The sequence below is a fragment of the Brevundimonas sp. genome (assembly GCF_030704825.1).
Classification (GTDB): domain Bacteria; phylum Pseudomonadota; class Alphaproteobacteria; order Caulobacterales; family Caulobacteraceae; genus Brevundimonas.
Genome location: NZ_JAUYNX010000021.1, coordinates 52,899 through 105,903 on the forward strand (window position 1 = coordinate 52,899; position 53,005 = coordinate 105,903).

58 protein-coding genes and 1 pseudogene (2 of these 59 only partly in view) are annotated in these 53,005 nt (G+C 69.4%); 32 read left to right on the plus strand and 27 right to left on the minus strand.

The genetic code is table 11. From position 1 onward, the window contains the following. Positions 1–110, minus strand: the 5' end (the start) of a protein-coding gene (locus Q8Q71_RS11075; RefSeq protein ID WP_305759651.1) for an aldose epimerase family protein. Its footprint begins 1,057 nt before the window's first position; the window shows 110 of its 1,167 coding nt (coding positions 1–110); its start codon is at positions 108–110; its stop codon lies beyond the left edge, outside the window. Positions 111–202: 92 nt separating this feature from the next. On the opposite strand from Q8Q71_RS11075, the gene Q8Q71_RS11080 reads away from it, so the two are divergent. From Q8Q71_RS11080 to truA, 6 genes are all read left to right on the plus strand, one after another. After that, a complete protein-coding gene (locus tag Q8Q71_RS11080; RefSeq protein ID WP_305759652.1) occupies positions 203–1,522 on the plus strand; it encodes a sugar MFS transporter in 1,320 nt (439 codons plus the stop codon). A gap of 210 nt (positions 1,523–1,732) precedes the next feature. After that, positions 1,733–2,080: an acyl-CoA thioesterase gene (locus Q8Q71_RS11085; protein WP_305759818.1), complete on the plus strand. Its 348-nt coding sequence runs from the start codon at positions 1,733–1,735 to the stop codon at positions 2,078–2,080. Between the two features lie 57 nt (positions 2,081–2,137). Next, positions 2,138–2,719, plus strand: a complete 582-nt coding sequence (def, locus tag Q8Q71_RS11090) for a peptide deformylase (RefSeq protein WP_305759653.1) — start codon at positions 2,138–2,140, stop codon at positions 2,717–2,719. Then, positions 2,719–2,946, plus strand: coding sequence for a hypothetical protein (locus Q8Q71_RS11095; protein WP_305759654.1), 228 nt, complete (start codon positions 2,719–2,721; stop codon positions 2,944–2,946). Before def ends, Q8Q71_RS11095 begins: the two co-directional genes overlap by 1 nt. 26 nt (positions 2,947–2,972) lie before the next feature. After that, the gene (gene fmt / locus Q8Q71_RS11100) at positions 2,973–3,899 is read left to right on the plus strand and encodes a methionyl-tRNA formyltransferase (protein ID WP_305759655.1); all 927 of its coding nucleotides are present in this window, start codon (positions 2,973–2,975) and stop codon (positions 3,897–3,899) included. Further along, a complete protein-coding gene (truA, locus tag Q8Q71_RS11105; RefSeq protein WP_305759656.1) occupies positions 3,899–4,636 on the plus strand; it encodes a tRNA pseudouridine(38-40) synthase TruA in 738 nt (245 codons plus the stop codon). The genes fmt and truA overlap by 1 nt, the downstream gene beginning before the upstream one ends. A 52-nt stretch (positions 4,637–4,688) precedes the next feature. Here the strand turns inward: truA and Q8Q71_RS11110 are convergent, their stop codons facing one another. After that, positions 4,689–4,826, minus strand: coding sequence for an entericidin A/B family lipoprotein (locus Q8Q71_RS11110; protein ID WP_305759657.1), 138 nt, complete (start codon positions 4,824–4,826; stop codon positions 4,689–4,691). A 99-nt stretch (positions 4,827–4,925) separates the two neighbouring features. Between Q8Q71_RS11110 and Q8Q71_RS11115 the strand changes: the two genes are divergently transcribed. From Q8Q71_RS11115 to polA, 3 genes are read left to right on the plus strand one after another with little or no spacing between them, the layout of a single operon-like run. Then, positions 4,926–6,584: a thiamine pyrophosphate-binding protein gene (locus Q8Q71_RS11115; protein ID WP_305759658.1), complete on the plus strand. Its 1,659-nt coding sequence runs from the start codon at positions 4,926–4,928 to the stop codon at positions 6,582–6,584. Between the two features lie 11 nt (positions 6,585–6,595). Then, entirely contained in the window at positions 6,596–7,036 is a 441-nt protein-coding gene (locus tag Q8Q71_RS11120; RefSeq protein ID WP_305759659.1) for a hypothetical protein, read from the plus strand. Between the two features lie 45 nt (positions 7,037–7,081). After that, a complete protein-coding gene (gene polA / locus Q8Q71_RS11125; protein ID WP_305759660.1) occupies positions 7,082–9,985 on the plus strand; it encodes a DNA polymerase I in 2,904 nt (967 codons plus the stop codon). Between the two features lie 176 nt (positions 9,986–10,161). Here the strand turns inward: polA and Q8Q71_RS11130 are convergent, their stop codons facing one another. Continuing rightward, positions 10,162–10,773 carry a DUF3800 domain-containing protein gene (locus tag Q8Q71_RS11130; protein ID WP_305759661.1) on the minus strand — a complete coding sequence of 204 codons (612 nt, stop codon included), beginning with the start codon at positions 10,771–10,773 and terminating at the stop codon, positions 10,162–10,164. A 49-nt stretch (positions 10,774–10,822) separates the two neighbouring features. Here Q8Q71_RS11130 and Q8Q71_RS11135 point away from each other — a divergent pair. Continuing rightward, positions 10,823–11,085: pseudogene (locus tag Q8Q71_RS11135) on the plus strand (DNA polymerase); the annotation flags it as partial. Between the two features lie 23 nt (positions 11,086–11,108). Here the strand turns inward: Q8Q71_RS11135 and Q8Q71_RS11140 are convergent. After that, entirely contained in the window at positions 11,109–12,209 is a 1,101-nt protein-coding gene (locus Q8Q71_RS11140; RefSeq protein ID WP_305759663.1) for a toll/interleukin-1 receptor domain-containing protein, read from the minus strand. 125 nt (positions 12,210–12,334) lie between these two features. Between Q8Q71_RS11140 and Q8Q71_RS11145 the strand changes: the two genes are divergently transcribed. Together Q8Q71_RS11145 and Q8Q71_RS11150 are read left to right on the plus strand one after the other, a co-directional pair. Beyond that, a complete protein-coding gene (locus tag Q8Q71_RS11145) occupies positions 12,335–13,357 on the plus strand; it encodes a hypothetical protein (RefSeq protein ID WP_305759664.1) in 1,023 nt (340 codons plus the stop codon). A gap of 59 nt (positions 13,358–13,416) precedes the next feature. Then, positions 13,417–14,292 (plus strand): hypothetical protein, encoded by an 876-nt coding sequence (locus Q8Q71_RS11150; protein WP_305759665.1) that lies wholly within the window; start codon positions 13,417–13,419, stop codon positions 14,290–14,292. A gap of 39 nt (positions 14,293–14,331) precedes the next feature. On the opposite strand, the gene Q8Q71_RS11155 is transcribed toward Q8Q71_RS11150, so the two are convergent. After that, positions 14,332–14,565: a hypothetical protein gene (locus Q8Q71_RS11155; protein WP_305759666.1), complete on the minus strand. Its 234-nt coding sequence runs from the start codon at positions 14,563–14,565 to the stop codon at positions 14,332–14,334. A gap of 738 nt (positions 14,566–15,303) precedes the next feature. Here Q8Q71_RS11155 and Q8Q71_RS11160 point away from each other — a divergent pair. From Q8Q71_RS11160 to rplS, 4 genes are all read left to right on the plus strand, one after another. Next, on the plus strand, positions 15,304–15,882 hold the full coding sequence (locus Q8Q71_RS11160) for a hypothetical protein (RefSeq protein ID WP_305759667.1): 579 nt from the start codon (positions 15,304–15,306) through the stop codon (positions 15,880–15,882). 81 nt (positions 15,883–15,963) lie between these two features. Further along, positions 15,964–17,163 (plus strand): NAD(P)/FAD-dependent oxidoreductase, encoded by a 1,200-nt coding sequence (locus Q8Q71_RS11165; protein ID WP_305759668.1) that lies wholly within the window; start codon positions 15,964–15,966, stop codon positions 17,161–17,163. Between the two features lie 10 nt (positions 17,164–17,173). Continuing rightward, positions 17,174–17,926 carry a tRNA (guanosine(37)-N1)-methyltransferase TrmD gene (gene trmD / locus Q8Q71_RS11170; protein WP_305759669.1) on the plus strand — a complete coding sequence of 251 codons (753 nt, stop codon included), beginning with the start codon at positions 17,174–17,176 and terminating at the stop codon, positions 17,924–17,926. 1 nt (position 17,927) lies between these two features. Continuing rightward, positions 17,928–18,356, plus strand: a complete 429-nt coding sequence (gene rplS, locus Q8Q71_RS11175; RefSeq protein WP_305759670.1) for a 50S ribosomal protein L19 — start codon at positions 17,928–17,930, stop codon at positions 18,354–18,356. Between the two features lie 64 nt (positions 18,357–18,420). Here the strand turns inward: rplS and Q8Q71_RS11180 are convergent, their stop codons facing one another. From Q8Q71_RS11180 to Q8Q71_RS11220, 9 genes are all read right to left on the minus strand, one after another. Then, on the minus strand, positions 18,421–18,906 hold the full coding sequence (locus Q8Q71_RS11180; RefSeq protein WP_305759671.1) for a PA2169 family four-helix-bundle protein: 486 nt from the start codon (positions 18,904–18,906) through the stop codon (positions 18,421–18,423). Between the two features lie 59 nt (positions 18,907–18,965). Then, positions 18,966–19,454 carry a hypothetical protein gene (locus Q8Q71_RS11185; protein WP_305759672.1) on the minus strand — a complete coding sequence of 163 codons (489 nt, stop codon included), beginning with the start codon at positions 19,452–19,454 and terminating at the stop codon, positions 18,966–18,968. Between the two features lie 12 nt (positions 19,455–19,466). Further along, a complete protein-coding gene (locus Q8Q71_RS11190; RefSeq protein WP_305759673.1) occupies positions 19,467–20,276 on the minus strand; it encodes a tryptophan 2,3-dioxygenase in 810 nt (269 codons plus the stop codon). A gap of 31 nt (positions 20,277–20,307) precedes the next feature. Further along, positions 20,308–20,565 (minus strand): hypothetical protein, encoded by a 258-nt coding sequence (locus Q8Q71_RS11195; protein ID WP_305759674.1) that lies wholly within the window; start codon positions 20,563–20,565, stop codon positions 20,308–20,310. A 61-nt stretch (positions 20,566–20,626) separates the two neighbouring features. After that, on the minus strand, positions 20,627–21,673 hold the full coding sequence (locus Q8Q71_RS11200; RefSeq protein ID WP_305759675.1) for a sensor histidine kinase: 1,047 nt from the start codon (positions 21,671–21,673) through the stop codon (positions 20,627–20,629). 97 nt (positions 21,674–21,770) lie between these two features. Beyond that, positions 21,771–21,938, minus strand: coding sequence for a hypothetical protein (locus Q8Q71_RS11205; RefSeq protein WP_305759676.1), 168 nt, complete (start codon positions 21,936–21,938; stop codon positions 21,771–21,773). A 73-nt stretch (positions 21,939–22,011) separates the two neighbouring features. After that, a complete protein-coding gene (locus tag Q8Q71_RS11210; protein WP_305759677.1) occupies positions 22,012–22,398 on the minus strand; it encodes a YdbL family protein in 387 nt (128 codons plus the stop codon). Beyond that, positions 22,398–22,586 (minus strand): YnbE family lipoprotein, encoded by a 189-nt coding sequence (locus tag Q8Q71_RS11215; RefSeq protein ID WP_305759678.1) that lies wholly within the window; start codon positions 22,584–22,586, stop codon positions 22,398–22,400. Before Q8Q71_RS11215 ends, Q8Q71_RS11210 begins: the two co-directional genes overlap by 1 nt. Before the next feature lie 82 nt (positions 22,587–22,668). Beyond that, entirely contained in the window at positions 22,669–25,875 is a 3,207-nt protein-coding gene (locus Q8Q71_RS11220; protein WP_305759679.1) for a YdbH domain-containing protein, read from the minus strand. 393 nt (positions 25,876–26,268) lie between these two features. On the opposite strand from Q8Q71_RS11220, the gene Q8Q71_RS11225 reads away from it, so the two are divergent. Then, positions 26,269–27,660 (plus strand): M23 family metallopeptidase, encoded by a 1,392-nt coding sequence (locus Q8Q71_RS11225; RefSeq protein WP_305759680.1) that lies wholly within the window; start codon positions 26,269–26,271, stop codon positions 27,658–27,660. Here Q8Q71_RS11225 and Q8Q71_RS11230 read toward each other — a convergent pair. Further along, positions 27,657–28,307: a glutathione S-transferase family protein gene (locus Q8Q71_RS11230; protein ID WP_305759681.1), complete on the minus strand. Its 651-nt coding sequence runs from the start codon at positions 28,305–28,307 to the stop codon at positions 27,657–27,659. The genes Q8Q71_RS11225 and Q8Q71_RS11230 overlap by 4 nt on opposite strands. 46 nt (positions 28,308–28,353) lie before the next feature. Here Q8Q71_RS11230 and Q8Q71_RS11235 point away from each other — a divergent pair, with 46 nt between their 5' ends. Beyond that, positions 28,354–29,244 (plus strand): alpha/beta fold hydrolase, encoded by an 891-nt coding sequence (locus Q8Q71_RS11235; RefSeq protein WP_305759682.1) that lies wholly within the window; start codon positions 28,354–28,356, stop codon positions 29,242–29,244. 3 nt (positions 29,245–29,247) lie between these two features. Here Q8Q71_RS11235 and maiA read toward each other — a convergent pair whose 3' ends face one another. Continuing rightward, positions 29,248–29,880, minus strand: coding sequence for a maleylacetoacetate isomerase (gene maiA, locus Q8Q71_RS11240; protein WP_305759683.1), 633 nt, complete (start codon positions 29,878–29,880; stop codon positions 29,248–29,250). Then, positions 29,877–30,530, minus strand: a complete 654-nt coding sequence (locus tag Q8Q71_RS11245; RefSeq protein ID WP_305759684.1) for a fumarylacetoacetate hydrolase family protein — start codon at positions 30,528–30,530, stop codon at positions 29,877–29,879. Before Q8Q71_RS11245 ends, maiA begins: the two co-directional genes overlap by 4 nt. 238 nt (positions 30,531–30,768) lie before the next feature. On the opposite strand from Q8Q71_RS11245, the gene Q8Q71_RS11250 reads away from it, so the two are divergent. The 3 genes from Q8Q71_RS11250 (at position 30,769) to Q8Q71_RS11260 (ending at position 31,810) form a co-directional block, all read left to right on the plus strand. Further along, entirely contained in the window at positions 30,769–31,149 is a 381-nt protein-coding gene (locus Q8Q71_RS11250; RefSeq protein ID WP_305759685.1) for a DUF883 domain-containing protein, read from the plus strand. Then, a complete protein-coding gene (locus Q8Q71_RS11255; RefSeq protein ID WP_305759686.1) occupies positions 31,149–31,556 on the plus strand; it encodes a hypothetical protein in 408 nt (135 codons plus the stop codon). Before Q8Q71_RS11250 ends, Q8Q71_RS11255 begins: the two co-directional genes overlap by 1 nt. Positions 31,557–31,645: 89 nt before the next feature. Continuing rightward, complete coding sequence (locus Q8Q71_RS11260) at positions 31,646–31,810, plus strand: DUF1328 family protein (protein ID WP_305759819.1); 165 nt, start codon at positions 31,646–31,648, stop codon at positions 31,808–31,810. A gap of 38 nt (positions 31,811–31,848) precedes the next feature. Here the strand turns inward: Q8Q71_RS11260 and Q8Q71_RS11265 are convergent, their stop codons facing one another. From Q8Q71_RS11265 to Q8Q71_RS11275, 3 genes are read right to left on the minus strand one after another with little or no spacing between them, the layout of a single operon-like run. Beyond that, entirely contained in the window at positions 31,849–32,700 is an 852-nt protein-coding gene (locus Q8Q71_RS11265; protein ID WP_305759687.1) for a metallophosphoesterase, read from the minus strand. After that, a complete protein-coding gene (locus Q8Q71_RS11270) occupies positions 32,700–33,671 on the minus strand; it encodes a diacylglycerol kinase family protein (protein WP_305759688.1) in 972 nt (323 codons plus the stop codon). The genes Q8Q71_RS11265 and Q8Q71_RS11270 overlap by 1 nt, the downstream gene beginning before the upstream one ends. A gap of 56 nt (positions 33,672–33,727) precedes the next feature. Next, positions 33,728–34,069, minus strand: a complete 342-nt coding sequence (locus tag Q8Q71_RS11275) for a hypothetical protein (RefSeq protein WP_305759689.1) — start codon at positions 34,067–34,069, stop codon at positions 33,728–33,730. A 160-nt stretch (positions 34,070–34,229) separates the two neighbouring features. On the opposite strand from Q8Q71_RS11275, the gene Q8Q71_RS11280 reads away from it, so the two are divergent. The 3 genes from Q8Q71_RS11280 to Q8Q71_RS11290 all read left to right on the plus strand — a co-directional run bounded on the left by Q8Q71_RS11280 (position 34,230) and on the right by Q8Q71_RS11290 (position 37,351). Beyond that, entirely contained in the window at positions 34,230–34,571 is a 342-nt protein-coding gene (locus Q8Q71_RS11280) for a YMGG-like glycine zipper-containing protein (RefSeq protein WP_305759690.1), read from the plus strand. A gap of 80 nt (positions 34,572–34,651) precedes the next feature. Then, positions 34,652–35,104 carry an OmpA family protein gene (locus tag Q8Q71_RS11285; RefSeq protein ID WP_305759691.1) on the plus strand — a complete coding sequence of 151 codons (453 nt, stop codon included), beginning with the start codon at positions 34,652–34,654 and terminating at the stop codon, positions 35,102–35,104. An 84-nt stretch (positions 35,105–35,188) separates the two neighbouring features. Beyond that, positions 35,189–37,351, plus strand: a complete 2,163-nt coding sequence (locus Q8Q71_RS11290) for a protein-disulfide reductase DsbD family protein (RefSeq protein WP_371315954.1) — start codon at positions 35,189–35,191, stop codon at positions 37,349–37,351. Positions 37,352–37,381: 30 nt separating this feature from the next. Here the strand turns inward: Q8Q71_RS11290 and Q8Q71_RS11295 are convergent, their stop codons facing one another. Next, entirely contained in the window at positions 37,382–37,930 is a 549-nt protein-coding gene (locus Q8Q71_RS11295; RefSeq protein ID WP_305759692.1) for a hypothetical protein, read from the minus strand. Between the two features lie 81 nt (positions 37,931–38,011). Further along, entirely contained in the window at positions 38,012–38,488 is a 477-nt protein-coding gene (locus tag Q8Q71_RS11300) for a hypothetical protein (RefSeq protein ID WP_305759693.1), read from the minus strand. 103 nt (positions 38,489–38,591) lie between these two features. Here Q8Q71_RS11300 and pgi point away from each other — a divergent pair, with 103 nt between their 5' ends. Further along, the gene (gene pgi, locus Q8Q71_RS11305) at positions 38,592–40,217 is read left to right on the plus strand and encodes a glucose-6-phosphate isomerase (RefSeq protein WP_305759694.1); all 1,626 of its coding nucleotides are present in this window, start codon (positions 38,592–38,594) and stop codon (positions 40,215–40,217) included. 36 nt (positions 40,218–40,253) lie between these two features. Here pgi and Q8Q71_RS11310 read toward each other — a convergent pair whose 3' ends face one another. Next, positions 40,254–41,564, minus strand: a complete 1,311-nt coding sequence (locus tag Q8Q71_RS11310) for a cation:proton antiporter (RefSeq protein ID WP_371315955.1) — start codon at positions 41,562–41,564, stop codon at positions 40,254–40,256. Between the two features lie 214 nt (positions 41,565–41,778). Between Q8Q71_RS11310 and Q8Q71_RS11315 the strand changes: the two genes are divergently transcribed. The 3 genes from Q8Q71_RS11315 to groL all read left to right on the plus strand — a co-directional run bounded on the left by Q8Q71_RS11315 (position 41,779) and on the right by groL (position 45,413). Further along, positions 41,779–43,239, plus strand: a complete 1,461-nt coding sequence (locus Q8Q71_RS11315; protein ID WP_305759695.1) for a tetratricopeptide repeat protein — start codon at positions 41,779–41,781, stop codon at positions 43,237–43,239. A 183-nt stretch (positions 43,240–43,422) separates the two neighbouring features. Then, positions 43,423–43,710: a co-chaperone GroES gene (gene groES / locus Q8Q71_RS11320; RefSeq protein WP_055826756.1), complete on the plus strand. Its 288-nt coding sequence runs from the start codon at positions 43,423–43,425 to the stop codon at positions 43,708–43,710. Between the two features lie 50 nt (positions 43,711–43,760). Further along, positions 43,761–45,413: a chaperonin GroEL gene (gene groL / locus Q8Q71_RS11325; protein WP_305759696.1), complete on the plus strand. Its 1,653-nt coding sequence runs from the start codon at positions 43,761–43,763 to the stop codon at positions 45,411–45,413. A 494-nt stretch (positions 45,414–45,907) separates the two neighbouring features. Here groL and Q8Q71_RS11330 read toward each other — a convergent pair whose 3' ends face one another. From Q8Q71_RS11330 to Q8Q71_RS11345, 4 genes are all read right to left on the minus strand, one after another. Further along, positions 45,908–46,852 carry an HNH endonuclease gene (locus Q8Q71_RS11330; protein ID WP_305759697.1) on the minus strand — a complete coding sequence of 315 codons (945 nt, stop codon included), beginning with the start codon at positions 46,850–46,852 and terminating at the stop codon, positions 45,908–45,910. Positions 46,853–46,891: 39 nt separating this feature from the next. Continuing rightward, positions 46,892–47,959 (minus strand): DNA cytosine methyltransferase, encoded by a 1,068-nt coding sequence (locus Q8Q71_RS11335; RefSeq protein ID WP_305759698.1) that lies wholly within the window; start codon positions 47,957–47,959, stop codon positions 46,892–46,894. Positions 47,960–48,058: 99 nt separating this feature from the next. Further along, positions 48,059–48,457, minus strand: a complete 399-nt coding sequence (locus tag Q8Q71_RS11340) for a very short patch repair endonuclease (RefSeq protein WP_305759699.1) — start codon at positions 48,455–48,457, stop codon at positions 48,059–48,061. A 93-nt stretch (positions 48,458–48,550) separates the two neighbouring features. After that, on the minus strand, positions 48,551–48,763 hold the full coding sequence (locus Q8Q71_RS11345; protein WP_305759700.1) for a hypothetical protein: 213 nt from the start codon (positions 48,761–48,763) through the stop codon (positions 48,551–48,553). A gap of 699 nt (positions 48,764–49,462) precedes the next feature. Here Q8Q71_RS11345 and Q8Q71_RS11350 point away from each other — a divergent pair. The 4 genes in view from Q8Q71_RS11350 to Q8Q71_RS11365 are tightly spaced (at most 52 nt apart) and all read left to right on the plus strand, a layout consistent with a single transcriptional unit that may run on beyond the window. Beyond that, on the plus strand, positions 49,463–50,080 hold the full coding sequence (locus Q8Q71_RS11350; RefSeq protein ID WP_305759701.1) for a hypothetical protein: 618 nt from the start codon (positions 49,463–49,465) through the stop codon (positions 50,078–50,080). Beyond that, complete coding sequence (locus tag Q8Q71_RS11355; protein ID WP_305759702.1) at positions 50,077–51,348, plus strand: terminase large subunit domain-containing protein; 1,272 nt, start codon at positions 50,077–50,079, stop codon at positions 51,346–51,348. The genes Q8Q71_RS11350 and Q8Q71_RS11355 overlap by 4 nt, the downstream gene beginning before the upstream one ends. A 52-nt stretch (positions 51,349–51,400) precedes the next feature. Then, positions 51,401–52,897 (plus strand): ATPase domain-containing protein, encoded by a 1,497-nt coding sequence (locus Q8Q71_RS11360; RefSeq protein ID WP_305759703.1) that lies wholly within the window; start codon positions 51,401–51,403, stop codon positions 52,895–52,897. Beyond that, positions 52,894–53,005, plus strand: partial view of a response regulator gene (locus tag Q8Q71_RS11365; protein WP_305759704.1) — the 5' end (the start) only. Its footprint extends 1,568 nt past the window's final position; the window shows 112 of its 1,680 coding nt (coding positions 1–112); its start codon is at positions 52,894–52,896; its stop codon lies beyond the right edge, outside the window. The genes Q8Q71_RS11360 and Q8Q71_RS11365 overlap by 4 nt, the downstream gene beginning before the upstream one ends.

Here is a 53,005-nt window from a genome sequence, read left to right on the forward strand (position 1 = left end):
CGCCGCGCTTCCGACGCCAGGACGGGAGACGTCGCCAGCGTCGCGGCCCATGCCAGGACAATCAGTCCGCTGAGCTTCATCACCCGGTCCTCCCCATCCGTCGCGAGCATCGTTGACCCGCCTCAGGCCCGAATATACTCTGACAAAAAGACGGTGAGCAACCGATGTCGGGCAACGGCACGGACCGTCTGGAGGGGAACCCATGACCGCCACGATTCCGACGCCCGCACCGTCACCCGGACCAGGGTCCGGCCCGGTCTACCGCCCGGCGCTGATTCTGCTGGCCAGCCTCTTCTTCATGTGGGGCTTCATCACCGTCATCAACAATACCCTGCTGCCGCATCTGCGCAGCGTGTTCGTCCTCGACTACACCCGGACGACGCTGATCGAATCCGTCTGGTTCATCGCCTATTTCGTCGCCTCGATCCCGTCGGCGAAGCTGATCGAGCGCGTCGGCTACCAGCGCGCGATCGTCATCGGCCTGGTCGCCATGGCGGTCGGAGCCCTGCTCATGGTTCCGGCGGCGCGCCTTCCCTCCTACGCCCTGGTGCTGACCGCCCTGTTCGTCATCGCCAGCGGGATCACCCTGCTGCAGGTGGCGGCCAACCCCTATGTCGCGGTGATCGGGCCGCCGGAAACCAGCTCTTCCCGGCTGAATCTGGTCCAGGCCTTCAACTCGCTGGGCACGACCCTGGCGCCGCTGTTCGCGGGTTATCTGATCCTCGGCCGGTCCAAGGGCGGAACCTCCGAAGCGGGCGTGGTCCTGACGACGGCCGAGCGCTACGCCGACGCCCAGTCCGTGGTGTTGCCCTATGTGATCGTGGCCGCCGTCCTGATCGTGCTGGCGGTTGTGATCGCCCGCTTCCCGCTGCCGGCGATCGGCGCCTCGACCCACCGCGCCTCCCGTGAAGCGCGCAAGGGGCTGTCGCTGTGGCGGCACCCCAACCTCGTCTGGGGCGTCCCGGCGATCTTCATCTATCTGATCGCCGAGATCGGGGTGGCGAACCTCTTCATCAACTTCGTGTCCCAGCCCCACATCGCCGCCATCACCCACGAGGAGGCATCCCGCTATCTCGCCATCCTCTGGGGCGGGATGATGGTGGGGCGCTTCGCCGGAAGTTTCCTGATGCGGCGCGTGCGGGCCGAACACGTTCTGGCGGCGTTCGCGGTCGGGGCCTTCGTCGTCATGCTGGTGGCCAGCTTCGCCACAGGCCCCGCGGCCATGTGGGCCCTGGTCGCCGTGGGCTTCTTCCACTCCATCATGTTCCCGACGATCTTCACCCTGGCCATCCGCGGCCTGGGGCCCCTTACCGAGGAGGGGTCGGGCCTTCTGATCATGGCGATCGCCGGGGGCGCCCTGGTCATCGTCCAGGGATGGCTGGCGGACACGGTCGGCTTGCAGCTGTCCTTCCTGCTGACGGCCGCCTGCGAACTCTATGTTCTCTACTATGCGCTCTGGGGAGCCCGGCCGGTCGGCGCCCACGTCCAGCCGGCGGACGCGGATCCGGCGGGGTATCCATAAAACGCGATCCATGATCCGGCCCGGCGCGTAGCGATCCGGGTATCCCAGCAGTTGTTCGCGCGGCCTCTGCGTTTTGTCCCCGCCGGTTGCGATGTATTTGATGGTGGAACCTGCCGGCGTCTCCGCCCGCAAGCCATCCTCGGAGCCCGACGCTTGACCGACCTCCTGCCGACCCTGCCCACGGGTCAACCCGTCGGGCGCGTCATCGCCATGCCGGCGGACACCAATCCCGAGGGCGACATCTTCGGCGGCTGGCTGCTGGCGCACATGGATCTGGCCGGGGCGACCCCGGCGTTTGAACTGGCCCAGGGACGGTGCGTGACCATCGCCCTGGACGGCATGGTCTTCCATCAGCCGGTGTCGGTCGGTGACGAGGTCTCGATCTACGCCCGGGTGGTCAAGACCGGCCGCACCTCGATCCGGGTGCATGTCGAGGCCTGGAAACGGCCCCGGAACCACGCCCAGGCGGCCTCGGTGCGCGTGACCGAGGGCGTCTTCACCTATGTGGCCATCGACGAGGATCGCAAGCCGAGACCGTTGCCGGAGCCTGCGGCATAACCCAGCGGGACGCTGGGAAATCTTGACCTTTCGGGTCCGCCGCCCTACCTCGCGGACATGGCCGTCCGTCGCATCCTCACCATCGACAACGCCGCCGACCTGGCGGTGCTGAAGCAGATCTCCACCCCCGTCGAAGGGCCGGTGACCGACGACCTGCGCCGCCTGATGGATGACATGCTCGAGACCATGTACGACGCCCCCGGCATCGGCCTGGCCGCGGTGCAGGTCGGCGATGTGCGCCGGGTCATCGTCATGGACCTGGGCGACGCCCCGGTCGAAGGCGATGTCCAGGAGGCGGAGGAGGACGAGAGCGAGGCCGCCCGGCTGGCGCGTCGCAACCCGCGCTTCTTCGTCAATCCAGAGATCGTCTGGGCCTCCGACGAACTGTTCGCCTACGAGGAAGGTTGCCTGTCCGTGCCCGAGTATTTCGACCAGGTCGAACGTCCCGCGCGGGTGCGCATCCGCTACCGGAACTATACGGGCGAGACGATCGAGGAGGAGGCCGAGGGCCTCTACGCCGTCTGCATCCAGCACGAGATGGACCATCTGGAAGGCGTGCTGTTCATCGACCACCTGTCCCGGCTGAAGCGCGAGCGCGCGGTGGCCAAGGTCAAGAAGAACGCCAGGCTGGCCGCCTGATGGCCCGATTGAAGCGAGGCCGCGACCGGATCATCGACCCCTCGGGCCGGCGGCGCCTGACCCGCAACGAAAAGGTCGGCATCGGCAGCGTGGCCGTGCTGGTCGGCGTAGCCGCCCTGGGCGTGGTGGCCGGCGTGCTGCTGGACCGGCTGCTCGATTTCGACGACGCGCTCGACGCCGGCGGCGAATGGGACGAGGGCGGCGGCGTTCACACCCGCTGGCAGTAACCAGCTCCAGCCTTTAAAGCCCCCCCATGCGCCTCGCCTTCATGGGAACCCCCGACTTCGCCGTGCCGTCGCTGGCCGAGCTCATCGCCTCGGGCCATGAGATCGTCGCCGTCTACTCCCAGCCGCCGAAGCCGCGCGGGCGGGGCCAGAAGCTGACGCCCTCGCCGGTTCAGGCCTTCGCCGAGACCATGGGCCTGCCGGTCTTCATCCCCGCCTCGATGAAGTCGCCCGAGGCGATCGAGACATTCAAAAGCCTCGAGGTCGACGCCGCCTGCGTCGTCGCCTACGGCCAGATCCTGAAGCGCGAGGTGCTGGACGCGCCGCGCCTCGGCTGTTTCAACCTGCACGGCTCGCTGCTGCCGCGCTGGCGCGGCGCCGCGCCGATCCAGCGGGCGATCATGGCCGGGGACCGTCGGACGGGCGTGCAGATCATGCGCATGTCCGAGGGCCTCGACGAGGGGCCGATCCTGCTGTCGGAAGTGATGGACATCCGCCCCGATGACACCGCCGCGACCCTGTCCGAACGCATGTCGCACACCGGCGCCAGCCTGTGGCCCCGCGCCCTGGCCGCCATCGCGCGCGGCGGGGTCGAGGGCACGGAACAGGTCGGCGAACCGACCTATGCGAAGAAGATCACCCCGGCCGAGGCGCGCATCGACTGGACCCGCCCGGCGGCCGAGATCGACGCCCATATCCGCGGCCTGTCGCCCTTCCCCGGCGCCTGGTTCGAGGCGCCCGGCCCGGAAGGCCCCGTGCGTATCAAGGCCCTGATGTCGCGGTTGTCGCTGCGCGGCGCGGGCGCCGCCGGCGAGGTGCTGGACGGCGACCTGCGCATCGCCTGCGGCGACGGCGTGGTCCGGCTGCTGCGCGTGCAGCGCGCCGGCAAGGCGGCGCAGACACCGGACGAAATGCTGCGCGGTTTCCCGCTGCCCGTCGGGACCGTTCTCGCCTGATGCCCCGCTACCGGCTGACGCTCGAATATGACGGGTCTGGCTACAACGGCTTTCAGGCCCAGCCCGAACAGCCGACCGTGCAGGGCGCCATCGAGACGGCCGTCACGGCCTTCTGCGGCCAGACGGTGCGAATCGCCGCCGCCGGGCGGACGGACACCGGGGTGCACGCCACCGGTCAGGTGATCAGCTTCGATCTCGACAAGGCCTGGCCCGAGCGCACGGTGATGAACGCCCTGAACGCCCATCTGGTCGGGAAGGCGGTGTCGGTGCTGGACTGCGCGGCCGTCGACGACGAGTTCCACGCCCGTTTCTCGGCGACCGGCCGCCGATATCTGTACCGCATCCTGAGCCGGCCCGGGCCGCCGGCGCTGGACAAGGGGAAGGTCTGGCATATCCGCAAGCCGCTGGACGCCGGGGCCATGCACGCGGCGGCGCAGGCGCTGGTGGGGCTGCACGACTTCACCACCTTCCGCGATGTGAACTGTCAGTCGAAATCGCCGGAGAAGACGCTGGACGTCGCCCGCGTGGATCGCAGCGGCGACGAGGTTCATCTGGTGTTCGAGGCGCGCAGCTTCCTTCACCGTCAGGTCCGCTCCATGACCGGAACGCTCGCCGAGGTCGGCCAGGGCCGATGGGCGGTCGAGGATGTGGCGGCGGCCCTGGCCGCGCGCGACCGGACCGCCTGCGGGCCCGTGGCGCCGTCGGACGGCCTGTATCTGACCGGCGTCGTCTATTGACATGAAAGAGCCCGCCGGAAACCGGCGGGCTCCCTGTCCGCGCAAGGCGTAGCTAGTTCTTGGCTTCTTCGGCGCCCGAGGTGACGGCCGAGCCGGCGGCCTGGACGTCGCGCCCGACGCCCGAGATGGTGTTGCAGGCCGACACGGCGAGAGCCGCGGCGACGAGAGCGAGGACTGTGATCTTCTTCATGGGGAAATCTCCGGAGGCGTTGAACCTTGGCAGTAAACGCGAAGCGGGGGCGCGCGGTTGCATGGCCAAGCCGGGGTGCGATCTGCTAACCGCTGCGGCATGAGCCAGCCGCCCAACACCGCCGCCCGTCGTCTTGTCGAAACCCTCGTCATGAACGGCGTCGACCGTGTCTTCTGCGTGCCGGGAGAGAGCTATCTGGCCGTGCTGGACGCGCTGGCGGACGTGCGGGAGAAAATCCAGGTCATCGCCTGCCGTCACGAGGCGGGGGCCGCCAATATGGCCGAGGCCTACGGCAAGCTGACCGGCCGACCCGGCGTCTGCATGGTCACCCGCGGACCCGGCGCGACCCACGCCTCGATCGGCGTGCACACGGCGCATCAGGACTCGACGCCGATGATCCTGTTCGTCGGCCAGATCGCCCTGACCGACCGCGGACGCGGCGCCTTCCAGGAGGTCGACTACCGCGAAGTCTTCGGCGGACTGGCCAAATGGGCCACCGAGATCGAAAGCCCGGAACGCACGGTCGAGGTGGTCGAACGCGCCTTCGCCACCGCGCTTCAGGGCCGGATGGGGCCGGTGGTCATCGCCCTGCCCGAAGACATACTGGGCGCCGACGGCGGCCCCGCGCCGATCCGGCCGGTGACGCCCGCGAAAGCCGCGCTGGATTCCGCCTTCGTCGAACAGGTGCGTTCACGGCTGGCCAAGGCCGAACGCCCCCTGCTGGTCCTGGGCGGCTCGGGCTGGACCGGGGACGCCGCCGCCGCCATCGGCGACTGGGCCGAAAGGATCGGCCTGCCCGTCAGCCTGTCGTTCCGGCGCAAGGATCTGATCTCCAACGACCGTTCGAACTACGCCGGCGACCTCGGTCTGGGGTGCAATCCGAAGCTGACCGCCCGCGCGAAGGCCGCCGATCTGGTCATCGCCATCGGCGCCCGGCTGGGGGAGAATCCGACGCAAGGCTACACCCTGTTCGACCGCACGCGCACGGCCGACACGCTGATCCATATCCACCCCGGCCCTGAGGAACTGGGCCGCGTCTGGACGCCGCTGCTCAGCGCGGCGGCGGATAACTCGCTGGCCGCCCTCGCCCTCGCCGCGACCGATCCCGGACGGACCTGGCATGACGAGGCCGCCGCCGCCCACGCCGGCTATCAGGCCTTCTCAACCCCCGTGCCGGTCACCGGCGCGGTGAACATGAGCGAGTGCATGGCCCACCTCGGCCAGGTCCTGCCCGCTGACGCCATCGTCACCAACGGCGCGGGCAATTTCGCCGCCTGGCTGCACCGCTTCTATCGCCACCGCGCCTGCCGGACCCAGCTGGCCCCGACCTCGGGGGCCATGGGCTACGGCTATCCCGCCGCCATCGCCGCCAAGTCGGTCCACCCCGACCGCGACGTGATCTGCATCGCTGGCGACGGGGACTATCTGATGACCGGCCAGGAGATCGCCACGGCGGTCCAGTACGGGATCAATGTCGTTGTCGTGGTCGTCGACAACGGGACCTACGGCACCATCCGCATGCATCAGGAGGGCCATTACCCGGGCGCCGACCGGGTCATCGCCACGGATCTCAGGAACCCCGATTTCGTCAAATACGCCGAGGCCTTCGGGGCGTTCGGGGTGCGTTGCGAACGGACGGAAGACTTTCCCGCCGCGCTGGAAGCCGCACGGAACGCCGGCCGTCCCGCCCTCGTTCACCTGCTGACCTCGGCCGAGGACATCGCGCCCAATCGCACGATCACCGGCCTGCGCTCGTAACAGGAGCCGCCATGCGCGTCCTTCCGGTTCTGCTCGTCGCCACGACCCTGCTCAGCGGCTGCGCCACGCCCGCGCCGGATGGACCGCCAACAGGCGGCGACGGCAACGACTGCGCCGTCATCGCCGCCATCGCCAGGGAGCACTACCGCTTCAACGACACCGACAACCGGCCCCTGCCGATCCGGTTCGAGGGCGACTACAACCCGCGCTGCGACTGGAGTCGCCACGGCCTCGCCTTCGAAGCTTATGACCCCGACCGGCCCGGCGATCCGCGCGAGCGCGTGCGCTGGGTCAGCTTCGCCCGGCCCGTCTATGACGGCCGCGGCGCCGTGGTGGAGACCGGGATCATGCACGGGCCCCTCGCCGGCATGGGCTATGAGTGCCGGGTCATTTCGGGCTTCGCCGGCTGGACCGTGCCCGAAGGCTCGTGCCGGAACACCTGGGTCTCGTGACGCGCAGGCGGTGACGCGCGGGCCGCGCCCGCCTATGTTCGCCGCATGACCGACGCCTCAGCCGAAACCAACGACCGCCCCCTCACCCAGGACGGCCCCGCGCTGCGGCTGTGGATGATCGACGCCTCGGCCTACATCTTCCGCGCCTATCACGCCCTGCCGCCCCTGACGCGCAAGTCGGACGGCCTGCCCGTCGGCGCGATCCAGGGCTACTGCAACATGCTGTGGAAGCTGCTGCAGGATATGAAGGGCAGCGACGGCCCGACCCATCTGGTCGCCGTCTTCGACCATTCGGAGAAGACTTTCCGTAATGAGATGTACGACCTCTACAAGGCCAACCGCTCGGCGCCGCCCGAGGATCTGATCCCCCAGTTCCCGCTGGTGCGCGAGGCGACGGCGGCGTTCGGCGTGGCCTGTCTGGAGCTGCCCGGCTACGAGGCCGACGACCTGATCGCCACCTATGCCTGCAAGGCGCGCGACGCGGGGGGCGAGGCCGTCATCGTCAGCTCCGACAAGGACCTGATGCAGCTGATCGGCGGCGGCGTGGTCATGTGGGACCCGATGAAGGACCGGCGCCTGGCCGAGGACGCCGTGATGGAGAAGTTCGGCGTCCTGCCCGAGAAGATGGTCGACCTCCAGGCCCTGATCGGCGACAGCGTCGACAACGTCCCCGGCGCCCCCGGCATCGGCCCCAAGACGGCGGCCCAGCTGCTGGACGAATACGGCGATCTCGACACGCTTCTGGAACGGGCCGGCGAGATCAAACAGCCGAAGCGGCGCGAGACCCTTCAGAATTTCCGCGACCAGATCCTGCTCAGCCGCGAGCTGGTGCGCCTGACCTGCGACGCCCCGGCGCCCGAGCCGATCGACGACTTCGTGGTCCGCCACCCCGATCCCGAAATCCTGGGCGAGTTCCTCGACCGGATGGAGTTCCGCTCGCTGCGCAACCGCGTCGGCGACGGCAAGGCCCCCGCGAAAGACGGCACGGCGTTCGTCGCCCGGCCCAGGGTCACCAGCGCCCCCGTGGCCACCCCCCGCTACGGCCAGGTCCCGACCGGCCCGGCCGAGGCCCAGACCTTCGACATCGAGGCCTACCGCTGCATCCAGACGCTGGAGGAGCTGGACGCCTGGATCGCCCGGGCGACCGAGGCCGGGGTGGTCGGGTTCGACACCGAGACGGACGCGCTCAGCGCGACGCATGCGGGGCTGTGCGGGGTGTCGCTGGCGATCGGGCCGAACGACGCCTGCTATGTGCCGCTGACGCATGAGCATGAGCCGGCGGCGAACGCGGGCAGGCTGGATTTCGGCGGCGAGACCGACCAGCGCGAACCCCTGACCCAGATCGACAAGCCCACGGCCCTGGCGCGGCTGAAGACGCTGCTGGAGAACCCGGCCGTCCTCAAGGTCACCCAGAACGGCAAGTACGACCTCGCCGTCATGGCGCAGCGGGACATCCGCGTGGCCCCGATCGACGACACCATGCTGATCTCCTACGTGCTCGAGGGCGGGCTGCACGGGCACGGGATGGACGAGCTGGCGCGGCTGCACCTCGGCCACGACCCGATCCCGTTCAAACAGGTGGCCGGGACCGGCAAGTCCCAGAAATCGTTCAAACATGTCGAGCTGAAACCGGCCACCTGCTACGCCGCCGAGGACGCCGACGTGACCCTGCGCCTGTGGCGCATCCTCAAGCCGCGGCTGGCCGGGGAGAAGCTGACCACCGTCTATGAGACCCTTGAGCGCGGGATGCCCGCGGTCCTGGCCGACATGGAGCGGGCCGGGGTCCGCGTCGATCCCGACCGCCTCAAACGCCTGTCGTCCGAGTTCGGCCTGCGCATGGCCGAGCTGGAACAGCAGGCGCACGAGCTGGCCGGCCGCCCGTTCAACGTCGGCTCTCCGCGCCAGATCGGCGACATCCTGTTCGGCGAAATGGCCCTGACCGGCGGCCGGAAGACCGCCAGCGGCCAGTGGGAGACCGGCGCCGCCACGCTCGAAGCCCTGGCCCTGACCCACGACCTGCCGCGCGTCCTGCTGGACTGGCGCCAGCTGGCCAAGCTGAAAGGCACCTATACCGACGCCCTGATCGAGGCCGCCGACAAGACCACCGACCGCGTCCACACCTCCTACCAATTAGCCGCCGCCACCACCGGCCGCCTCGCCTCCTCCGACCCCAACCTCCAGAACATCCCGATCCGCACCGAGACCGGCCGCCAGATCCGCCAGGCCTTCATCGCCGCCCCCGGCCATGTCCTGATCAGCGCCGACTACAGCCAGATCGAGCTGCGCCTGCTGGCCCACATCGGCGACATCCCCGAGCTGAAGCGCGCCTTCGCCGCCGGCATCGACATCCACACCGCCACGGCCAGCGAGATGTTCGGCGTCCCCGTCGGCCAGATGGACCCCGAGACCCGCCGCCGCGCCAAGGCGATCAATTTCGGCATCGTCTACGGCATCAGCGCCTTCGGCCTGGCCGCCCAGCTGAACATCGACCAGGGCGAGGCCGGCGCCTACATCAAGACCTATTTCGAGCGCTTCCCCGGCATCCGCACCTATATGGACGCGACCAAGGCCCAGGTCCGCGAGACCGGCATGGTCAGCACCGTCTTCGGCCGCCGCATCCACATCCCCGCCATCCATTCCAAGTCAGGGGCCGAGCGCCAGTTCGGCGAACGCGCCGCCATCAACGCCCCCATCCAGGGCGCCGCCGCCGACATCATCCGCCGCGCCATGATGCGGATGCCGGGGGCTCTGGTTGAGGCCGGCCTGTCAACGAAGATGCTGCTCCAGGTCCACGACGAACTGGTCTTCGAGGCGCCGGAGGCGGAGGCCGAGCGCGCCATCGCCGTGATCAAGCGGACGATGGAGGGGGCGGCGGAACCGGCCGTGGCCCTGACGGCGCCGCTGGTGGTGGAGGCGAGGGCGGCGGGGAACTGGGACGAGGCGCATTGAGGGGGCGGCCGGTGAAAAAGGACGCTCGTCGGTGAAAACAGAGCTCCTTTGTTGAAATTTTCACCGATACGAATCATATTGGGCAGGCAAAGTCCTTCCCGCGTCCCGAACTGTCGCCGTATGGCGTGCGTGTCCCGGTTCCGCCGGGACTAGGGGCCGGGAAGGCGCCCTCCCCCTCACTGGAACCGCCAAACGTCGTCGATGCGCGGCCGCAGCATGTCGCGCCAGCGATGGGCGTCCCGGCGATCGGCGCGAAACGACCGCGCGATCGCGCCCGCGCACATGTCGGCGAGCTGGATCAGCGGATCGGTCTTTGAATCCGAGAAGCGACAATCACGTACAGCACCCTCGCGCACCTTGCGGCGGATGGCGGTCGAAAGCTTCTGTCGGAACTCCCGGTCGCCGGAGCCGTCGATGATGACCTTGGCGTTGGTCAGGCGGCCGTTGTCGTGGCGCAGCATCTGTTTGACGAAGAACTCGTAGAAACTCTCCTTGTCGGTCTGCAGATGGGCGGAGCGGATCACCGCTTTCTCGACCACGATAGCGCGGACGCGGAAGGGCGCGGCGGCGACCGCGCGAAAGAAGCGATCCCGCACCTCGTCCCGGCTCTTGCTGAATTTGAACTCGCCCTTGTGCATCGGGCGCGCGGCCGACCCTTCGATCAGACGACGCGTCAGGGCCGCGTCGTCGGCGTCGTCGAACATGATCATGGCGGCGACGAACACGGGGGAACTCCCTTGGTCGACCTTGAAGCCAGCGTCTCCGCTTTCGTCGATGTAGACAAGCATGGCCGTATGATCGACCGGATTACTCCCGGTTGTGAAGGGGCACACGCGCGCGCCTGTTCAGGGCGCCGCCGCCGCCATCATCCGCCGCGCCATGATGCGGATGCCGGGGCGCTGGCCGACGCCGGCCTCTCAACGAGGATGCTGCTCCAGGTCCACGACGAACTGGTTTTCGAGGCCCCCGAAGCCGAGGCCGAGCGCGCCATCGCCGTGATCAAGCGGACGATGGAGGGGGCGGCGGAACCGGCCGTGGCGCTGACGGCGCCGCTGGTGGTGGAGGCGAGGGCGGCGGGGAATTGGGACGAGGCGCACTGAGGGGGCTTTGCGGTCTCGCCAGCTCAGAATGGGATGTCATCTCCTAGGGCCGCTGGTTCAGTCAGTTTCAAACGGAGGCGCCCTCCATGGAGCTCATAGGTCTCGCCCGTTACGTCGTTCATCCAGCGGACCATTCGATTGCTGCTGTTCACCAGATAAGCCGCCGCATAGAGCTGGTTGTTTGAGTTGAAGGCCTCGACCACCCTCTTTCGCTGGGCGGGCATCAGAGACGTGAGCGCGCTCGTCATCCGCTTGAACAGGTCGGTCGTTTCCCCCCAACTCGGTGAGGCAGCGAAAGCCTCGATAAGAGCATTGTTCAACCGGTCCCCCGCACCGAGCTCTTTGGCGAGGAGCTTGTACAGCTTTGCCGCCGAGCCTTCCGGATTGTCGAGAGAGCCGGGCGTGGCTTGAATGTGGCCCACGAAGCCTCCCGGGGCCTTCTTCCCGAGCTTTACGCAGACAATAGGTTTCTGCGCGCCCAGCGCGTAGCCGATCTCCTGCTGGGTCCAAATGCTCTCTTCGAAGTCGTCGGTGAAGTAGACGATCATTATTTCCATGGTCTCCAGACCGAGCATGATCTGCTGGCGCCATTCGGTCTGGGCCGGAATGGTGTCATGAGCGACGAAACAGCTAATGCCGTATTGCTCAAGCGCGTCCGCGAGCCGGTGGGCACCTGCCTTGTGCTCGTCGCGATGAGTTATGAATGCCCGGACCAGACCTGGCTTCCAAAACTCGATCGTGTCAGGGTTTGGCACGGGCCGCCCCTGATACTCCTTCGCAGCTTGATACTCGGGGTCGTTCTCGTCGGCGAGCTCAAGGTGGCATTCCCGGACGTGCTCATTCGACCGCGTGATTAGCCCGTTGAGGTCTTCAGCCAGCTTACCTGTCAGCTCCTTTCGGAGCTCTGTCGTAAACGGCACCAGCGTGTCGAGCGGCAAGTAGAATACGACGTCGTGGCCGTAGCTCCCGCCGTTCCAGTTGTCGGTCTCGACCTGTAGCTCGATGCCTACACGCGCCGCTTCGAGGATCGCCGCGCGATTTTCCAGTCCCGCTCTACGGTACATCGCGACCAGTTGCCGAAGTAGGCCCGGTAGCCGTCCGGGGAATGTGAAGTTGATCGCCATTCCGAGACTATCGCCGCGTTCGCGTGAGCCGGAAAGGTGCAGGCACAGCCCAAACAACCGGAAGCTTGCGCGTCAACCATCCCGCCCCCATCTACAGTTGAAGCTTGGCTGCTGGGAGACTGGTCGTGGGTGAGAAGCGGTTTCCTTGGAAGGGCAACTTCCGCATCGTCCCCCCGAAAGTACGGGTGGAACTCGCGAAGATTGACAGCGAGCTTGTCGCTATCGCGGCCGTAAAGTCGGTTCACATCGCTGATGTGCAGTCCGGCCTCTATGCCCACCTCGGGCTAGATATCGACTTGCTGGATGGGTCGGTCATCACGGACGGGCCCAAGCAGCCACCTGCGGATGCAGGCAAATGGTCCTACCGCAATGAAAGAGGATGGGACCGAAAGCGCCCCGACCTCCCGATGGTCCCGAAGAGCTACGTTTTTGAGACACCTAACTTCGGTGATGCAGCGACCTATGGGACGCACATGCACGTCATGACGCGGGACGTGTATCAGCATCAGGTCTTCGAACCCCAAGGGATGGAGATTGAACCGACGATCTTGTCGCAGACTACGGCGGACAACGTCCTCGTGAAGTTCGCCTTGGCTCCGATGCTCAGCCGTGGTCAGCCGGAGTTTGAGCTTATGCTCCTGTGGGCGTTGAACGTCTTGCAGGAAAACACAGGCGTCACAGGGGTGTTTCCCAGCACAGCTACCAAGGAAGACTTCTTGGGCACCATCCAGCTTGACTGGGACATCTTCCCGCCCGGGACGATTGATGACGTTGTTGCGTGGTTCACCTCAAAACCGAGCGCTGCGTCGCGTGCACCGGATTTCGACAAGCACCTCCGGGACCGAACCGCTGCCTTCAACAAGCTGCAACCTGAGGCGTACATCCGAGGCTCAGGACAGTTCGGCTCTTACTTCGGTGCCAAGTTCGCTGACGACCTCGTCGTGTTCGAGAACCTCCGATACGGCAACGCACTGTATGTCTTGTACGACGACTGGAACGACATATCGAAGCGATCGCGCCTCGACCTGCTGCGCGACCATGACGCGAAGTTCGACCGAATCATCCACACTGATGATTGGCAGTTCCGCTTCCGTGAGTTGATCCGCCGGGAACTCGCTGCCAGGCGGCGCGGTCGAGGCCGTCACTAGCCAGCGGGTTCCGGGCCTCGGTTCGACTATTCCCGGACCCCATGAAGGTGAGGCTTAGTTTGGCCGGCTCTATCCGCTTCCACGAGATCATCTACCGCAAGGCCGATCTGCAGCGCATGCCGCCACTAGACCGGCGCTACTTCGTCATGCTTGGCCAACTCTACAATGATCTGGCGCAACTCCTGATTCAGCTGCTTTATCACTACCCGCTGGCTTGGGCCGAGACAGAGCCCATGCCACTTAGAGCACGCCGGTCCGCGGCGGCCTTGATGACGCTTCGCCAGCTCGCCGCCCGCATTTGGGAGGTAAACAGCCTGATTGACGGTCAGTTTAATCAGTTCGCGAAGAGCTATGATCGGGATAAGGCGATCAAGCCGCTTGTCGGCAAACTGCGGGCATACTTACAGGCACCAAACGCGGCGAAGGCGGTCCGACATTCCGCTGCGGCTCACTTCGACCAGAAGATGATCGACCAAGGGATCGAGTCATTGGGCGACGAGGTGGAGCTCCGCGACTTCTTCACCCACTCAGCAGGTAACATGACCTTCGATGGAGCAGACACCGTGCTGCTCTTCGGGATGGTGCGGTCGCTCGAAGAAGTGTGGGGCGAGAAGATCAGTGAGCCATTTCCAGCCCTTCAGAGGCTGGCGCTAGAGCTGCGCGATGGCGCTAGTCTCATCTTAGACATGGTCGTTCCGCTCTTGGCCGCCGTCTACAACAGGCATCTCGAAGACCCCTTCAAGACCTCCACGGTCTCAGTTCTATTCGACCAGCCGGAAGCTGACGAGGTCTCAGCTCCCGTGTTCATTTGCGGCCCGAACGAAAAGGATGATGAGGCGCGAGCCGTGTCCAATGCGAGCGCCCGACGAGCCGAATTGCGTTACCCGGGCGAGGGCATGACTCCCTGGGAGCGTTTTCAACGGACCCGGAATTAGGTTGTACCCGCCTCTAGGAGCGAAAAGTCGGCAGGGCCGTTACGCCGCGTCATGCAGGTCCGGGACGGCCAGGGCGTCGTCAGGACGCGATGCGTCCCTCCTCCACCTCAGCGCCCGCAGCTCGATCCGCGCCGCCTGGCGCAGGATGGCGCCGGGGCAGGCGCGCTCGATCTCGGACAGCAGGGTGCTGATGCCGGCGCGGCCGTCGGCGCTGGTCAGGTCGAGGCCCTCCAGGGCCTCCAGCAGGCGGGTGGTCGGGTCGTCGGCCGTCATCTCGCATCCTCACTCTGTCACCGCCGACCCGGGATGATCCAGCCGCGCGCGGCGGGCGGAGTCAATCGGAACGTTCATGATTTGTTCTTTTTAACCACAGCGGAGCGACCCTGCCCCCTCCGGCCCTTCGGGCCACCTCCCCCATGAAGGGGGAGGAGAGCGGTCCCTTGTCATCCCGGCCGAAGCGAAGCGAAGAGCCGGGACGGGACGGGCCATTGTCATTCCCCTCCCGGATAGCCCGCAGGGCTGAGCCGGGAGAAGGGCGGCGACCAGCGCGCCTTCCTGACCCTTGCCCCGGACAGCGGCTGGCGCCGCTTCCGGGACGGTCATGGGGTTGCCGCCACCGTCCCGGATCACCGCTGCGCGGCGTCCGGGATGACAAGGGAGCGGCGCTTCACCCCTGTCTCGCAACCCCCCGACAAAAGGGCGAGGAAAGGCAGGGTGCGGGCCGGCCCCTCCACCATGCTTCGCATGGTCCCGTCGTCCGATCGCCTCCGGCGACCGTTCCTCCACCCCCCAGGGGGGAGGAGACGGGGTGTGCGGACCTGCCCCCTCCGGCCCTTCGGACCCGTCGTCGGATCGCATGCGATCCTCCTCCACCCCCGGAAGGGGGAGGAGAAATATTTTTCCTGGCGCCCGGTTTGTTGCTGTCATGGGGGTTTGCGGGGCGCGGGGGGCGATTTGCGCGCCGCAGGGGCGGATGGGCGCAGACTGTCGGCCATGGGAAAACCGAGCAAATTGTCCGAGGCCCATTGGGAGGCGCTGTTCTATCGCGATGCGGCCGGAGAGCCGCGCAAGGCGCTGGCGGCCGACTATGGCGTGACCGTGGGGACCATCGCCTGGCAGGCGCGCAAGCGGCGGCGGATGAAGGGGCAGGTCGCGGGGGCGGTGGACCGGCGGCGGCGGCCCGAGGGCGGCTGGCCCGACGACCATGTGTTCATCCAGAGCCGCAGCGGCATGACGCCGCGACGCTGGCGCCAGCTGCTGGCCCGCTATGTGGCGGGCGAGGCGCTCTGGGTCCTGTCCGGCGAATACGGGGTCTCGGAGGGGGCGATCAGCCACAACGCCAGGGCGTGGGGGATGCGCAAGGCGGACTGGCCGGCGGCGGTGTATCTGCCGTGCGCGCCGTCGGAGGACGGGCGCGGGCCGCGGCCCGAGATGGCCTTCACCTTCGACCGCGAGGATCCGGAGAAGACCCGCGCGTCGCTGGGGGCGGCGATCCTGCGGGCGCTGGCGGAGGGGCGGCAGGCCGACGCGGCGGCGCTGGGGCGGATGTGGGGGATGGTCGAGCGGATCTACATGGGGCGGGGGATGTGAGGGGGCGTGGGCATGTTGGGGCGCTATCGCTCGCCGCGCGGCGGCTCGCTGCTTGAGCGCGGACCGTGCTAATCCCCCGCCATGACCCCCCAATCCGTGGATGTCCTGATCGTCGGCGCCGGCGCGGCCGGGATGATGTGCGCCGTCGAGGCCGGGCGGCGGGGGCGCTCGGTGCGGGTGCTGGATCATGCCCGGGCGCCGGGGGAGAAGATCCGCATCTCGGGCGGGGGGCGGTGCAATTTCACCAACCTGGGGACGACGCACGGGATGGGGCCGGCCAACTTCCTCGGCGAGAACCCGCGGTTCGCGACCTCGGCCCTGAAGCGGTTCAGCCAGCACGACTTCGTCAAACGCGTCGATGCGGCGGGCATCGCCTGGCACGAGAAGACCCTGGGGCAGCTGTTCTGCGACGACTCGGCGAAACAGATCATCCGTATGCTGACCGACGACATGCGGGCGGCGGGGGTGGGGCTGTCGCTGGGGGTTTCGGTCGAGCGGGTCGGGCGCCTCGGCGACGGGTATGAGGCGGCGCTGTCGGACGGGTCGGTGGTCCGGGCGCGCTCGCTGGTGCTCGCCACCGGGGGCAAGTCGATCCCGAAGATGGGGGCGACAGGCTGGGCCTATGACGCCGCGCGGGGGTTCGGGCTGAGGGTGACCGAGACGCGGCCGGCGCTGGTTCCGTTGACGTTCGAGGCGGGGCTGCTGGAGCAGCTGAAGCCGCTGGCGGGGGTGGCGGTGGACGCCGTGGTGAAAGGCGGAGGAACCAGCTTCGCCGAGGCGATGCTGTTCACGCACCGCGGCCTGAGCGGGCCGGCGATCCTGCAGATCAGCTCCTACTGGCGCGAGGGCGAGGCGATCACCGTCGCCATGGCGCCCGGCGAGGATGTGTACGCCCGGCTCAAGGCCGCGAAGGAGGAGAACGGCAAGCAGATGGTGCATACGGCCCTGGGCCACATCATCCCCCGCCGGCTGGCGGAGAGCGTCTGCGAGCGCGAGGGGGTGAAGGGCAAGCTGGCCGAGGTCGGGGACAGGACCCTGCGCCGGCTGGACGCGGCCGTGAACGCCTGGACCGTCAAGCCGGTGGGGTCGGAGGGGTACCGGACGGCCGAGGTGACGCTGGGCGGGATCGCCACGGACCAGCTGGACCAGCAGACCATGGCGGCGAAGGCGGTCCCGGGCCTCTACGTCATCGGCGAGGCCGCCGACGTGACCGGCTGGCTGGGCGGCTACAATTTCCAGTGGGCCTGGTCGTCGGGTTGGGCCGCCGGGCAGGTGTGCTAGGAGACCCGCCATGCCCTTCACCGCCACCGTCCTGACCATGTTCCCCGAGGCGTTTCCGGGGCCGCTCGGCGTGTCGCTGATCGGCACGGCGTGGCGCGAGAGGGGCTTGTGGAGCCTTGAAACGGTTGACATTCGGGCCTTTTCCACAGATACGCGCGGCTTCCTGGACGACACCCCCGCGGGTGGCGGCCCGGGAGCCGTGCTCAAGGCGGACGTGGTGGCCCGGGCGCTGGACAGCGTATCCGGTCCGGCGCGGCCGCTTTTGTACATGAGCGCCCGGGGTCGGCCCCTGACCCAGGCGCGCGTCAGGGAATGGGCGAAGGCGGACGGGATCGTCGTCCTGTGCGGCCGTTTCGAAGGGGTGGATCAGCGCGTGCTGGACGCGCGCGGGTTCGAGGAGGTCTCCGTCGGAGACGCGGTTCTCGCCGGCGGCGAGGCGGCGGCGATGGTGGTGATCGAGGCGTGCGTGCGATTGATCCCCGGAGTGCTGGGCCAGGCGGAAAGCCTGAGTTCGGAGAGCTTCGAGGACGGTCTTCTGGAGCATCCGCAGTACACGCGACCGCGGACGTTCGAGGGGCTGGAGATACCCGAGGTGCTTCTGTCGGGCGACCATAAAAAGGTCGCCGCATGGCGCGAAGAGCAGCGGCGCGAGACGACCCGGGAACGACGGCCAGACCTCTGGGCGGCGCATCTGGACAAGACCCATGCGGGGCATGACCCCGCCAAATCACAGGTAAAGAGCAAAAAAGCTCGAGGAGAATGACATGAACATCCTGCAGACCATCGCAGCCGAAGAAAAAGCCCGCCTGATCGAGAAGCGCGCCATCCCCGACTTCCAGCCCGGCGACACGCTGCGGGTCATGGTCAAGATCAAGGAAGGCGAGCGCGAACGCATCCAGGCCTTCGAGGGCGTCTGCATCGCCCGCGCCGGCGGCGGGATCAACGAGAATTTCACCGTGCGCAAGATCAGCTTCGGCGAGGGCGTCGAGCGCGTCTTCCCGCTGATGTCGCCGAACATCGACGCCATCGAGGTCAAGCGCCGGGGCGTCGTGCGGCGCGCCAAGCTGTATTACCTGCGTGACCGCCGCGGCAAGTCGGCCCGGATCGCCGAGAAGCAGACCATCCGTCCGGTCAAGGGCGTGGTGGTGCCGGAAACCGGCAAGGCCGAAGGCCCGGCCGACACGGAAGCCTGAACCGCCTCCGACCTGTCCAAAGAATGAGGCCCCGGTGCAGACCGGGGCCTTTTTTCATGTCCGGTCAGTGCGGATATAGCGGGTTGCCGGCGTCGCGCTGGCCCTGGAGGCTGTGGCGAAGGTCGTGCACCTCCTCGCGCCCCTCGCCGACCCGGAAAAAGGCGCGGCGGATGGCGTCGCGGGTGGTGGCCGAGATCTGGCTGTCCTCCAGCGCCTTTTCGAAGCGGGCCCGGACGGCATCCTCGGCGCTTTCGACCGCGCCGATCATGCCGGTCTCGTCGCGCATCAGGGCGTGTTTGACATCGGCGAAGGCGCGCTGGGCCTTGGCGAGGATCGAGCCCTCGGCGGCGGGATCCCCGCCAAGCGCCCGGACCATCGACTGCAGCTCCTCGGCGACCTGTCGACGTTCGAAGCTGCGACGCCCGAACAGGTCGCGATGGCCCGGGTCGTCGGTCTCGCCCGAGGCCAGACGATAGCCGTCGGCGCTGTCTATGGTGGTCTGGATCAGGCTGTTCAGAACGTGAATGTCGTGGTGATTGGCGTTGGACATGACGGGATCCCCGCGGGTTCTCCGCCTTAAACCCCACCGTGGCCGTGTTGGTTGCCTTGTCAGCGCCCCCGCAGGCTCCGGCAGCGTTCGGCGAACCCCGCCAGCGCCTCCGGCCGGGCCGCCTGGAGCGGGCCGACCGACTGGGCGCCGTAGACCGCCCGCACCGGCTCGCCTCGCGCCAGCCGGTCGAGCAGGTCCGGATCGACGGGCCCGCCGCCGGTCACCCCGGCGCCGGGCGCTTCGAGGTCGGCGACATGGGCGAAGGCCTCGTCGCCGGCCCCGAGGGTCAGCCGGTCCTCGCTGCCGATGACCTCGAAACCGGGCACGAATATCCGGAAGGCCGGCGCCCCGGGGCCGCAGGCGAGCCGGAGGCGTTCGATTCCCGAGGCGTCGACGAAGGCCATGCCGGGCGGGGCCTCGGCCGGCGGAACCGGCGAAGGTTGCGACGGAATCGGAAGCGGCTCGACCGGCGCGGCCGGGGCGGGCTCCGCGTCCCGGTTGCAGGCGGTCAGGCCCAGCAAGGCGGCGGCGAGCAGGACGGTTCGCATCCGGGACCTCTTTCAGAGTTTTGTGCGCAGCGACCACAGCTCGGGGAAGCAGCGGCGCTGCAGGGTCTCGGTCAGATAGGCGACGCCCTCGGTGCCGCCGGTGCCGCGACGGCGGCCGATGATGCGTTCGACCGTGACCACGTGCTTGTGGCGCCAGGTCAGCAGGGCGTCGTCCAGGTCGACCAGCTTTTCGGCCAGCTGGTAGAGAGGCCACCAGCGCGCCGTGTCGCGATAGACCTCGAGCCAGGCGGCCTCGACGCCCTCGGACGGCTCCCACGGCTTGCTGACGTCGCGGTGCAGGACCTCGGCCGGGACCGGGAGGCCGGCGGCGGCCAGCTGGCGCAGGGCGTCGTCGTAGAGGCTGGGCGCGGCCAGGGCGGCGCGCAAGGCGGCGTGGGCCTCGGGCCGTTCCTCGTGGAAGCGCAGAAAACGGTCGTCCTTGAGTCCCAACATGTATTCGAAGCGGCGGAACTGGTCGCTCTGGAAGCCCGAGGAGGAACCCAGCACGCCGCGGAAACGCAGATAGTCGGCCGGGGTCATGGTGGCCAGGATGTCCCAGCTCATGGTCATGACGGCCTGGATGCGGCTGACCCGCGCGAGACCCTTGTAGGCGGGGACCAGATCGCCGGCGCGGACCTGGGCCTGGGCCCTGGCCACTTCATGCAGGATCTGTTTGAGCCACAGCTCCTTGGTCTGGTGGATGATGACGAACAGCATCTCGTCGTGCTCGTCCGAGAGCGGATGCTGCGCCGCCAACAGATCGTCGAGCGACAGATAGCCGGCATAGGTGATGTCGGACGGATGGGCGGGCGCGTCGGTCATCCGCGACCTATCGCCCGGGTCGGGGTCGGGCTCAAGACTTGTCGGGCTTCCTGACGTCGGCGCCGCCCGAGCGATCCGCACGTTCATCCCAGCCCTCGCGATCGGAACGGAAGGCCAGGGCCATCAGGACCCAGGTCAAGGCGATCGTGCCGAGAATTCCCAGCGAGAGCGCGATGAAGCCGTGAACCGGCATGGGGTCGCCGCCGATGGCCCCCCACGCCCAACTGACGCCGACAACCGCCATGACAGCGACGCCGGCCGCGATGAGGAGGGTGCGGAAACGGGGCATACGGCGATCTACACCCGCCGTGGCGCGGGCGCACCCCCGGAAACCTGCACGGCGCGGTCGGTCAGGCCGCGTGGCGGATCGAGACCGTCATGCCGGGACTGGCCGACAGGGTCATGCGGGCCTCCAGCTGTTTGACCAGGGCCTCGACGATGGCCGTGCCGAGACCGCCGTGGGGCGCAGGAACGGCACCGCCCGCGGCGCCGACGCCGTTGTCGTGGACGATCAGGGTCCAGCCGCCGCCCCCGCTGGCATAGCTTACGGTCACCACGGCGTCGGCCCGGTTGTCCGGAAAGGCGTATTTGATGGCGTTGATGACCAGTTCGGTGACGATCAGGCCCATGCTGACAGCCTTGTCGGAGCCGATGAAGCCATGGTCGGCGTCCACCCTGATGCGGATCGGCTGGGTCTCGCCGACCATGGAGGCCGCGAGGCTGGCGCAGAGCTTGGTCAGGTAGGGGCCGACCTCGATCTGGTCGAGGCCGCCCGAGGCGTGGAGGTGGGACTGGACCTCGGCGACGGAGAGCACCCGCTGGTGCGCGTCCTTGAGGTGCAGGCGGGTCTCCTCGGAGGTCACGGCCCGGGCCTTGATCAGCAGGATGCTGGCGATGATCTGCAGGCTGTTGGCGACGCGGTGCTGCATCTCCTGCAGCAGGACCTGCTTCTGGCGCAGCAGCTCCTCGGTGTGTTCCAGCAGCTCGGCCAGTTCGCGCTCGACTGTCCGGCGCGCCGTGACGTCGGTGAAGGCCAGAAGGATGGTGCTGTTGGAACTGGTTGCGTAGATCACCTTGCGCGCGTTCAGCAGCATGGTTCGGCGGCCGACGCCGGGGAAGTCGTGGTCGACCTCGAACCCGTCCATGGCGGTCTTCTCGGGAATTATGGTCTCGAGCAGCAGACGCAGGGCCGGAATGTTCCACTGGCCGTCGCCAAGGTCGTAAAGCAGACGTCCCATGGTGTGGACGGGGTCGACCTTGAATATCTCGTAGAAGGCGCGGCTGGCGGCCAGCACCCGGAGACCGCCGTCGAGAACGATCAGCGGCTCATGGATGGTGTCGACGATCGCCTGGGCGAGCGTCTGGGCGTCCTCGATCCCGGGGATCGTCGTCGACATGTGGAGAGGGGCGTCCAGCGAAGGCGCGAAGGGCGGCCAGCCGGTCACCTGTACGCGTAAAAACCGGTCCCGTGGGAAATTAGGTTGGCAAGCCGGCTCAGGCCCGCCGGGCGTAACGATCCTGCCACTCGGCCTGGTGGGCGAGGTCCCGCCAGTAAACCGCCATGCTGGTCCACTCGGCGCGCATCCGGGAGGCGCTGTCACGGGCGGCGAAGCCGTCCATTCGCGCGGCCATCGCCATGCATTGCGAAGCGGTTCTCATCATCCATCCCGTCAGGCCGGACAAACCGGCTGACTGTGGAACCCGCCCGCGACCTTTGGGGTCCGTACGGCGGCGCTTAGCGCTGGACCCACTGGCCTTGGGCGTTGCGGTACCACTGGCCGGAGCTGATGCGCGGCAGCAGCTGGGTCTGGAACATGCGCGCGGCCGCCGCCTCGACGGTGGCTCCATCGCCGGCGGCCTGGGCGCTGCGCGCATAGGCTTCGCGGCGGGCTGCATTGGTGACCTGGACGGCCGCGGTCAGGGCCGGGTCGGACGAGGGGACGCGGAAGCCGAGGTAGCCGTCGGCCTGTTCGCCCACGGTCCCCTGCGCCTTGGCGGCGTCGATCGTCGCCTTCTGGGCCGGGGTTTGGGCGAAGGCCGCGCCCGCGGCCACGCCGAGGGCCATGATGGCCGCCGTCACGACGAAGAGCTTGCGGAAAGACATCTCGGGCAACTTTCGCATCAGAACAGGTTGGGATTCTCGACGAGGAGGTCCTGAAGCTCCTTGTCGAGGCGCACGCGAACATCGGCGTCGAGCTTCGCGTAGATCTGGATCGGATCGACCTGCAGCCGAACCGTGGGCGTGCAGGCGGTCGCGCCGACGGCGGCGATGAGGCCGAGCAGGGCGAGGCTTGCGCGCGTCCGGGTCATGAGCGGTGGTCTCCGGTCTTCAATCCGCAGCGATCTAACGCGATGGACGGTGAACGGGTTCTGAACGGCGAAGGTGGCCTGATCAGGGCGCGACCGGCGGGGACGTTTCGGGCGGCGCCGCGGACCCCGGCGAGGGCCGGCCTTCGCGGGCGCGGTTCAGTTCCAGCAGATCGCCGATCAACTGGTTGAGGTTCAGGGTCGTATCCAGCGTCAGGTCGATGCCGGTGCCGGACGGCAGGGGCAGCGGGCGGTTGAGGAATTCGCGGCTGATGAACTCGGCGATGGATATCCGCAGCTCCTGGCGTTCGGGCGGATCATGCCGGCCGCGGATGCGGAACAGGACGCCGATCCGGCCCTCGTCGAGGCTGTTGACCTCGGCGGACAGGATGTCGAACGACAGGTTCTCCATCGCCTGATAGGCCAGATCCTGAACTGTGTTGGGCGGCACCGCCTCGCCGCCGCCGCCGGCCTCGAGCCCGCTCAGGGCCTCGCGGGCGATGGAGAGGCGTCCGGGCTGGACCGCCGCCAGCGAACCGCCGGCGATGCGGACGCCGTTCACCCGGTCGGAGGTGAATGGCAGACGTCCCGAGACCACGGCGTCCAGATTGACCTTGTCGCCGAAGCCGGCCCCCGCGATCACCTGGCCCAGCTGGACGTTCTCCAGCACGATGACGCCGCTGATCGGCTGGTTCGGGTCCAGCGGCACCGCGAACGGTTCGACGCGGATCCGGCCGTCGGCCACGGCCAGTTCGCCGCCCTCGATGGTTACGGCCGCCTTGTCGAGACCGAAGGTCAGTTCAATGTCGGTCAGGGGCGCGACCGATTCCAGCAGCTCGGCCGTCAGCCGCTGGCCCGGCGCGGCGGTCAGGGGGGCCAGGTTGATGAAGTCGACGGTCCCGCGCAGGCCCTTCACCGGACCGGCGGGGCTTACGAAGTCGAGGCCGGGGATGGTCAGGCGGCCGGAACTGGTCCCCTCCGCGTCGGCCCGCCAATCGATGCGGCCGTCGAAGCCGACGGAGCCGGTCGCCGGGGAGCCCACGAATTCGGCGAGGGGGCTGAGATCGGCTGGCTGAAGGCCGCCCTCGGCGAAGACGATCGACGGCGCCGAAATGGTCAGGCCGCCGGCGCCGGCCTGGCCGTCGTGGGCCAGGGTCAGGCGGCCGAGCGCCGCTTCGCCGCGGCTGAGATCGAAGGCGCCGGTCCAGTCCTCGTCGGCGAGCCGGGCGGAGCCCGTCGCGTCCAGGGGATGGAAGCGCAGGGGCGTGGTCGCGTCCTCCACCGTCGCCCGGGCCACCCGGGCCTCAAGACCGACGCCGCCGGGACCGCCCATGGCCGTGAAGCCGCCCCCGACGTCCCGGAAATTCAGCGCCAGGAAGGGGGCGGCGGCGTCCAGGCCGCGCACCGCGCCGTCGGCCCGCCAGCGCCCGTCGGCGACGCTGACCAGAGGGCGGCCCGCGGGGCATATGTCGCCGGCGATGTCCGTGACGTCGCTCTCGTCGAGCTCCAGTCGTTCGACGGTCAGGGGCGCGCAACCCGCCGCGACATAGGTCAGGCGGCCGCTCGACGAGGCCAGCTCGCCCCGGGTGCGCAGCGCGATGTTCCGGGCGAGTCCGAAATCCAGGGCGGCGCGGCCGTCCAGGGCGGCGGTGAAGCCGGAAGGAGTCAGACGCCAGGCGGGGATGTCGAAGGACGCTTCGGGCAGGCCTTCCCCCCGCATCGCCGTCAGCGACAGGGCGCCTCCGCCGGACTGGCCGCGCGCGGCGGCGAAGACCGGCGCGGCGGCCGGGCTGAGCGTCAGCACCCCGCCGTTGGCCGGCCGCAGGGTCGCCGGCCGGGTCAGGACCAGGCGCGTTCCCGAATGTCCGGTGGTCAGCCGGAAGGCGGGAACCTCGACGGCGAAGGCCGCGAGGGCGCGCTTCATTCCGGCGAGTTCGGGGATGTCGTCGCCGGCAGGCGGGCCGAACAGCGGCCAGGAGCCCCGGGCGGCCCGGAAATCCCCGCTCGCGGTGATGCGCAGGCCGCCGTCCGAGACGAGGTCGAAATCCGCCGAACCCCGGGACCCGGCCAGGGTCAGGTCGTCCCAGGTCAGTCGATCCGCCGACAGGATGACGGGTCCCTGGACCTCGACCGCCGCGCCGCGGCCTCCGATCTCCAGCCGGCTGGAGGTCACGGCGATCCCGGCGCCGTCGAGCCCGGCGCCGGAGGCGCGGGCGGCGGACAGGACCGCGCCCCCATCCAGACGCCAGTTCATCCCGCGGGCGTCGCGCGCCAGAACGGTGCGGGCGCCGGTCAGCCGCAGGCGCGGAGCCGCGGCCGATCCTCCGGGACTGTCGACCCGCGCGGCGCGGAGATCGGCGGCGGCGGTCCCTTCGATGCGGAAGGACTCGATCCAGCCCCGCGTCCCGCCGTCGAAGGTCAGGTGCAGATCGGCGTCGCGCGCCCTGGCCTCGCCGGCGGCGAGGCGGGCGGCGGCGAGGCGCAGGTCGACCCGCGCCCGACCGTCGCCGCGCCGGGTCTCGAGATCGGGATAGGGCAGGTCGCCGGCCAGGGTCAGGCGTGCGGCCTCGCCGGCGAGGCCCGGCGAGGCGGCGCTGTCGACGGCGGCCTCGAGGCGCAGGGCGACCCGGTCGCCGGTGGTGGTCAGATCGACCGTGGCCCGCAGCCCGCGCGCCTCGACCGCGCCGCTCCTGAACGCCGTCGCCGGCATCCGGGCGGTCAGCCGCATCAGCTTGCCGTCGTCGACGCGCGCGTCGCCGAGGATGTTGGTCGGGCCGTAGTCCGTGTCGAGCCGCACGCGCGCGCCCTCGACCAGGACCAGCGGGCCCCGGCTGTCCGGGCGGGGCGGCCGGCCGGTGAAGCGCTCGACCAGCGGATCCAGCGAGCCCAGGGTCAGCCGGCCGCCGCGGACGCTGGCGCGAACCACCGGACGGACCAGACGGATGCGGCCGGGGGTCAGGCCGAGGCCCCCCTTCGACCACGGCGCGCCGATCGCATAGTCGACCTCGACGCGTTCGACGGTGATGTCCGGGTTCGCCGGGTCGCCGATGCGGATGCTCGCCACCAGGCCGTCCAGCTCGACGCGTTCGACCTGCATGTCGGCGTCGACGCCCTGCCGCTCCAGCCAGCCGATCAGAACCTCGCGCGTCGCCGCGCGGCGGTTGAGATAGAGAAGGGCGGTCAGGACCACGAGCAGGCCGACGGCGACAGCCGCGATCAACCAGGCGCGCCGCCCGCGCCGGGGCCGTCGCGGCGGCCGGCCGGGGGTGGAATCGTCGGTCGCAGCGCTCATGGACGGGTCATACCGGGAGGGAGCCGCCGGAGGAAAGGGCGATGAGCAACCGGTGAATCCGCGTCAGCACAAGCACCGTGTCCATCGAAGCACAATTGAGTGGCGCATCGGCCACTTTGAGTGCGGACCGGGGCGGATCGGGAACGAGGCGTCGCGCGAACTCGCGGGAGACTGGTCCGGACAGACGAATACACTGTCCTGTTCCCGCGATAGTCTCATGGTTCACGCAAGCTTTACCAACGACTACGGCTCCGGTTAACGGTCTGTAACGAACCGCCTTCCCATGATGGGACGGACGGGCTATAGGGCCTGTCTCGCGCAGGGGGCTGCTCCGGCGCGATCCTTGCTTCAGTAGCTTTGGCGCCGGCCGGCGTCGTCGTTTGTCGGGGACCGATGGCTCAGTTCGATCCACGTCGCCAGCCGATGCGCATCGCTCCTCACGCCCTGACGGCGGTGGCGGCGATCTCGGTGGCGCTGCTTGCCGGACGCGTATACCAACCCGCGAGAGCGGAAGAGGCTCCGCCCCTCACCCAAAATCAGATCGCCGTTCTCGCCGACCAGGCCTTCGCGGCCGCCGGCATGCCCGCGGGCCTGACCACGCCCGAAGCGATTCCGGTCCAGATCCGTCGCGGCGAAACCTTCGAACAGGCCGTGCGCCGCACGGGCATCGCGCCCGAGGAAGCCTCGGCCGTCGCCGCCACCCTTTCCAACGCCATGGACGTGACCGCGATGCGCGCGGGACAGCGGTTCGAGACCGCCATTTCCAGGCCGCGCGGCGGCCGCGGCGACGCCCGCCTGATCGGCCTGACCATGCGGACCGGCCCCGCGACGCAGTTGACGGTCTCGCGCAGTTTCGACGGCGCCCTGCGCCTGCGCGCGCTGGAGGAGAAGGTCACGCACGAAACCGTGGTCCTGACCGGCAAGGTCGAGGGCTCGCTGGCGCGCACGGCGCGGCGCGAAGGCGCCCCCGCCGGCATCGCCCGCACAGCCGGCCGGCTGTTCTCGCACAAGTTCGATATGGACCGGGATATCCGGGCCAACGACGAATTCACCTATGTTTTCGACCGCACCGTGACCGAGAACGGCCGCACCATCGGCGCCGGCGATCTGCTGTACGCCGAACTCAAGGGCGTGGCCTTCTATCGCTTCCAGCCCGCGGGAGCCCGCGAGGCGCAGTATTTCGACGCCACCGGCAAGAACACCCGTTCGGCCATGATGCGCACGCCGCTGGAGCGGGGCTTCCGGGTCTCGTCGTCGTTCGGCTTCCGCCGCCATCCGATCGCCGGCTATCGCAAGATGCACCAGGGCATCGATTTCGCCGCCGGCATGGGGACGCCCGTCGTGGCTCCGGCCGACGGCGTGGTCGTCGAGGCCCGCCGCTGGGGCGGCTACGGCAACTGGCTGCGCATCCGTCATCCGAACGGTCTCGAGACCGGCTATGGCCACCTGTCGCGCTATGCCTCGGGCGTCCGCGCCGGCCAACGCGTCCGCCAGGGACAGGTCGTCGCCTATGTCGGCTCGACCGGCGCCTCGACGGGACCGCACCTGCACTATGAAATCTGGCGTCGCGGGCAGCGGATCAATCCGGCCGGCGTGCGCACCACCGAGGGCACCATCCTGGCCGGGGCCGATCTGGCGGCGTTCAGGGCTGAGAAAGCCCGCATCGACCGCATCCGGGCGGCCGGCGGCGAACGCCGTCCACAGGTCCAGCGCACCGACACCGCCGCTCCGGCCGCGGCCGCGCCGACAGGCCTGCGTCCGGCCCAGGGCCAGGCGGACTCCTAACCCGTCGCATTCGCCCCGGCGATCAGGGCATCGTCGATTTCCCGCGCCCGCACAGCCGCCTCGCGCTGGAACAGCCGGCCCGCATAGGCCTTGAAGGCGTCGCGGTCGGGGATGGACTTGAACTGCAGGCCCCAACCGATCTGGCTGCCCAGATAAACGTCCAGGGCGCTGAATCTGTCGCCTAGGAGCCAGGGTCCGCCGCTGCCGGTCACCGCCTGTTCGAGCGCATCGACCACCTGGTCGAAGCTGCCGTAGCCGGCCATGGCGGCCTTGTCGGCCGGAGCCAGAAGGTTCAGCGCCTTGGCCGTCACCGCGGCCTCAAGCGGCCCGGCGCCGAAGAACATCCAGCGCAGATAGGTCCCGCGCGCCGGATCGTCGAACGCCGGCGCGAGCCCCGCCTCGGGGCAGGCGTCGGCCAGCCAGGCGCAGACGGCGGCGCATTCGGTCACCGTTACGCCGCGCCAGGTGACGGCTGGCACCTTGCCCATCGGATTGATGGCCAGATACCCGGGGGCCTTCATCGTCGTGCCGTAATCCAGCACGACGGTGCGGTAGGGCCGGCCGATCTCCTCCAGCATCCATCGCGCGATGCGACCGCGCGACATGGGGTTGGTGTAGAAAACGATCTCGTCGTCGGACTGGCTCAATTCGCTCTCCTTCGCGTTTCCACGCGGACGCTAACCCGAAGACGACATGGAACAAAGACGAAACATCCTGAAAGCGCTGGCCGGAGGGGCGACGCTGTGGGCCGCCGGACCCGCCGCCCGGGCGCAGGCCGAATTCCGGTCGTCGCGGATCGCGGTCGCGACCCGCGGACGCGGGCCGGACCTGATCCTGATCCCGGGCCTGGCCTCGACCGCCGAGGTCTGGCGCGGCGTCGCCGACCGTCTCGCCGGACAGCGGCGGCTGCATCTGGTCTCGCTGCGCGGTTTCGGCGACCTGGCGCCCGAGGCCAATGCGAGCGGCGCGGTCCTGGGCGCGGCGGCCGGGGAGGTGCGCCGCTATATCGCCGAGCAGCGGCTGGACCGCCCGGCGATTATCGGCCATTCGATGGGCGGCCAGATCGGCCTCCGGGTCGCCGCCGACGCGGGCGACCGGGTCGGGCGGCTTATGGTGGTGGATTCCTCGCCCTTCTTCGCGGCCCTGATCAGTCCCCAGGCCCACGTCGGCGATGTCGAACCGATCGCCCAGCTGGCCTACCAGGCCGTCCAGTTCCTCGGCGACGAGGCCTTGCGGACCCGCGGACGGTCGATGGGGCTGGAGCTGGGCGGGGCGACCGACGCCGTGTTCAGCTCGATCGGCTGGCAGGGTGGCGACCGCCGCGTTCTGGCCCAGTCGTTGTACGAGGTGATGACGATCGACCTGCGTCGCCGCCTGCCCGACATCGTGGCCCCGGTGACGGTGGTCTACGGCTGGAACCCCGACCAGAACTCGCCGCGCGCGCGCGCCGATTCCCTGTTCCGCGAGGCTTACGCCCGTCTTCGCCGGCCCGCGACCTTCGAACGGATCGAGGGGGCCGAACACATGGTGATGATCGACCAGCCGCGACGGTTCCTGGCGGCGGTGGAACGGTTCCTGGCCTGAGGGTCAGTCCGCGTCGGGCTGCCGGTCCGGATGGGCGGCGACGAAGGCGGGGTGCCGGGCGGCGGCGGCGTCTATGGCCAGCAGGCGCGGAAAGGCGTCAAGCGGCACATTGAACCGGCGGGCCGAATAGATTTGCGGGATCAGATAGCAGTCGGCGAGGGTCGGCGACGCGCCGAAACACCAGCCGGCACCATGGTCCGCGACCAGCGCCTCCAGCGCTCCGAAGCCGGGAACGATCCAGCGGGCGGCCCAGGCGTCGACGGCGGCCTGGTCGGCGCCGAACGTCTCCCGCAGGGCCTTGCCGACCCGCAGATTGTTCAGGGGATGGATGTCGCAGCCGACGAGCGCCGCCATGGCGCGGACATGGGCGCGATCCACCGCATCGGCGGGCAGCAGAGCGGGCTGCGGATGCACCTCCTCCAGCCATTCGAGAATGGCCGGGCTCTGGGTCAGGACGGCGCCGTCGACCTCGAGCGCGGGCACCATGCCCTGGGGGTTCAATGCGACGAAGGCCGCGGACTTCTGCGCGCCGGCGCGCAGGTCGACGCTCTGTTGGCCATAGGCCAGGCCCTTGAGCTCAAGGGCGATCCGGGTGCGCCAGGCGGCGCCCGAGCGCCAGTAGCCGTGCAGGATCATCGCGGCATCACGGTGAAGCTCAGGGGTTGCAGGCCACCGATGGCCGCCTCGACCCGGTCGCCGGGCTCAAGCGGGCCCACCCCCTCGGGCGTGCCGGTGAAGATCAGGTCGCCCGGCCCAACGTCCCAGAGCTCGCGCGCCTTGGCGAGGATTTCAACCGGACTCCAGACCATGTCGTCGAGCCGGCCGGCCTGGCGGGCCTCACCATTGACCGAAAGGGTGATCGCCGCCGCCGGGTCCGGCAGGGCGCCGAGCGTCAACGGCCCGCAGGGGGCGGACTGGTCGAAGCCTTTCGCGGAATCCCAGGGGCGACCCTTTTCCTTGGCGGCGGCCTGCAGATCCCGGCGCGTCAGATCGCAGCCGACCGCCCAACCCACGATCGCTCCGTCCGCTCCGACGGCGCAGATCAGTTCGACCTCGTGGTGGAGGTTGGCCGTCGCCGTCGGGAAGACGGGATCGGACCCGTCGGTCACCACGGCATCGGCCGGCTTGGTGAAGAAGAAGGGTTCGGCGCGGGCGTGCCCCATCTCGCGCGCGTGGGCGGCGTAGTTCTGGCCGACGCAGAGAATTCGCCGCACCGGGAACCGCTCCGCTCGCCCTTCGACGGGCAGGGACGGCGTCCGGGAGGGGGGGAAGAGCCATGAGGTCATGAAGCCCTGTCTAGTCCGGGTCGCGACGTTTCGCCACCGCCCGGCCCATCCGTCGATGGGCGGGGCGGCGTCCTGGCGGGGGAAACGAGTCATGAGGTCATGCGCCCCTGTCCAGGCCGGGTCGCGGCGCTTCGCCACCGTGCGGCGATGCCGCACTGCGGGAACCGTGACGGCACAGTGGCGTTCCGGCTCAGGGTTCTCTATCTAACCGTCAAGCTTGACGAACGGAGCGCGCATCATGGCGACGACCAAGGCAGCACGGGCGACCGTGAAGAACGACATCAACACCCTGAAGGACGACCTGAAGGTGCTGGGAGCCGAGGAGAAGGCGCGCCTGCGCGAGAAGGCCACGGCGGCCGAAGCCCGTCTGCGCGCCAAGGCGGCCGAGGCTGAAACCCGGATGCGCCAGGAAGCCGAGGTTCTGCGCGACCGGGCCCGGGGCTATTACGACACCGCCCGCGTGCGGGGGCAGGAATATTACGACGAAGCGACCGAACGCCTCGACGAAGCGCAACGCTATCTGGTCGAGCGGGTGCAGGAGCGCCCGGTTCAGTCGACCGCCATCGCCCTCGGCGTCGGCGTCGTGCTGGGCCTGCTGCTCGCCGGTCGTCGCCGCTGATGTTCGGCGGGGGCATGGCCAGGGGGCTGGTCAAGAAGGCCGTCGCGACCGCCGTCGCGGCGGGCGCCGCCCTCGTCGCCGTGGCGGCGTTCGGGGCGACCGTCTTCTACGCCCTGCAGCTGCTGGTCGTTCCCCTGGCGGCGGCGGCCATCACCTTCCTGCTGTTCGCCGTGATCGCCCTGGCCGTGGTCCTGATCTTCGTCGCCCGCAGCGAGGCGGAAGACGAGGAGGACGAGGACGACGCTTCGGGCCTGGGTCACCGCGCCTATATGCTGTTCCGCCAGCGGCCCATCCTCGGCACCGTCGCCGCCCTCGCCGGCGGCTGGATTTTCCTGCGGAACCCGGCGCTCGCCACCATGGTGGCGGCCGCCTTCACCGAGAAGTCCCACGGCAGCCGCCGCCGCTGAGGCGGAACGGCGGCGTATCCGGAACGTTGATCGGACAGGTGCGGCGCTGGGCCGTTCCTTTGGATGAACTGTTCCGGGAGACGCCGCTCATGCTTCGCTGGGCCCTTATCTTTCTCGTACTCGCGCTCGTCGCCGGGGCGCTTGGCGCCGGCGGTGTCGCGGGCCTGTCGATGAACATCGCCTATGTGCTGTTCGTCGTGTTCCTGATCCTGCTGGTCGTGCATTTCTTCACCGGCCGCGGCCGACGAATCTGACGTCCCGGGACATCAGCCCCTGACGAGGCCGCGGTCGATCAGACCGCGGCCTTTTCCTTCTGGCCGGCTTCGTTCGGATCGGGCGCGGTGGCGGTCCTGCGGGTGTCCTGACGGCGGGGCAGGCGCCAGGTCTGGTTCGGCTCGAACCGGTCTCCCGTCCAGGCGATGGCGGTGACGACGATGTGGCGCGCGTCCCATTCGATCTGGTTGAAACTGGGCGGCGCGCCGCGCTCGCGATGCGACAGCGTCCCGCATCCCACGGCGTGGGAGCAATGGTCGCCCAGGCTGATCGGCAGGGCGAAGGGAACGTGGACGTGGCCGGTGGCGATCAGGTCCACGCCGGCCTCGGCGAAGATCAGCGCGGCCGCGTCGCCGCGCTTGACGTCGCCGGTCATGGGCGTGCCGATCATCTCGACCAGCGGATGATGGCAGGCCAGAACGCGCAGGGCGCCCACCGGCGCCTGGCGGAGGGCCTCGGCCGCCTTGCGGGTCTGGTCCAGGTCGATCACGCCCTTCGACCAGTTGGTCCGGGCCTGCCAGCCGCGCGCCGTGACGACGCCGCGCACCATCAGCTCCGGGCTCAGGAATTGATGGTCGTGGGCGGGATGGCCCGTGGCGCGCTCGAACGCCTTCCAGGGGCTGAACACCCGCGCGATCAGACTCCAGTAGGGCACGTCATGGTTGCCGACGATGACGAAGCGCGGGTCCGGCATCCGGTCGATCCAGCGGCCGGCCGCCTCGAATTCGGCGGGCAGGCCCTGCTGGGTGATGTCGCCCGTGATCAGGACCAGGTCGTGGGGCGTGGCGTGGGCGTAGTCGAGGGCCGCCGCGCAGGCATGTTTGTGCTCGCGGCCGAAATGGATGTCAGAGAACTGGAGAATGCGCCCCACTAGACGCTGTCCTCCGCCGCCGGCGGGTTGGGCGCCAAGGCCCGGAACGCCTCGCGGACGAAGCGCACCCGGGCCTCGTGCCGCAGCAGAATGGGTTCTCCGTCGATCACGGCCGGGATGCGCGAACGGGCGCGGACCGTCGCCTGCTGGATCGCCCGCGTGGTCACGGCCGGATCCTGGCGCCAGTCGTCGAACACGGCGTGAGCCGCCAGGCGGAAGGCCTGAAGGGCGTCGGAGGGGTTCATTGCGGCCGCCTCCAGTCCGGTATGTTCGTCCATCGCCCGCGAGATCATAGGACTGATCAGCACCAGGGCCTCGGCGCGGCGCTCTGCCTTGCCGTCCAGCGAGAAGCGCAGCCGTCCCGTAAAGGCCCGCTTCAGGGCGCGGCGGGCATAGGCCCAGGCCAAACCGAATTTGGCCTCGCGCACGGCCTCGCGGGCCGGGGCCCACAGGGCGGGAGAGCCGAGAATGGCGGCGCAATAGAAGGCCCGCCGCGCCTGCCCGTCCGAAATCTCGCCCCCCGCGACGCATTGGGCGGCGCCGTCCTCCAGCGCCGTCTTCAGGGCGGCCCTCCAGTCGGCCGTGCCGTACAGGGCCCGGGGCAGCATGTTCATGGTTCCGCCGGGAAGAGGCGCGATCAGGGGCCCGGCGGGGCCCGCGCGCGAAGCGATGGTTCCCGCCGTGCCGTCGCCGGCCAGCACGAACAGGGCGTCGGGCCGGGCGTCCAGGGCCGCCTGCACCTGGGCGTCGAACTGGCCGGCCTCGAGCGCCACGACCGTGGTTTCACAGGCATAGCCGGCCAGGATGTCCGCCGCCTCGCCGGCCGCGGCGGGCCCGACGCCGCCCGACAGCGGATTGACCAGCATGATCACCCGCTTCAGCGGAACGTGCGAGGTCAGGACACGCGGCCCGGCGACCGCGTCGTCGGACGCGGTCGCCGGATCGGACGCGGACGCCAGGGTATCGGTCATGCCGCCCGAACGTCCCGGCCGGAGCGATGTTCCGGCTGGCCGGCGCTCAAGCGTGACTATTGCTTCTTGAGCTCGTCGGAAGCGGCGGCGGCGCCGGCCTGGGCGGCGTCGCCGGCCTTTTCGGCCGCGGCCCCGGCGGCGTCGGCGGCCTCGTCGGCGACCTTGGGCGCTTCGCCCCGGACCGTGGAGACGCCCTTGGTGATCCAGCCGTCCATGATGGCGCCGCCTTCGGCCAACGACTGCTCCTTGACGCCCAGCACGGCCGTCAGCACGCCGAACAGCGCCAGCAGGGTGACGACGACCCCCACCAGCGGATTGCCCGAGCGTCGTTTCGAGCGCGCCCAGACCGGACTGTGCTCGCCGTCGTCCGCCATGCGGACCGGTTCAGAAAAACGCATACGAAACCCCCGTCTCAACCCAGAACATCGATGCCGCACCCTCCGTGCGACCCCGATGGAAAGCCTAATACAGGCTTAACCCCGATCATAGCGGTGGAACCGCCACGCTTATCCAGCGTTCTCACCCGTGGGGCGAACCCGAGGGATGAAGGACATACCCATGAACAAGGCAATCATCGCGATTGCGGGAGTCGGTCTTCTGGCTTCCGCCTGCGCCAGCGACCCGTACGGCGGCACCAACGAGACGGTTCGGCAAGGCGCCATCGGCGCCGGGCTCGGCGCCGTGGCCGGCGCGATCATCGGCAACAACACCGGCAGCGGCAACGCCGGGCAGGGCGCCGCCATCGGCGCCGTCGTCGGCGGCGTAGCGGGCGCCATTCGCGGCTCCCAGCAGGACCGCGCCAACCAGCAGCGCTATCGTGACAGTCAGAACCGCTACTACTACTGCTACGATAACCGCCAGGACGAGTGCTACTGGGAGAATGGTCAGCGCCGCTACTAGGCGCGGGCTTTCGCCTGAACATCGGGGCGGTTCGTCGGATGGCGGGCCGCCCTTTTCATGGGCCGACCAAGGGATTGAAAATGCATCGATCGATCAGCCTGCTGGGCGTCGCGGCCGCCCTGGCCCTGGCGGGGTGCGGCGGCGCGCGGTTCATGGACCGCAGCGCCGTGGTGGCCGAGCCGTCCCGCTGCGTTCCGAAGCGGTTCGAGGTCTATTTCGCGGACAGCGAGGCGCGGCTGACGGAGCCGGCGCGGCAGGCCATCGGCATGACGGCGGCCCAGCTCCAGGGCTGCGACATCCGCAAGGTGCAGGTCATCGGCCTGGCCGACGCGCGCGGCGGGGTCGCGGCCAACCAGAGCCTGTCGGAACGCCGGGCGCTGGCGGTGGCCGACGCCCTGACCGCCGCCGGCTGGCCCGCGCCGGTGTTCGAGGTCGAGGCGGCCGGCGAGACCGGCGCCGCCACCGACGCCGGCGTCCGCGAGCCGATGCGGCGACGCACCGAGGTGCTGATCGAGGCCGCCCCGCCCGCTTGAGGCGCGACGCCGCACGCGCCACGCGGACAGTGACGGACGCCCGCGCGGGCGGCTAAGGTCGGCGCGACCGCTTCCGGAGGCCGCGTGACCCCCCTCGCCCGACTGATCATCCTTCTGGCGCTGTGCCTGTGGCCTGCCCAGGCGTGGGCCCAGGCGACCGGACCACAGCGGACCGAACGGATCGAGGCCGAACTGGTCGCCATGTCGGCGTGGGCCGCGCCCGGCTCGACGGCGGTGGTGGCCGTGCGCCAGCGAATCCAGCCCGGCTGGCACACCTACTGGCGCAATCCCGGCGATTCCGGAGGGGCCACGACCTTGCGGTGGACGACGCCGCCGGGCGTGACGCCGGGCGGGATCGTCTGGCCCCTGCCCGAGCGACAGCGGCTGTCGGGCCTGATGAACTACGGCTATTCCGGCGAGGTCTATCTGCCGGTTCCGGTCGAGATTCCGGCCGCGGCGCGGGCCGGAACGGCGCTGCCCCTGACGGTCAGGGCCCTGTTCCTGGTGTGCAGCGCCGAGATGTGCGTGCCCGACGAACTGACCCTGCGGCTGGACCTGCCGGTGCGCGAAGGCGCGGCGCCGCCCGATCCCCGCCACGGCGCCGCGATCGCGGCGGTGCTGGAGACCGCGCCCCGGCGCGCCGGGATCGAGGCGCGGATCGTCTGGGAGAACGGCGCCCTGACCCTGAGCGCGGCGGGCGGACCCCTGGCCGGGCGCGATCCGGGTCCGAGCTATTTCTTCCCCTTTGAAGGCGGCGTGATCGATCATCCAGCCGCGCAGACCGGCGCCTGGGGCCCGCAGGGCCTGCAACTGCGGCTGCCGCCGGGCGGCGAAACGCGGGCGAACGGCCTGTCCGGACCCGTCGCCGGCGTACTGGCCACCGCCCATGGCGCGTTCGAGATCGCCGCCGCGCCGGGCCCCGTGCTGGAGGGAACAGCCGGTTCGGGCGATCTGGCGGCGGCCCCGGACGCCGGCGCGGCGCCCGCGACGGCGGACCCGACGGGTCCGGCGGCCTTCGCCGAGGCCGTGTTGTTCGCCATCCTGGGCGGGCTGATCCTGAACCTGATGCCGTGCGTCTTCCCGATACTGGCGATGAAGGCGGCGTCCCTGGCCGCTTCGGCCCACGACCCGCGCGTCGCTCGACGCGACGGACTGGCCTTCCTGGCCGGCGTCCTGACCACCTTCCTGCTGCTGGCGGGCGGACTGCTGGCCCTGCGGGCAGCGGGAGAAGCCGTGGGCTGGGGCTTCCAGCTGCAGTCGCCGCCGGTGACGGCGGGTCTGGCCCTGCTGATGCTGGCCGTGGCCCTGAACCTGTCCAGCGTCTTCCATGTCGGAGCGGGCCTGCAGGGGGCCGGGTCCGGGCCGCTGGCGCGCCTGCCCGGCGGGCTGGGCGCCTTCTTCACCGGGGCCCTGGCGGTGGTGGTGGCCGCGCCCTGCACCGCGCCCTTCATGGCCTTCGCCCTGGGAGCCGCCCTCGTCATGCCGTGGCCGCTGGCGCTGGTGGTCTTCCTCGGTCTCGGGCTCGGCCTGGCCCTGCCCTTCACGGCGGTCAGCCTGTCGCCGGGCCTGCTGGCCAAGCTGCCGCGGCCCGGACCATGGATGGAGCGGCTCAAGGGTCTGCTGGCCTTTCCCATGTATGCGACCGCCCTGTGGCTGGCCTGGGTGTTCAGCCGCCAGACCGGCGCCGGGGCGCTGGGCCTGCTGTTCGTCGCCGGCGTCCTGCTGGCCCTGGGCGCGTGGCTGGTCGGCGGCGGTCAGGCGGAGCGGATCGCCGGCCGCCGGGGCGTGCTGCATCTGACGGCCGGGGCGGTCGCCGTGCTGCTCGCGGCGGCGACGGGCTGGCTGGCGGCGGTCATGCCGGCGGAGATCCCCGTGACCGCGCCCAACGGTCCGCCCGGCGGGCCGGCGAGCGCGCCCTGGTCGACGGCGGCCGTCGAGGCGGCGCGGGCCGAGGGGCGGCCGGTGCTGGTCAATTTCACCGCCGACTGGTGCGTGACCTGCAAGATCAACGAGCGGACCTCGCTGGGGTCGGCCGGGGTGAAGGCGGCCATGGAGCGCGCGAACGCCGTCTATCTGGTCGGCGACTGGACCCGGCGAGACGACGCCATCGCCGCCGAGCTGCAGCGCCACGGGCGGTCGGGCGTGCCGCTGTATCTGCTGTACGCGCCGGGCGAGGCCGAGCCGCGGGTGTTGCCGCAGTTGCTGACCGAGGGGGTGGTGGTGGAGGCGCTGAAGGACGTTCGCTGAACCCTCCCCCGTTTGGGAGAGGGACGGCGCCTAGGAAGGCCAGGACTCCGCCGTCCCGGGCGGGAGGCGGGCGTCCTCGCGCCAGGCGTCGCGGTTCGCCTGCAGGGTCACCGCATCCAGATACGACAGGGGGTGCAGCCACCCTGTTTCGTTCCAGAACGCCGCGGTCCAGCCGTGCCGGACCGCCCAGGCCCGGTCGCGGGCCGCCGTCTCGGGCGTCAGGTTATCCGCCCGCCACTCCAGCACGAACCCGAGGTGCCAGACCGAAACCCGCTCCAACGGCCCGCCCTGCATCGCCTCCGCCAGTTTGGTCGCCAGCAGTCGCGTCTCTACCAGCTGGTATTCGAACTCGAACTGTTTGCGCCGCGCATAGCCGTCCCAGCCCTCCGCCGGCTCCGGATCCGGATCGGCGGTCTCGCGCCGTTTCCATCCTTCCGACGCCCGACGCCGCCACAGGTTGGCCAGGCCGACGTCATACCGCCGCGCGAGCGAGGCCGCGGTCTCTCCCGCCTCCCATGCCCGACGCACCGCTCGCCAGGTGTCGTCGGACCGGAGTTTTCGGGCGTGTCCCTCGTGCATGGACGCAGATTCGGGCGCCGGTGCGTCAGAATCGGTCGTGGTTCTCCGCGTTCCTCTCCCGAACGGGAGGAGAATACGGCGCTAGACCTCCGGCTGGGGCGGGGCGGTGATGACCTCGACGTTGTCGTTGAGCAGGTAGGCCAGTTCGTCGAGGGCGACGCGGCGTTCGGCCGGGGTGGCGGCGGCGACGACGGCCTCGATCCTGACCGGGATGTCCTCGGAAATGCCGCGCAGGATGCATTTCAGGTCGCCGTCCGTGCCGCGCTCCTTGAGGACCAGGTGACCCTGCATGTCCAGCGCGGCCAGTTCGACGGCCGAGACGCGGAAGCCCGCGAAGGCCTCGCCGGCGGCGAAGTCCGACTGATCGACCACGCCCGCCGCGATCCACCCCTGCACCACCCCCTTCAGCGCGCCGGAACGGGCGACGATGTCGGCGAAGAGCGGCTCGCCCGCCACGGAGACGGGCGCAGCGACGGCGGCGGGCGGCTGGGCCGCGGCCATGGCCACATTAGGGTCCGAGAGCAGGAGGGAGACGGCCAGGGCGACGCCGCAGGACATGACGAACCTCATATAGTTTGGCCGAATCGCGGATTCGGCGTTGAACCGGCTTACGCCCGACCCGTAAACGAGGGTTTACCCCTCCGAACTTCGAGCTCCGCCGATGACCGCCCGCTCCCAGGCCCTGGACATGCTTCGCGCCGTGGCGCGCAAGGACGCGGGCGGGCGCATCGCCCACCAGTTCGCGACGGACCCCGGCCGCATCGAACGGATGGGCGTCGAGGCGGCGGGCCTGTATCTGGACCTGTCGAAGCAGTCGTGGAGCGCCGAAGGCTTCGAGGCCGCCCTGGACCTGGCGCGGACCTGCGATGTCGAGGGCCGGCGCGACGCCCTGTTCGCCGGCGAGGCGGTCAACAACACCGAAGGCAGGGCGGTGCTGCACCCCGCCCTGCGCGCGGCCGAGGGGGCGAGCTTCGAGGCGCTGGGCGAACCGGTCTCGGCCGGGGTCGACCAGACCCGCCGGACGATGGCCCGGTTCGCCGCCGAGGTCGGCTCGGGCGCCGAGACCGGCGGAACGAAACAGCCGTTCAACGCCATCGTCCACATCGGCATCGGCGGCTCGGATCTGGGCCCCCGCCTGCTGTGGGACGCCCTGAGACCGCTGGAACCGACCATCGACCTGCGCTTCGTGGCCAACATCGATCCGCGCGACATGGGCGAGGCCCTGTCCGGTCTGGATCCGGAGACCACTCTGGTGGTGGTGGTGTCCAAGACCTTCACGACCCAGGAGACCCTGGCCAACGCCGATCTGGCCAAGGCGTGGCTGGCCGAGAGCCTCTCGCCGAAGCGGATGGTCCATCATCTGATCGGGGTGACGGCGGCGCCGGACAAGGCCGAGGCCTGGGGCTGCGGCCGGACCTTCGGCTTCCGCGACTGGGTCGGAGGCCGTTATTCCCTGTGGTCGGCGGTCAGTCTGTCGGTGACGGTGGCCCTGGGCTGGGACGTTTTCGAGCGGGTGCTGAACGGCGCCCGGGCCATGGACGAGCATTTCCGCGAGGCGGACCTGGAGCGGAACGCCCCGGTGCTGCTGGCCCTGGCCCAGATCTACAATGTCGAGGGCCGCGGTCGGCAGGCGCGGACGGTCGCGCCCTACGCCCACGGCCTGCGCCGCCTGCCCGCCTTCCTGCAGCAGCTGGAGATGGAGTCGAACGGCAAGCGGGTGAAGCGCGACGGTTCGCCCGTCGACACCGCCACCGGCCCCATCGTTTTCGGCGAGCCGGGCACCAACGGCCAGCACGCCTTCTTCCAGCAGATCCATCAGGGACCGCTGGTGGTTCCGGCCGAGTTCGTGGTCGTCGCCCACACCTCCGAAGCCGCCATGGATGCCCGCGAGGGCGACGCGCCGCTGTGGTCCAACGCCCTGGCCCAGGCCCAGGCGCTGATGATCGGCAAGACCGAGGCCGAGGCGCGGGCCGAGCTGATCGCGGCCGGGGCGGACGCGGCCGAGGCCGACCGGCTGGCGCCGCACAGGACCTTCCCCGGCGACCGGCCGTCGACGACGATCCTGATGGACGCCCTGTCGCCCGAGGCGGTCGGGGCCCTGATCGCTCTCTATGAGCACAAGACCTTCGTCGAGGGCGTGATCCAGGACATCAACAGCTTCGACCAGTGGGGCGTGGAGCTGGGCAAGGTGCTGGCGAAGGCGATCCTGAAGGACGTGGCGGCGGGGGAACCCTCGGCCGGTCTGGACCCGTCGACGGCGGAGTTGATGAAGCGGCTGATGGTCTGAGATCCGGGGCGCTCGCTCCCCGCCGATCGGGGACGCTCAGGGGATCGTCCGCGCCGGAACCGGTGGGCCGTCCGGATCGTCGGTCACGTCCGCGAGGGCGCCCAGGTCGCCGCGCTCGCGCGCCTTGCGGCCATAGACGAGCTCGAACAGCGGCGAGGCCATCAGCGTGGTGACCACCGCCATGAGCACCATGATCGAGAAGAATTCGACCCCGATCAGCCCGCGCTGCAGGCCGATGTTGATGATGATCAGCTCCATCAGCCCCCGCGAATTCATCAGCGCGCCGATGCCGAGCGCGGTGGCGTTGTCCTGCCCCGTGAGCCGGGCCGCCGCCCAGCAGGCGCCGAATTTGGCGAGGATCGACGCCGCGAGGATCGCCGCCGCGATCACGAACAGGGCGGGATCGGTCATCACCTCCAGCCGGGTGTTGAGCCCCGAGTAGGTGAAGAACATCGGCAGCAGCAGGACGACGGTGACCGGCTCGAGCCTGGCGCGAATCTCGCGGGTCAGCACGCCGCGCGGCATGGCGACGCCGAGCAGAAAGCCGCCGAACACCGCATGCATGCCGGCCCAGTCCATCGCGAAGGCGGACAGCAGGAACAGCATCAGGACGACGCCGAGCAGCGCATTGTCGACCCCGCCCTTCCTCTCGGCCTCCGCGCCGAGACGCGCGAACAGCCGGGGTCCGAACCCGACCATCAACACGGCGAAGGCCAGGGCGCTGACGATGGCCTTGACCGCCACCGCCGCGCCGGCCCCGAAGGTCGCCAGCACCACCGCCAGCACGCCCCAGGCGCAGGCGTCATCGATCGCCCCCGCGGAAAGCGACAGCGTTCCGAGCGGCGACCTGGACAGCCCCCGCTCGTGGATGATGCGGGCGAGCATGGGAAAGGCGGTGATGGCGATGCAGGCCCCGAGGAACAGGCTGGCCTCGGGGAGCGACATTTCGGGGTTGAACAGGCCTTCCGAGAGGAGCCAGGGGGCGAGCAGGAAGGCGAGCAGGAAGGGCGCGGCCATGCCAGACAGCGACACCGCGCCCGCGCTGCCGAGGTTGGCGCGGAAGTGCGAACGGTCGAAGCCGAGGCCGACGAGGAACATGTAGAGCCCGACGCCCAGCTGCGCCCCGACGTAGAGGATCGACCTGGACTCCGCGGGGAAGACCATGGCGCTCAGGTCGGGCAGGAGCAGGCCGAAAAGCGACGGGCCGAGCAGGACGCCGGCGATCATCTCGCCGACCACCTGCGGCTGCCCGAGGAAGCGCTTGCCGAGCCAGCCGACCAGCCGCGCCGCCGCGACGATCACGAACAGCTGGAGGAAGAAGACGATGCTGAGCTCGGCCGCCGACATGTTCGCGCTTCCCCCTGGCGACGCCTGACGCCGTCAGCGTATCAGCCGCGCGAAAGTCCGCAATCCGACCGACGGACCGGATCCGGAATTTCCCCGGGACCCCCGGAGTCCACGCGGCGGACGATCCAGGGCCCGTCCAGCAAACAACGGGAGGGTCCGTTCATGCGGAGTTCATGCCGCCGGGCCTTGCAAAGGACAGGGCGGACGGTTGAACATGAGCGTCGACCCCGGGGGGAATGCGGTGAGACATCTGGCGCGGTGCGGATTGGTCCTTCTGGTTCTGGCCGCGACCGCGTCGTGCGCCACGGCCCAGGATCGACCCCCGCCGCCCCCGCCGCCGCCGGTGGCCGCTCCGCCGCCTCCTCCGCCGCCGCCACCGCCGCCGCCGCCGCCCGCCGACGTCCGCATCTCCGCGCCCTCCGCGCTGGACGCCATCGCGGAGATTCTGGCGCGTGAGCCGGACGCCGCGAAGGCCGCCGCGGCCCTGATCGCCCTGACCAACGAACGCTTCGCCGCCGGGGACGCGGCAGGGGCCGAGGCCGCCGTCTCCGCCGCCGTCAAGGTCGTGGAGACGCGGCTGTCGCCCGGGGACGCCGCCGCCAGCCGGCCGCTGGCGGTGCGGGCGCGGCTGAAGCTGGAGCAGGGCGACTACAACGGCGCCCTGGCGGACCTCGAACGCGCCCTGGCGCTGCTGGACCGGGCGGCGGCGCCCGACCCGGTCGAGCGGGCGACGCTGATCTACGATCGCGCCCGGGCCTACGACCTGCTGGGCCGCAACGAGGACGCCGAGGCGGCGGCGCGCGAAAGCCTGGCGCTGCGCCGGGACCACCTCGGCCCGGTGCACGAGAAGACCGCCGACAGCCTGAACCTGGTAGCCAACGCCCTGACCGCCCAGGGCCGGCACGCCGAGGCCGATCCGCTGTATCGGCAGGTGCTGGGCATGTACGAGGTGCTGTACGGCCCGAACGACCCTCACGTCGCCATCGTGCTCTCGAACCTGGGCAACTCCCTGCGCCGCACCGGGAGGGCGCATCAGGCCGCGCCGCTCTACGCGCGGGCGGTGGCCATCGCGGAACAGGCTGACGATCCGGTCCTGCTGGCCCAGTGCCTGACCAACCAGGGCTGGTTCCTGCATGTGACGGGGGACGGCGCGGGGGCCGAGCCGTCGTTCCGGCGGGCGCTGGACCTGGCGCTGGAGATCGTCGGGCCGAGCCATCCCTTCACCGGCGTCGCCCGGGCCAACCTCGGTTACGCCCTGTCCGACCAGGCCCGCTGGGCCGAGGCCGAGGCGCCGTTCCGGGAGGGGCTGGCGGTCTATGAGCGCGGGGTGGGCCCCGACAGCCCGGATCTGCTGGACACCATCGAGGGCTACGCCGCCGTGCTGGACCGGCTGGGCCGGGCCGAAGAGGCCGAGGCCCTGTACGGACGCGCCCTGGCGATCGCCTCCACGCGCCTGCCGCCCGCCCACGCCGACGCCATGGCCGGGGCCGGGAAGCACGCCGGCTTCCTGATCCGCCACGGCCGGCCGGGCGAGGCGCGGGAGCGGGTCCGGGCGGAGCTGGGCGAACTGCTGGGGCAGGACGGACGGGGCCGCGACTGGCGCACCCGGGTGCGCGGCGCCCGCCCGCTGTTCGCGCGCCAGGTCGAGGCCAGCTGGGTCCTGGCGAGCCGCTGAGCGGCGTCAGCGGCCAGCGGACGACGACCACGGATACGCCAGACGATTTCGCAACCTCATTGCGGCGGCGCGCCTTGACGCACCCGTTCCACCCCCCTATCTGCCCGCCGTTAGCACTCTCGCGTTCCGGCTGCCAAAAGCCGCGCGGGAGGGCCTCAAGACACACTCTCAGGGAGACAACAAATGGCGTTTCGTCCGCTCGGCGACCGCGTGCTGGTCAAGCGCGTTGAGGAAGAATCCAAAACCAAGGGCGGGATCATCATCCCCGACTCGGCCAAGGAAAAGCCCCAGGAAGGCGAAGTCGTCTCCGTCGGCCCCGGCGCCCGCGACGAGGACGGCAAGCACGTCCCCATGGACCTGAAGGCCGGCGACCGCATCCTGTTCGGCAAATGGTCGGGCACGGAAGTCAAGATCGACGGTAACGATTTGATTATAATGAAGGAATCGGACGTGCTGGGCGTGCTGTCGTAAGCACCCGCGTCTGATTTCCACTCCCCACACACTCTTCAAGGAGCTGCCCGATGGCCGCCAAACAAGTCATGTTCTCCACCGACGCGCGCGAAAAGATGCTGCGCGGCGTCAATGTTCTCGCCAACGCCGTCAAGGTGACCCTGGGGCCCAAGGGCCGCAACGTCGTGATCCAGAAGTCCTTCGGCGCCCCGCGCTCGACCAAGGACGGCGTCTCGGTGGCGAAAGAGATCGAGCTGGAGGACGCCTTCGAGAACATGGGCGCCCAGATGATCCGCGAGGTCGCCTCCAAGACCAATGACAAGGCCGGCGACGGCACCACCACCGCCACCGTCCTGGCCCAGTCGATCGTCCAGGAAGGCCTCAAGGCCGTGGCCGCCGGCATGAACCCGATGGATCTGAAGCGCGGCATCGACAAGGCCGTGACGGCCGTGCTGGCCGACATCAAGGCCTCCAGCCGCAAGGTCAGCGCCAACTCCGAGATCGCCCAGGTCGGCACCATCTCGGCCAACGGCGACCAGGAAGTCGGCGACATGATCGCCAAGGCCATGGAAAAGGTCGGCAACGAGGGAGTCATTACAGTTGAGGAGGCGAAAACCGCCGAGACTGAACTTGACGTTGTTGAAGGCATGCAGTTCGACCGCGGCTACCTGAGCCCGTACTTCATCACCAACGCCGACAAGATGGAGGTTCAACTTGAAGAACCGCTCATCATGCTGCACGAGAAGAAACTCTCGTCGCTGCAGTCGATGCTGCCGATCCTGGAAGCCGTGGTCCAGTCGGGCCGCCCGCTGCTGATCATCGCCGAGGACATCGAGGGCGAGGCCCTGGCCACGCTCGTCGTCAACAAGCTGCGTGGCGGCCTGCGCGTCGCCGCCGTCAAGGCCCCGGGCTTCGGCGACCGCCGCAAGTCGATGCTGGAGGACATCGCCGTCCTGACCGGCGGCCAGGTCATCTCGGAAGACCTCGGCATCAAGCTGGAGAACGTCACCCTCGACATGCTCGGCAAGGCCAAGAAGGTCACCATCACCAAGGACGACACCACCATCGTGGACGGCGTGGGTGAGAAGGACGCGATCGAGGCCCGCATCGGCCAGATCAAGAAGCAGATCGAGGACACCACCTCGGACTACGACAAGGAGAAGCTGCAGGAACGTCTGGCCAAGCTGGCCGGCGGCGTCGCGGTCATCCGCGTCGGCGGCTCGACCGAGGTCGAGGTCAAGGAGAAGAAGGACCGCGTCGACGACGCCCTGAACGCCACCCGCGCGGCGGTCGAGGAAGGCATCGTCCCCGGCGGCGGCATCGCCCTGCTGAAGGCGACCAAGGCGCTCGAAGGTCTGAAAGGCGACAACGCCGACCAGACCGCCGGCATCGCCATCATCCGCCGCGCCATCCAGGCCCCGATCCGTCAGATCGTCGAGAACGCGGGCGTCGAAGGCTCCATCGTCGTCGGCAAGGTGCTGGAAAACCCCTCGGCCACCTACGGCTTCAACGCCCAGACCGAGGAATACGTCGACATGATCCAGGCCGGCGTCATCGACCCCGCCAAGGTCGTGCGCACCGCCCTGCAGGACGCCGCCTCGGTGGCGGGGATCCTGATCACGACGGAAGCGGCGGTTGCCGATGCGCCGAAGAAGGCCTCGGCCGGCGGCGCCGGCGGCATGGGCGGCGGCGGCATGGGCGGCATGGGCGATATGGACTTTTAAGTCCGCGTCGCTCGGCGGTTTAAGCTGAGACAGAAGAGGGCGGCTCCGGGGACGGGGCCGCCCTTTTTTAGGCGCGGCATCCGCTAGCCGCTCGTGGATGCCATTGCTCCAAGGGGTAGCTCAGCAAGGCCGACCGCTGGACCTTGTGAAGGAAATCACGGAACCGCGATTTGGGTGAGAGAGCACGCAGTGCTAAGCTTTCTCCGCTTCCCGAGTCTACCACGATCTCAGGCGGCCGATGTTGGTGTTGATGTAGCGAAACCGGGAAGCGTTCTAACCCAGTCCAACTGGGGTTTTGAACTTCGCTCTCAACTCCTCCGGTTCAGGTGGCCCTAAATATGGGACACCCTAATGAAACCCAAGAGAACTGTGACCATCGACGTAAAGGTCGATGTTGCGGCTATCATCCGGGCGTTGGGGATGACGATTGCCCTAATCTCGGCAGTGATAGGTTTGTGAGGAGAGGGCGGGTCTGGAGACGGGCCCGCCTTTTTTCATGGCCAACCGGCAGGCAGGCTGATCCTTTTGGCGTGGACATCGTCATGATCCACATTGCAAAGAGTCACCAAATTTCCTGCAGTATTTTGCCCTTTGGCGGCATGATCGATGAGATGGTGGAGCTCAAGGAACTGCTTTCGGTCGTCAGGATGACTATCGGCTCTCGACCACCCGCAGAAGCGGCACCGGAACTGGTCACGCTTGAGAACTTCACTCCAGACAGAGTCGGAAATCTTCCGATCATGCGGAGGTGCTTGTCGGTCTTCGACGAGGACATATGACCCTACCGGGAGGTCCAACCGACCCTGCATCCGCGTCTGGACAGGCCAGCCTTGTTCGGTGCGAAGTTCCCGCAGTCGCCGAGGCCACTCGTTCGCTTTTCCCGCAATATATCGAAACTGCTCACCGGAGATTGGTTGGCCGACGCTCTGTCGAAGCAGGGACAGCATTCGATCTTGCAGGCTTGCCTTCGAATTTCGCAGTGATTTTAGAAGCTTCCAGTGTGCGGCCGCGAAAGCGTCGGGGGCGTCCTCTAGAAGAACGTACTCTTCTGGTCGCAGTCCCGAGACGGGAAAACCAAGATGCGCTTCGATGCTCGCCTGCTGGTCGGGATCTTCAGCGGCGATTTGCCTGAATGTCATTCCAGAATAGATCGGCCAGCCGTGCTCCACCCGGAGCTCTCTCAGGCGTCTTGCCCAGTCATCGATCCCCGCCACAACAAAGAGCTCGGACTCCGGGACGATCTGCCCGACGTGCTGCCGTAGGTATTCCAGGATGCGGGCGAACCCCGAACGATGACCCGGCATCAAGCTGCTGCCAATGTCCCTCACGCCATAGGCTACCGGGGCGAGGGTCCGCACCTTTTCGCGAAGAGGAAGCGAAGTGTCTAGTTGGGCAAATTCTTGAAGCGAGGCAGCCGTCGCAGCGGCGGCAGCAGGCACGCTCTTGTATTGCCTAGATCTTCTCCCCATGCCCTCCGCTTAAGCGGACATGGCCATCGGCACAAGGATAGAGCGAACGGTGGTGGCTAGTGCTCCAGCGAGATGCGGCGGCACTGCGTTACCGATTTGTCGGGCTACCTCGACCTTGGTCCCGTGGAATTTGAAATCGTCCGGGAAGCCCATCAGGCGCGCGGCTTCGCGGTGGCTGATCGGCCGGTCAGCCTCCGGGTGGAGGTAGCGCCCCTTCTCCGGCTTGTAGAATTCCGTCCGGATCGTGACCGACGGGCGGTCCCACCACAGGCGTCCGAACAGGTCGGTGCCGCCGCTGGTCTTGCGCACCCAGCAGTCAGGCGTGATGTCAGGTCGGTTGGCCAGAAGATCGAAGCGATTGCCGCCGGGCGGGACGGCCCGATAGCGCTGGAGGCTCTTGTCCGTCGGAGTCCGGCCGAAGTGCAGGTCCAGCGTCTTCCGCGACCCGATCTCCGTTCCGATGGTCGCGAAGGGCAGGTCGGCGATGACGTCACGAACCGTGCGCCAGCGAGGAAGATTGCTCTTCAGCTTGGGGTCGGCATGACTGGGCAGCGGCGGGAAGCTGGGCAGATTGTACGCTTCGCGCCAGCCGAGAATGATCGTCCGCTTGCGGGTTTGCGGCGCGCCGTAGTCGGCGGAATTGACGATCGTCGCCTGGGTCTGGAAACCATGCTGACGGGCCTTGGCCTCAATCAGCTGACGTTCGGGAGAGCGGTAGAGTTCCGCGACGTTCTCCATGACGAAGACGCGGGCGCCCGAGCGCTCGGCGATCTCGATGAAAGGTTCCCACAATGCACGACGTGCGTCGCCGTCGCGCTTCTTGTTGAGCAGGCTGAAGCCTTGGCAGGGCGGGCCGCCGATGACGACGTCGGCCTGCGGCACTTCATTGTGGAGGAGCCACTCTTCGATATTCGCCTGCACGGCCCGACCCGGGAAATTCAGCTCGTGGGTCTTCACGGCGGCGGCGTCATTGTCGAGCGCCAGAACGGTGGTGAAGCCACCACAAAATCGCTTGTCGCAGAAGCCCAGGCTCATACCGCCGGCGCCGCTGAACAGGTCAATCAAACGGAGGGTCATGGCTCATGGTCTCGCAGAGAATGCCTGTAAACAAAACGCGAACGTAAAACCCGTGTCAACCGGTTGCCGTCTACAGATTGTGGGTGAAGGTGGCGTTACCTACTGCAAATAGGCGCCCAGCCTGTTCTTCAGCGCGACTGAGTCTTTCGTCTCACACTCCCAAACGATCACGACCCGAAGTCCGGATTCGGCCAGGCGGGCCTCGACCTCAGCGTCGCGCTGCTTGTTCCGTAGAAACTTCGCTTCCCATTCGACACGATTGTGGGTCGGCATCGTCCCACGCTTGCAGTCGTGTTGATGCCAGAAACAGCCGTGGACCTGGATCGCCCAGCCCTTGGAGCGGTTGGCGAAATCCGGCTTGCCGGGGAGGGTTTTCACGTTGCGCCTGTAGGCGAGCCCGAGGTCGCGGAGGGCTTCGGCCACACGCTCCTCGGGCGTCGTTCGGGCCTGTCTGACCTTGGCCATCGCGGCCGTCGTACGGTCGTTGAGCGGCTTCATTCAGCGGAAGTAACAGCGTCGCGATCCCTCTCCAACCTCTCGCCATTCCCGGGATGTGGCGGCGCGTTCCACAATGGTCCGGCGATGTGGGAGTTACTTGCCGCCGTTGACGTTGTCTTTGGTCGAGGCGTCCGGATTATCGCGTGCATACTCGCGGTCGTTGATTTTGACCACATGAGCGCCGGGATGCTCCCCTCGCTTGATTTCGGCCACCACGTTGCGTCGAGGCACGCCGATTCTGGAGCCAATATCGTAGTGCTCGTTACGACCGCCCGGCCCGTCGTTCTGGCCTCTAATTTTCGTCACTTGCGGGTCCTCCTAGGACGACCGACTCGGTCGAACAACTGCTTGTACCACATTTGTTCCTGCTCCGCCCAAAGGTGCGGGATCATCCTCTTCCACCGCCGCGGTCCGCTCTCATTGCATGGTGAGGAAACGCAGGCAGGGGCCACCCGCCCCGGCGCGCCTCAAGGACGCTGCGCGCCGCTCGCGCGGCAGGCCGGGACGGCCTGTCCTTGACCCGCGCCGGGTCGGGCGACCGGGGCTGGGCGTGTCGGGCGCGCGGGGCGCGCCGACTTGCTCAGGGGGTAAGTGAGAGCTGTGCGGGCGTCAGGCCCCCTCCACCACGCTGCGCGTGGTCCCCCTCCCCATCGCTGCGTGACAGGGAGGAGACGGGCGGTGCGTGGAGGCACCCCTCCACCGCCGTTCCGGCGGTCCCCCTCCCCCGTTGGGGGAGGATTGATTGGCGGTCTTTGCGGTCCTGCTCGCTCCGGAACCGGCGACCGCATGAACCGCAATCGGCGGAGCGCGATTCCGGCCGTCGCCGCCGTCCCTGCTGAAATGCTGACATTTCGCCGCCAGACATAGCAATTCGGCGGGCCGATCGCTTGATCGGAAACGGTTTTTCCGGGCCGGCAGCGTCATTTGCGCGCCGCATGTGCGGGGTGGTCCAGACTCCGGGTCCATGCGGCGGACAGGGAGGGGCGCGGGGCGATGGACGGGACGATGGACGGGACGGGGAACGGGATCGGAGAGGGGACGGCGCCGCAGGGGCGGGCGCGGGGGCATGTGATGCTGGGGTCGCGGATGTGGGCGCGGATCGCGCGGGAGTATGCGGCGGGGGCCTCGGCGCCGTGGCTGTCGGACCGCTATGGCGCGGGCGAGCGGACCATAGCCGCGCGGGCCCGGAAGGAGGGCTGGCGGCGCAAGGACCTGGCCGAAGCGGCCGACGCCGAGCTGGAGGCGGCCGAGGCGCGCGGGGCGGTGGAGCCGGCGCCGCCGCCGGCGATCGGCCCGGGGCTGGGATTGGGGTCGGGATCGGCGCTGGACGGGTCGGCGCGGGGGCGGGCCGTGCTGCTGGAGGAGGCGCTGGCGGGGGTGACCGACGAGGCGCGGGCGGGGGCGGCGCGCGAGGCGCTGGACCGGGCGGTGGCGCATATGCGGACCGGGGACGCCCATGCGGCCACGGACTGGGTCAAGCTGGCCGGGGCGCTGGCGGCGCTGGCGGGACGGGACGGCAGCGGCTCGCCGGAAGAGGCCGCCGACGCGGCGGCGCAGGCGGCGGCCATGGCCGTGCTGTGCGAGCGGCTGGGGCTGGCGGAGGACGGCGGGAGCGGGGCTTGAGCGAGGATGGGGGGGCCCTGTTGCGGGCGCTGGGCCGCGACGGGCGCGCGGCGCTGTCGTGGCGGGCGGCGTCGCATGAAGGCCAGCGGCCGCCGGCGGGGGACTGGACCACCTGGGTCTTCCTCGGCGGGCGCGGGGCGGGGAAGACGCGGGCGGGGGCGGAGTGGGTGTGGGAGACGGCGCAGAGGCTGGGGCCCGGCGGGCGGATCGCCCTGGTCGGGCCGACGCTGCACGACGCGCGCACGGTGATGGTGGAGGGGCCGTCGGGGTTGCTGCGGCTGCCGTATCGGGCGGGCGCGCGCTATGTGCCGTCGCTGCGGCGGGTGACGTTTCCGGGCGGGGCCGTCGGGCTGCTGTTCTCGGCCGGGGAGCCGGAGCGGCTGAGGGGGCCGCAGTTCCACGCCGCCTGGGGGGATGAGTTCTGCGCCTGGGACTGTCCGGAAGAGACGCTGGCCATGCTGCGGCTGGGGCTGCGGTTGGGGGCGGCGCCGAGGCTGGTTCTGACCTCGACGCCGAAGCCGCGGGCGAGTCTGCGGCGGGTGCTGGCCGGGGACGGCTGCGCGCGGACGGATGCGGCGACGCGGGAGAATGCGCGGAACCTCGCGCCGGGGTTTCTGGCGGCGATGGAGGGGCTGTACGGCGGCACGCGACGGGCGGCGCAGGAGCTGGAAGGGCGGGTGCTGGACGATGCGGGGGCGCTGTTCACGGCGGAGATGATCGAGGGGGCGAGAGCTCTGGGAGCTGAGTGGGAAGGCGGGTTCGACCGCGTGGTCGTCGCCGTCGACCCGCCGGCGGGGACGCTGTCGGGGCGGGCGCGGGACGCCTGCGGGATCGTCGTGGCCGGACGGCGCGGGGACCGGGTCGTGGTGCTGGCCGACTGGACGCGGACGGGGCTGTCGCCCGAGAGCTGGGCGGCGCGGGTGCGGCGGGCGGTCGAGGCGCACGGGGCGACGCGGGTGGTGGTGGAGGCCAACAACGGCGGGGCGATGGCGGAGGCGGTGCTGAAGGCCTCGGGGCTGTCGGTCACGATCCGGCGGGTGCACGCCTCGGTCGGCAAGGTCGCGCGGGCGGAGCCTGTGGCGGCGCTGTACGAGCAGGGGCGGGTCGCGCATGCGCCGGGGCTGGAGGCGCTGGAGGAGGAGCTGATGGGGCTGGGCGGCGAGGACGCGGGCGGGGCCAGTCCGGACCGGGCGGATGCGCTGGTGTGGGCCGTGACCGACCTCATGCCGGCGCCGGGGCCGCGGGGGCCGAGCCTGCGGGTGCTGTAACCTTATCGATATCCGCGCGTTACGGCTCAGCTCGAAAAAGCAGAGAGGACTCATGGCGGACGGCGGGACGACGGACAATCAGGCGCGGTTCGGGATTTCCGGGCTGGACGACATTCTCGCCGGCGGGCTGGAGCGGGACCGGATCTATCTGCTGGAGGGCAATCCGGGCACCGGCAAGACCACGGCGGCGATGAGCTTCCTGATCGAGGGCGCGGCGCGGGGCGAGCGCTGCCTGTACATCACCCTGTCGGAGACCGAGGAGGAGCTGCGCGGCACGGCGCGGTCGCACGAATGGTCGCTGGCGGGGATCGACATCTTCGAACTGGTGCCGCCCGAGAGCCTGCTGGACGAACAGCAGCAGCAGAGCCTGCTGTATTCCTCGGACCTGGAGCTGGGCGAGACCACGCGGATGATCTTCGAGGCGGTGGAGCGGGTCCAGCCGAAGCGGGTGGTGGTCGACAGCCTGTCGGAGATCCGGCTGCTGGCCCAGGGCTCGCTGCGCTACCGGCGCCAGGTGCTGGCGCTGAAGCACTATTTCGCGCGGCGCGGGGCGACCGTGCTGCTGCTCGACGACCTGACCACCGACATCAACGACAAGACCGTGCACAGCGTGGCGCACGGGGTGATCCAGCTGCAGGAGCTGGCCCCGGAATACGGGGCCGAGCGGCGGCGGGTGCGGGTGATCAAATACCGCGGGCGGCGGTTCCGCGGCGGCTATCACGACTTCACCATCAAGACCGGCGGGCTGGAGGTCTATCCGCGCATCGTCGCCTCGGAGCACCGTACGGCCTTCGACCGCAGCCGGGTGTCGAGCGGGGTGGCGGGGCTGGACGATCTGCTGGGCGGCGGGGTGGAGCGCGGCTCCAGCGCCCTGATCCTGGGCCCGGCGGGCACGGGCAAGTCGCTGTTCGCGATGAATTTCGCGGTGGCGGCGGTGAAGCGGGGCGAGAAGGCGGCGCTGTTCATCTTCGACGAGGAGCTGGGGCTGCTGTTCGACCGCATGCGCGGCCTGGGCATCGACCTGGAAGGCATGAAGGCGGACGGCGACCTGATCATCGAACAGGTGGATGCGGCCGAGCTGTCGCCGGGCGAGTTCGCCGCGCGGGTGCGAAACTGCGTCTCGGAGCAGCAGATCAGGACCGTGGTGATCGACAGCCTGAACGGCTACCAGGCGGCGATGCCGCAGGAGCAGTTCCTGGTGCTGCACATCCACGAGCTGCTGCAGTATCTGAACCGCCAGGGCGCCTCGACCTTCCTGACCGTGGCCCAGCACGGCCTGGTCGGGGACATGAAGGCGCCGGTGGACGTGACCTATCTGGCCGACACGGTGATCCTGCTGCGCTATTTCGAGGCGCTGGGCCATGTGCGGCGGGCCGTCTCGGTGATCAAGAAACGCGCCGGCGGCCATGAGAAGACCATCCGCGAGTTCGAGATCGGCGAGGCCGGACTGTCGATGGGCGAGCCGCTGCACGGCTTCCAGGGCGTGCTGCGCGGGGTGCCGAACTTCGTCGGACAGGGCTCGGGGCTGATGGGCGAAGCCTCGGCATGAGCCGCGGGGGCGACCTTTCGCAGCGCGCCCTGGTGCTGGCGCCGACGGGCCGCGACGCCGCCGTGGCCGCCGCCATCCTGAAGGAGGCGGGGGCGACGGCGCTGGTCT

Excerpts from the sequence above, each read along its gene's own strand:
- Q8Q71_RS11080 (WP_305759652.1), top strand. The coding sequence starts at position 203 with ATGACCGCCACGATTCCGACGCCCGCACCGTCACCCGGACCAGGGTCC.
- Q8Q71_RS11085 (WP_305759818.1), top strand. The coding sequence starts at position 1,733 with ATGCCGGCGGACACCAATCCCGAGGGCGACATCTTCGGCGGCTGGCTG.
- def (WP_305759653.1), top strand. The coding sequence starts at position 2,138 with ATGGCCGTCCGTCGCATCCTCACCATCGACAACGCCGCCGACCTGGCG.
- Q8Q71_RS11095 (WP_305759654.1), top strand. The coding sequence starts at position 2,719 with ATGGCCCGATTGAAGCGAGGCCGCGACCGGATCATCGACCCCTCGGGC.
- fmt (WP_305759655.1), top strand. The coding sequence starts at position 2,973 with ATGCGCCTCGCCTTCATGGGAACCCCCGACTTCGCCGTGCCGTCGCTG.
- truA (WP_305759656.1), top strand. The coding sequence starts at position 3,899 with ATGCCCCGCTACCGGCTGACGCTCGAATATGACGGGTCTGGCTACAAC.
- Q8Q71_RS11110 (WP_305759657.1), bottom strand. The coding sequence starts at position 4,826 with ATGAAGAAGATCACAGTCCTCGCTCTCGTCGCCGCGGCTCTCGCCGTG.
- Q8Q71_RS11115 (WP_305759658.1), top strand. The coding sequence starts at position 4,926 with ATGAGCCAGCCGCCCAACACCGCCGCCCGTCGTCTTGTCGAAACCCTC.
- Q8Q71_RS11120 (WP_305759659.1), top strand. The coding sequence starts at position 6,596 with ATGCGCGTCCTTCCGGTTCTGCTCGTCGCCACGACCCTGCTCAGCGGC.
- polA (WP_305759660.1), top strand. The coding sequence starts at position 7,082 with ATGACCGACGCCTCAGCCGAAACCAACGACCGCCCCCTCACCCAGGAC.
- Q8Q71_RS11130 (WP_305759661.1), bottom strand. The coding sequence starts at position 10,773 with ATGCTTGTCTACATCGACGAAAGCGGAGACGCTGGCTTCAAGGTCGAC.
- Q8Q71_RS11140 (WP_305759663.1), bottom strand. The coding sequence starts at position 12,209 with ATGGCGATCAACTTCACATTCCCCGGACGGCTACCGGGCCTACTTCGG.
- Q8Q71_RS11155 (WP_305759666.1), bottom strand. The coding sequence starts at position 14,565 with ATGACGGCCGACGACCCGACCACCCGCCTGCTGGAGGCCCTGGAGGGC.
- Q8Q71_RS11165 (WP_305759668.1), top strand. The coding sequence starts at position 15,964 with ATGACCCCCCAATCCGTGGATGTCCTGATCGTCGGCGCCGGCGCGGCC.
- trmD (WP_305759669.1), top strand. The coding sequence starts at position 17,174 with ATGCCCTTCACCGCCACCGTCCTGACCATGTTCCCCGAGGCGTTTCCG.
- rplS (WP_305759670.1), top strand. The coding sequence starts at position 17,928 with ATGAACATCCTGCAGACCATCGCAGCCGAAGAAAAAGCCCGCCTGATC.
- Q8Q71_RS11180 (WP_305759671.1), bottom strand. The coding sequence starts at position 18,906 with ATGTCCAACGCCAATCACCACGACATTCACGTTCTGAACAGCCTGATC.
- Q8Q71_RS11185 (WP_305759672.1), bottom strand. The coding sequence starts at position 19,454 with ATGCGAACCGTCCTGCTCGCCGCCGCCTTGCTGGGCCTGACCGCCTGC.
- Q8Q71_RS11190 (WP_305759673.1), bottom strand. The coding sequence starts at position 20,276 with ATGACCGACGCGCCCGCCCATCCGTCCGACATCACCTATGCCGGCTAT.
- Q8Q71_RS11195 (WP_305759674.1), bottom strand. The coding sequence starts at position 20,565 with ATGCCCCGTTTCCGCACCCTCCTCATCGCGGCCGGCGTCGCTGTCATG.
- Q8Q71_RS11200 (WP_305759675.1), bottom strand. The coding sequence starts at position 21,673 with ATGTCGACGACGATCCCCGGGATCGAGGACGCCCAGACGCTCGCCCAG.
- Q8Q71_RS11205 (WP_305759676.1), bottom strand. The coding sequence starts at position 21,938 with ATGATGAGAACCGCTTCGCAATGCATGGCGATGGCCGCGCGAATGGAC.
- Q8Q71_RS11210 (WP_305759677.1), bottom strand. The coding sequence starts at position 22,398 with ATGCGAAAGTTGCCCGAGATGTCTTTCCGCAAGCTCTTCGTCGTGACG.
- Q8Q71_RS11215 (WP_305759678.1), bottom strand. The coding sequence starts at position 22,586 with ATGACCCGGACGCGCGCAAGCCTCGCCCTGCTCGGCCTCATCGCCGCC.
- Q8Q71_RS11220 (WP_305759679.1), bottom strand. The coding sequence starts at position 25,875 with ATGAGCGCTGCGACCGACGATTCCACCCCCGGCCGGCCGCCGCGACGG.
- Q8Q71_RS11225 (WP_305759680.1), top strand. The coding sequence starts at position 26,269 with ATGGCTCAGTTCGATCCACGTCGCCAGCCGATGCGCATCGCTCCTCAC.
- Q8Q71_RS11235 (WP_305759682.1), top strand. The coding sequence starts at position 28,354 with ATGGAACAAAGACGAAACATCCTGAAAGCGCTGGCCGGAGGGGCGACG.
- maiA (WP_305759683.1), bottom strand. The coding sequence starts at position 29,880 with ATGATCCTGCACGGCTACTGGCGCTCGGGCGCCGCCTGGCGCACCCGG.
- Q8Q71_RS11245 (WP_305759684.1), bottom strand. The coding sequence starts at position 30,530 with ATGACCTCATGGCTCTTCCCCCCCTCCCGGACGCCGTCCCTGCCCGTC.
- Q8Q71_RS11250 (WP_305759685.1), top strand. The coding sequence starts at position 30,769 with ATGGCGACGACCAAGGCAGCACGGGCGACCGTGAAGAACGACATCAAC.
- Q8Q71_RS11255 (WP_305759686.1), top strand. The coding sequence starts at position 31,149 with ATGTTCGGCGGGGGCATGGCCAGGGGGCTGGTCAAGAAGGCCGTCGCG.
- Q8Q71_RS11260 (WP_305759819.1), top strand. The coding sequence starts at position 31,646 with ATGCTTCGCTGGGCCCTTATCTTTCTCGTACTCGCGCTCGTCGCCGGG.
- Q8Q71_RS11270 (WP_305759688.1), bottom strand. The coding sequence starts at position 33,671 with ATGACCGATACCCTGGCGTCCGCGTCCGATCCGGCGACCGCGTCCGAC.
- Q8Q71_RS11275 (WP_305759689.1), bottom strand. The coding sequence starts at position 34,069 with ATGCGTTTTTCTGAACCGGTCCGCATGGCGGACGACGGCGAGCACAGT.
- Q8Q71_RS11280 (WP_305759690.1), top strand. The coding sequence starts at position 34,230 with ATGAACAAGGCAATCATCGCGATTGCGGGAGTCGGTCTTCTGGCTTCC.
- Q8Q71_RS11285 (WP_305759691.1), top strand. The coding sequence starts at position 34,652 with ATGCATCGATCGATCAGCCTGCTGGGCGTCGCGGCCGCCCTGGCCCTG.
- Q8Q71_RS11295 (WP_305759692.1), bottom strand. The coding sequence starts at position 37,930 with ATGCACGAGGGACACGCCCGAAAACTCCGGTCCGACGACACCTGGCGA.
- Q8Q71_RS11300 (WP_305759693.1), bottom strand. The coding sequence starts at position 38,488 with ATGTCCTGCGGCGTCGCCCTGGCCGTCTCCCTCCTGCTCTCGGACCCT.
- pgi (WP_305759694.1), top strand. The coding sequence starts at position 38,592 with ATGACCGCCCGCTCCCAGGCCCTGGACATGCTTCGCGCCGTGGCGCGC.
- Q8Q71_RS11310 (WP_371315955.1), bottom strand. The coding sequence starts at position 41,564 with ATGTCGGCGGCCGAGCTCAGCATCGTCTTCTTCCTCCAGCTGTTCGTG.
- Q8Q71_RS11315 (WP_305759695.1), top strand. The coding sequence starts at position 41,779 with ATGAGCGTCGACCCCGGGGGGAATGCGGTGAGACATCTGGCGCGGTGC.
- groES (WP_055826756.1), top strand. The coding sequence starts at position 43,423 with ATGGCGTTTCGTCCGCTCGGCGACCGCGTGCTGGTCAAGCGCGTTGAG.
- groL (WP_305759696.1), top strand. The coding sequence starts at position 43,761 with ATGGCCGCCAAACAAGTCATGTTCTCCACCGACGCGCGCGAAAAGATG.
- Q8Q71_RS11335 (WP_305759698.1), bottom strand. The coding sequence starts at position 47,959 with ATGACCCTCCGTTTGATTGACCTGTTCAGCGGCGCCGGCGGTATGAGC.
- Q8Q71_RS11340 (WP_305759699.1), bottom strand. The coding sequence starts at position 48,457 with ATGAAGCCGCTCAACGACCGTACGACGGCCGCGATGGCCAAGGTCAGA.
- Q8Q71_RS11350 (WP_305759701.1), top strand. The coding sequence starts at position 49,463 with ATGGACGGGACGGGGAACGGGATCGGAGAGGGGACGGCGCCGCAGGGG.
- Q8Q71_RS11360 (WP_305759703.1), top strand. The coding sequence starts at position 51,401 with ATGGCGGACGGCGGGACGACGGACAATCAGGCGCGGTTCGGGATTTCC.